The 57,025-nt window shown below is 69.6% G+C and carries 57 protein-coding genes (2 of these 57 running past the window's edge); 38 read left to right on the forward strand and 19 right to left on the reverse strand.

The annotated features are described in order from the left end of the window. The 3 genes in view from Q1A98_RS21085 to Q1A98_RS21095 are tightly spaced (at most 5 nt apart) and all read right to left on the reverse strand, a layout consistent with a single transcriptional unit that may run on beyond the window. Window positions 1-54, reverse strand: partial view of an SDR family NAD(P)-dependent oxidoreductase gene (locus tag Q1A98_RS21085; protein ID WP_299577170.1) — the beginning only. 705 nt of this gene lie to the left of the window's left edge; only the first 54 of its 759 coding nucleotides appear in the window; the start codon lies at window positions 52-54; its stop codon lies off the left edge, out of view. Beyond that, on the reverse strand, window positions 38-661 hold the full coding sequence (locus Q1A98_RS21090; RefSeq protein ID WP_299577171.1) for a TetR/AcrR family transcriptional regulator: 624 nt from the start codon (window positions 659-661) through the stop codon (window positions 38-40). The genes Q1A98_RS21085 and Q1A98_RS21090 overlap by 17 nt, the downstream gene beginning before the upstream one ends. 5 nt (window positions 662-666) lie before the next feature. Next, entirely contained in the window at window positions 667-1,521 is an 855-nt protein-coding gene (locus Q1A98_RS21095) for a MaoC/PaaZ C-terminal domain-containing protein (RefSeq protein WP_299577172.1), read from the reverse strand. Between the two features lie 53 nt (window positions 1,522-1,574). Here Q1A98_RS21095 and Q1A98_RS21100 point away from each other — a divergent pair, with 53 nt between their 5' ends. From Q1A98_RS21100 to Q1A98_RS21150, 11 genes are all read left to right on the forward strand, one after another. Continuing rightward, window positions 1,575-2,687, forward strand: coding sequence for an LLM class flavin-dependent oxidoreductase (locus Q1A98_RS21100; RefSeq protein ID WP_299577173.1), 1,113 nt, complete (start codon window positions 1,575-1,577; stop codon window positions 2,685-2,687). Beyond that, window positions 2,684-4,168, forward strand: a complete 1,485-nt coding sequence (locus Q1A98_RS21105; protein ID WP_299577174.1) for a class I adenylate-forming enzyme family protein — start codon at window positions 2,684-2,686, stop codon at window positions 4,166-4,168. The genes Q1A98_RS21100 and Q1A98_RS21105 overlap by 4 nt, the downstream gene beginning before the upstream one ends. Further along, the gene (locus Q1A98_RS21110) at window positions 4,165-5,322 is read left to right on the forward strand and encodes an acetyl-CoA acetyltransferase (RefSeq protein WP_299577175.1); all 1,158 of its coding nucleotides are present in this window, start codon (window positions 4,165-4,167) and stop codon (window positions 5,320-5,322) included. The genes Q1A98_RS21105 and Q1A98_RS21110 overlap by 4 nt, the downstream gene beginning before the upstream one ends. Continuing rightward, the gene (locus Q1A98_RS21115) at window positions 5,319-5,729 is read left to right on the forward strand and encodes an OB-fold domain-containing protein (RefSeq protein WP_299577176.1); all 411 of its coding nucleotides are present in this window, start codon (window positions 5,319-5,321) and stop codon (window positions 5,727-5,729) included. Before Q1A98_RS21110 ends, Q1A98_RS21115 begins: the two co-directional genes overlap by 4 nt. Then, complete coding sequence (locus Q1A98_RS21120; protein ID WP_299577177.1) at window positions 5,726-6,139, forward strand: nuclear transport factor 2 family protein; 414 nt, start codon at window positions 5,726-5,728, stop codon at window positions 6,137-6,139. Before Q1A98_RS21115 ends, Q1A98_RS21120 begins: the two co-directional genes overlap by 4 nt. A 106-nt stretch (window positions 6,140-6,245) precedes the next feature. Continuing rightward, window positions 6,246-7,433: an acyl-CoA dehydrogenase family protein gene (locus Q1A98_RS21125; protein WP_299577179.1), complete on the forward strand. Its 1,188-nt coding sequence runs from the start codon at window positions 6,246-6,248 to the stop codon at window positions 7,431-7,433. Further along, on the forward strand, window positions 7,423-9,543 hold the full coding sequence (locus tag Q1A98_RS21130; protein WP_299577181.1) for a CoA transferase: 2,121 nt from the start codon (window positions 7,423-7,425) through the stop codon (window positions 9,541-9,543). The genes Q1A98_RS21125 and Q1A98_RS21130 overlap by 11 nt, the downstream gene beginning before the upstream one ends. Further along, window positions 9,533-9,775: a hypothetical protein gene (locus Q1A98_RS21135; RefSeq protein ID WP_299577183.1), complete on the forward strand. Its 243-nt coding sequence runs from the start codon at window positions 9,533-9,535 to the stop codon at window positions 9,773-9,775. Before Q1A98_RS21130 ends, Q1A98_RS21135 begins: the two co-directional genes overlap by 11 nt. After that, window positions 9,772-10,890 carry a thiolase family protein gene (locus Q1A98_RS21140; protein ID WP_299577186.1) on the forward strand — a complete coding sequence of 373 codons (1,119 nt, stop codon included), beginning with the start codon at window positions 9,772-9,774 and terminating at the stop codon, window positions 10,888-10,890. The genes Q1A98_RS21135 and Q1A98_RS21140 overlap by 4 nt, the downstream gene beginning before the upstream one ends. Window positions 10,891-10,920: 30 nt before the next feature. Beyond that, window positions 10,921-11,970, forward strand: coding sequence for an acyl-CoA dehydrogenase family protein (locus Q1A98_RS21145; protein ID WP_299577188.1), 1,050 nt, complete (start codon window positions 10,921-10,923; stop codon window positions 11,968-11,970). 2 nt (window positions 11,971-11,972) lie between these two features. Continuing rightward, on the forward strand, window positions 11,973-13,109 hold the full coding sequence (locus tag Q1A98_RS21150) for an acyl-CoA dehydrogenase family protein (protein WP_299577191.1): 1,137 nt from the start codon (window positions 11,973-11,975) through the stop codon (window positions 13,107-13,109). A gap of 23 nt (window positions 13,110-13,132) precedes the next feature. Here Q1A98_RS21150 and Q1A98_RS21155 read toward each other — a convergent pair whose 3' ends face one another. Genes Q1A98_RS21155 through Q1A98_RS21165 form a run of 3 tightly spaced genes read right to left on the reverse strand, consistent with a single transcriptional unit; the run spans window position 13,133 to window position 15,886 of the window. Next, window positions 13,133-14,350 carry a CaiB/BaiF CoA-transferase family protein gene (locus tag Q1A98_RS21155; protein WP_299577193.1) on the reverse strand — a complete coding sequence of 406 codons (1,218 nt, stop codon included), beginning with the start codon at window positions 14,348-14,350 and terminating at the stop codon, window positions 13,133-13,135. Between the two features lie 38 nt (window positions 14,351-14,388). Further along, a complete protein-coding gene (locus tag Q1A98_RS21160; protein ID WP_299577195.1) occupies window positions 14,389-15,459 on the reverse strand; it encodes an acyl-CoA dehydrogenase family protein in 1,071 nt (356 codons plus the stop codon). Between the two features lies 1 nt (window position 15,460). Next, window positions 15,461-15,886: an SRPBCC family protein gene (locus Q1A98_RS21165; protein WP_299577197.1), complete on the reverse strand. Its 426-nt coding sequence runs from the start codon at window positions 15,884-15,886 to the stop codon at window positions 15,461-15,463. Window positions 15,887-15,960: 74 nt separating this feature from the next. Between Q1A98_RS21165 and Q1A98_RS21170 the strand changes: the two genes are divergently transcribed. The 5 genes from Q1A98_RS21170 (at window position 15,961) to Q1A98_RS21190 (ending at window position 20,874) form a co-directional block, all read left to right on the forward strand. After that, window positions 15,961-16,857 (forward strand): enoyl-CoA hydratase/isomerase family protein, encoded by an 897-nt coding sequence (locus Q1A98_RS21170; protein WP_299577199.1) that lies wholly within the window; start codon window positions 15,961-15,963, stop codon window positions 16,855-16,857. 75 nt (window positions 16,858-16,932) lie between these two features. Beyond that, entirely contained in the window at window positions 16,933-17,844 is a 912-nt protein-coding gene (locus Q1A98_RS21175; protein ID WP_299577201.1) for an SDR family NAD(P)-dependent oxidoreductase, read from the forward strand. Between the two features lie 39 nt (window positions 17,845-17,883). Continuing rightward, a complete protein-coding gene (locus tag Q1A98_RS21180; protein ID WP_299577203.1) occupies window positions 17,884-19,272 on the forward strand; it encodes an aromatic ring-hydroxylating dioxygenase subunit alpha in 1,389 nt (462 codons plus the stop codon). 19 nt (window positions 19,273-19,291) lie between these two features. Beyond that, window positions 19,292-19,720, forward strand: a complete 429-nt coding sequence (locus Q1A98_RS21185) for an OB-fold domain-containing protein (protein WP_299577205.1) — start codon at window positions 19,292-19,294, stop codon at window positions 19,718-19,720. Next, on the forward strand, window positions 19,720-20,874 hold the full coding sequence (locus tag Q1A98_RS21190; protein WP_299577207.1) for a thiolase family protein: 1,155 nt from the start codon (window positions 19,720-19,722) through the stop codon (window positions 20,872-20,874). The genes Q1A98_RS21185 and Q1A98_RS21190 overlap by 1 nt, the downstream gene beginning before the upstream one ends. A gap of 55 nt (window positions 20,875-20,929) precedes the next feature. Here Q1A98_RS21190 and Q1A98_RS21195 read toward each other — a convergent pair whose 3' ends face one another. Further along, window positions 20,930-22,126 (reverse strand): cytochrome P450, encoded by a 1,197-nt coding sequence (locus Q1A98_RS21195; protein ID WP_299577209.1) that lies wholly within the window; start codon window positions 22,124-22,126, stop codon window positions 20,930-20,932. A 146-nt stretch (window positions 22,127-22,272) separates the two neighbouring features. Here Q1A98_RS21195 and Q1A98_RS21200 point away from each other — a divergent pair, with 146 nt between their 5' ends. From Q1A98_RS21200 to Q1A98_RS21255, 12 genes are all read left to right on the forward strand, one after another. Continuing rightward, window positions 22,273-23,085, forward strand: coding sequence for an enoyl-CoA hydratase-related protein (locus Q1A98_RS21200; protein ID WP_299577211.1), 813 nt, complete (start codon window positions 22,273-22,275; stop codon window positions 23,083-23,085). Further along, window positions 23,086-24,291, forward strand: coding sequence for an acyl-CoA dehydrogenase family protein (locus tag Q1A98_RS21205; protein WP_299577213.1), 1,206 nt, complete (start codon window positions 23,086-23,088; stop codon window positions 24,289-24,291). Between the two features lie 15 nt (window positions 24,292-24,306). After that, window positions 24,307-25,617 (forward strand): MlaD family protein, encoded by a 1,311-nt coding sequence (locus Q1A98_RS21210; protein ID WP_299577215.1) that lies wholly within the window; start codon window positions 24,307-24,309, stop codon window positions 25,615-25,617. Beyond that, the gene (locus tag Q1A98_RS21215; protein ID WP_299577217.1) at window positions 25,614-26,651 is read left to right on the forward strand and encodes an MCE family protein; all 1,038 of its coding nucleotides are present in this window, start codon (window positions 25,614-25,616) and stop codon (window positions 26,649-26,651) included. The genes Q1A98_RS21210 and Q1A98_RS21215 overlap by 4 nt, the downstream gene beginning before the upstream one ends. Continuing rightward, window positions 26,648-27,691, forward strand: a complete 1,044-nt coding sequence (locus tag Q1A98_RS21220) for an MCE family protein (RefSeq protein ID WP_299577219.1) — start codon at window positions 26,648-26,650, stop codon at window positions 27,689-27,691. The genes Q1A98_RS21215 and Q1A98_RS21220 overlap by 4 nt, the downstream gene beginning before the upstream one ends. Continuing rightward, window positions 27,688-28,794, forward strand: a complete 1,107-nt coding sequence (locus Q1A98_RS21225) for an MlaD family protein (protein WP_299577221.1) — start codon at window positions 27,688-27,690, stop codon at window positions 28,792-28,794. Before Q1A98_RS21220 ends, Q1A98_RS21225 begins: the two co-directional genes overlap by 4 nt. Next, a complete protein-coding gene (locus Q1A98_RS21230) occupies window positions 28,791-29,894 on the forward strand; it encodes an MlaD family protein (protein ID WP_299577223.1) in 1,104 nt (367 codons plus the stop codon). Before Q1A98_RS21225 ends, Q1A98_RS21230 begins: the two co-directional genes overlap by 4 nt. Beyond that, window positions 29,891-31,117, forward strand: a complete 1,227-nt coding sequence (locus tag Q1A98_RS21235; RefSeq protein ID WP_299577225.1) for an MlaD family protein — start codon at window positions 29,891-29,893, stop codon at window positions 31,115-31,117. The genes Q1A98_RS21230 and Q1A98_RS21235 overlap by 4 nt, the downstream gene beginning before the upstream one ends. A 2-nt stretch (window positions 31,118-31,119) precedes the next feature. After that, a complete protein-coding gene (locus Q1A98_RS21240) occupies window positions 31,120-31,998 on the forward strand; it encodes a hypothetical protein (protein ID WP_366943490.1) in 879 nt (292 codons plus the stop codon). A gap of 4 nt (window positions 31,999-32,002) precedes the next feature. Next, window positions 32,003-32,824: an ABC transporter permease gene (locus tag Q1A98_RS21245; RefSeq protein ID WP_299577227.1), complete on the forward strand. Its 822-nt coding sequence runs from the start codon at window positions 32,003-32,005 to the stop codon at window positions 32,822-32,824. 1 nt (window position 32,825) lies between these two features. Continuing rightward, entirely contained in the window at window positions 32,826-33,680 is an 855-nt protein-coding gene (locus Q1A98_RS21250) for an ABC transporter permease (RefSeq protein WP_299577229.1), read from the forward strand. A 116-nt stretch (window positions 33,681-33,796) separates the two neighbouring features. After that, window positions 33,797-35,017 (forward strand): CoA transferase, encoded by a 1,221-nt coding sequence (locus Q1A98_RS21255; RefSeq protein ID WP_299577231.1) that lies wholly within the window; start codon window positions 33,797-33,799, stop codon window positions 35,015-35,017. A 46-nt stretch (window positions 35,018-35,063) separates the two neighbouring features. Here the strand turns inward: Q1A98_RS21255 and Q1A98_RS21260 are convergent, their stop codons facing one another. Genes Q1A98_RS21260 through Q1A98_RS21270 form a run of 3 tightly spaced genes read right to left on the reverse strand, consistent with a single transcriptional unit; the run spans window position 35,064 to window position 38,802 of the window. After that, on the reverse strand, window positions 35,064-36,257 hold the full coding sequence (locus tag Q1A98_RS21260) for a cytochrome P450 (protein WP_299577233.1): 1,194 nt from the start codon (window positions 36,255-36,257) through the stop codon (window positions 35,064-35,066). Between the two features lie 44 nt (window positions 36,258-36,301). Then, complete coding sequence (locus tag Q1A98_RS21265) at window positions 36,302-37,570, reverse strand: CoA transferase (RefSeq protein WP_299577235.1); 1,269 nt, start codon at window positions 37,568-37,570, stop codon at window positions 36,302-36,304. Next, window positions 37,567-38,802 (reverse strand): CoA transferase, encoded by a 1,236-nt coding sequence (locus tag Q1A98_RS21270; RefSeq protein WP_299577237.1) that lies wholly within the window; start codon window positions 38,800-38,802, stop codon window positions 37,567-37,569. Before Q1A98_RS21270 ends, Q1A98_RS21265 begins: the two co-directional genes overlap by 4 nt. A 128-nt stretch (window positions 38,803-38,930) precedes the next feature. On the opposite strand from Q1A98_RS21270, the gene Q1A98_RS21275 reads away from it, so the two are divergent. Further along, window positions 38,931-40,145 (forward strand): cytochrome P450, encoded by a 1,215-nt coding sequence (locus Q1A98_RS21275; RefSeq protein ID WP_299577239.1) that lies wholly within the window; start codon window positions 38,931-38,933, stop codon window positions 40,143-40,145. 69 nt (window positions 40,146-40,214) lie between these two features. Here Q1A98_RS21275 and Q1A98_RS21280 read toward each other — a convergent pair whose 3' ends face one another. Next, window positions 40,215-40,436 carry a hypothetical protein gene (locus Q1A98_RS21280; protein ID WP_299577241.1) on the reverse strand — a complete coding sequence of 74 codons (222 nt, stop codon included), beginning with the start codon at window positions 40,434-40,436 and terminating at the stop codon, window positions 40,215-40,217. Window positions 40,437-40,628: 192 nt separating this feature from the next. Here Q1A98_RS21280 and Q1A98_RS21285 point away from each other — a divergent pair, with 192 nt between their 5' ends. Further along, a complete protein-coding gene (locus tag Q1A98_RS21285; protein WP_299577243.1) occupies window positions 40,629-41,927 on the forward strand; it encodes an amidohydrolase family protein in 1,299 nt (432 codons plus the stop codon). 100 nt (window positions 41,928-42,027) lie between these two features. Here Q1A98_RS21285 and Q1A98_RS21290 read toward each other — a convergent pair whose 3' ends face one another. Together Q1A98_RS21290 and Q1A98_RS21295 are read right to left on the reverse strand one after the other, a co-directional pair. Further along, window positions 42,028-42,324 carry a hypothetical protein gene (locus Q1A98_RS21290; RefSeq protein WP_299577245.1) on the reverse strand — a complete coding sequence of 99 codons (297 nt, stop codon included), beginning with the start codon at window positions 42,322-42,324 and terminating at the stop codon, window positions 42,028-42,030. Window positions 42,325-42,367: 43 nt separating this feature from the next. Further along, complete coding sequence (locus Q1A98_RS21295) at window positions 42,368-43,123, reverse strand: SDR family oxidoreductase (protein WP_299577247.1); 756 nt, start codon at window positions 43,121-43,123, stop codon at window positions 42,368-42,370. A gap of 211 nt (window positions 43,124-43,334) precedes the next feature. Between Q1A98_RS21295 and Q1A98_RS21300 the strand changes: the two genes are divergently transcribed. Genes Q1A98_RS21300 through Q1A98_RS21310 form a run of 3 tightly spaced genes read left to right on the forward strand, consistent with a single transcriptional unit; the run spans window position 43,335 to window position 46,938 of the window. Next, window positions 43,335-45,383, forward strand: coding sequence for a dehydrogenase E1 component subunit alpha/beta (locus tag Q1A98_RS21300; protein ID WP_299577249.1), 2,049 nt, complete (start codon window positions 43,335-43,337; stop codon window positions 45,381-45,383). After that, window positions 45,380-46,180, forward strand: a complete 801-nt coding sequence (locus Q1A98_RS21305) for an enoyl-CoA hydratase/isomerase family protein (protein WP_299577251.1) — start codon at window positions 45,380-45,382, stop codon at window positions 46,178-46,180. The genes Q1A98_RS21300 and Q1A98_RS21305 overlap by 4 nt, the downstream gene beginning before the upstream one ends. Continuing rightward, complete coding sequence (locus tag Q1A98_RS21310; RefSeq protein WP_299577253.1) at window positions 46,177-46,938, forward strand: enoyl-CoA hydratase/isomerase family protein; 762 nt, start codon at window positions 46,177-46,179, stop codon at window positions 46,936-46,938. The genes Q1A98_RS21305 and Q1A98_RS21310 overlap by 4 nt, the downstream gene beginning before the upstream one ends. 48 nt (window positions 46,939-46,986) lie before the next feature. Here Q1A98_RS21310 and Q1A98_RS21315 read toward each other — a convergent pair whose 3' ends face one another. After that, window positions 46,987-47,844, reverse strand: coding sequence for a mycofactocin-coupled SDR family oxidoreductase (locus Q1A98_RS21315; protein WP_299577255.1), 858 nt, complete (start codon window positions 47,842-47,844; stop codon window positions 46,987-46,989). A gap of 51 nt (window positions 47,845-47,895) precedes the next feature. On the opposite strand from Q1A98_RS21315, the gene Q1A98_RS21320 reads away from it, so the two are divergent. Both Q1A98_RS21320 and Q1A98_RS21325 read left to right on the forward strand, forming a co-directional pair. Further along, window positions 47,896-48,915 carry an SMP-30/gluconolactonase/LRE family protein gene (locus tag Q1A98_RS21320; RefSeq protein WP_299577257.1) on the forward strand — a complete coding sequence of 340 codons (1,020 nt, stop codon included), beginning with the start codon at window positions 47,896-47,898 and terminating at the stop codon, window positions 48,913-48,915. Then, on the forward strand, window positions 48,912-50,438 hold the full coding sequence (locus tag Q1A98_RS21325; protein WP_299577259.1) for an adenylate/guanylate cyclase domain-containing protein: 1,527 nt from the start codon (window positions 48,912-48,914) through the stop codon (window positions 50,436-50,438). Before Q1A98_RS21320 ends, Q1A98_RS21325 begins: the two co-directional genes overlap by 4 nt. A gap of 3 nt (window positions 50,439-50,441) precedes the next feature. On the opposite strand, the gene Q1A98_RS21330 is transcribed toward Q1A98_RS21325, so the two are convergent. Next, entirely contained in the window at window positions 50,442-51,260 is an 819-nt protein-coding gene (locus tag Q1A98_RS21330) for an enoyl-CoA hydratase-related protein (RefSeq protein WP_299577261.1), read from the reverse strand. 107 nt (window positions 51,261-51,367) lie between these two features. On the opposite strand from Q1A98_RS21330, the gene Q1A98_RS21335 reads away from it, so the two are divergent. Continuing rightward, window positions 51,368-52,165 (forward strand): SDR family NAD(P)-dependent oxidoreductase, encoded by a 798-nt coding sequence (locus Q1A98_RS21335; protein WP_299577263.1) that lies wholly within the window; start codon window positions 51,368-51,370, stop codon window positions 52,163-52,165. Here Q1A98_RS21335 and Q1A98_RS21340 read toward each other — a convergent pair. Genes Q1A98_RS21340 through Q1A98_RS21355 form a run of 4 tightly spaced genes read right to left on the reverse strand, consistent with a single transcriptional unit; the run spans window position 52,132 to window position 55,225 of the window. Continuing rightward, window positions 52,132-52,602, reverse strand: a complete 471-nt coding sequence (locus tag Q1A98_RS21340; RefSeq protein ID WP_299577265.1) for a VOC family protein — start codon at window positions 52,600-52,602, stop codon at window positions 52,132-52,134. The two genes, Q1A98_RS21335 and Q1A98_RS21340, sit on opposite strands and share 34 nt — an antisense overlap. 13 nt (window positions 52,603-52,615) lie before the next feature. Then, on the reverse strand, window positions 52,616-54,106 hold the full coding sequence (locus Q1A98_RS21345; protein ID WP_299577267.1) for an aldehyde dehydrogenase family protein: 1,491 nt from the start codon (window positions 54,104-54,106) through the stop codon (window positions 52,616-52,618). 33 nt (window positions 54,107-54,139) lie between these two features. Next, entirely contained in the window at window positions 54,140-54,988 is an 849-nt protein-coding gene (locus tag Q1A98_RS21350; protein ID WP_299577270.1) for an enoyl-CoA hydratase/isomerase family protein, read from the reverse strand. Between the two features lie 9 nt (window positions 54,989-54,997). Further along, complete coding sequence (locus tag Q1A98_RS21355; protein WP_299577272.1) at window positions 54,998-55,225, reverse strand: lipoyl domain-containing protein; 228 nt, start codon at window positions 55,223-55,225, stop codon at window positions 54,998-55,000. Window positions 55,226-55,398: 173 nt separating this feature from the next. On the opposite strand from Q1A98_RS21355, the gene Q1A98_RS21360 reads away from it, so the two are divergent. After that, complete coding sequence (locus tag Q1A98_RS21360; protein ID WP_299577274.1) at window positions 55,399-56,139, forward strand: enoyl-CoA hydratase-related protein; 741 nt, start codon at window positions 55,399-55,401, stop codon at window positions 56,137-56,139. Beyond that, on the forward strand, window positions 56,136-57,025 hold the 5' portion of the coding sequence (locus tag Q1A98_RS21365; RefSeq protein ID WP_299577276.1) for a class I adenylate-forming enzyme family protein. Its footprint extends 808 nt past the window's final position; only the first 890 of its 1,698 coding nucleotides appear in the window; it begins with the start codon at window positions 56,136-56,138; its stop codon lies off the right edge, out of view. Before Q1A98_RS21360 ends, Q1A98_RS21365 begins: the two co-directional genes overlap by 4 nt.

Genomic DNA, 57,025 nt, shown 5'->3' on the forward strand with positions numbered 1-57,025 from the left:
GGCGCCGCCGGTCACGAGCGCGACGGGACGCCGGGGCTCAGACGACGTCGACATGCCGCTGCTCGGTCGTCGACTGCTCGATGCGGGTGATGGTGGGCCGCAGGAGGTCCATCGCCCCCGACATGATCACGGCGAGGTCGTCGTGACCGCCGGTCGTCACCCAGGTCGCGATCGCGGTGCGGTTGGCGCCGTTCACCACCGTCGCGGCGAGACGCGGTCGGAGATCGGTCCGGGCGTCGACGCCCAGCCATCGCGCGACCTCGTCGGCGATCTGGTCGATCCACTCCTCGTTGATGCGCAACATCGTGGCGCGCAGGGACGGGACGTCGTGGTAGAGCCGGGCGCGGGCGAGGAAGACGTCGGGTCGTTCGTCGATCGCCGCGGCCACCGCATCCGACGACTCCGCGAGCGCGGCCCACAGGGAGGTGGCCCGCGAGGCACGGAAACGCCGGGTCGCCTCGTCGAGACGCTCGACGTACCCGGCGAAGAGGATGTCGTCCTTGGTGGCGAAGTGGCGGAAGAACGTCCGCTGCGCGACGCCGGCACGCGCGACGATGTCGTCGACGGTCGTGGTCTCGTAACCCTCGGTGGAGAACAGGTCCATCGCGGCCTCGGTGATCGCGGCGCGGGTTCGGTGCCCGCGGGCCCGACGTTGGTCCATGTCGGTCACCATCCCACGATCGCGGTGCCGGCCGACAGCGCCGTCGCGTCGCCCTGGGTGGTGCGGAACGCCACCTCGTCGCCACCGGTCCAGACCTCGGTGCGCAGTGGGGCGTCCAGCATCACCGGGGACGCGAATCGACAGGAGATCGATCGCAGCGCCGACGGGTCGCCGTCGGCCGCGGCGGAGATGACCGCTCGCGCGGCGAATCCGAGGGTGCACAGGCCGTGCAGGAACACGTCGTCGAACCCGTAGCGTGCCGCGACCGCGGGATCGATGTGCAACTGGTTGCGATCACCCGAGAGCCGGTACAGCGCAGCCTGTTCGGCGCGCACGGCGTCGTCGACGACGGCGGTGGGTGGGAGGTCGGGAGTGGGCGCGGCCGCCGGACGCGGGTCGCCGCCGAAGCCCCCGGCCTTCAGCGCCATGGTCTCGGAGCGGGCGGTGAACAGCAGTCCGTCGCCGTCCTCACCGCGACTGGTCAGCTCGATGACCGCGTGCTTGCCGGTGTCGTAGACGGCGGACACCTCCGCGGCGACGGTGACCTCGCCGGTGGGATCCAGAGGCCGGGTGAGTTCGAGCGACTGTGCCGAGTGCACGATCGGGGTGGAGCCGAGTCCGAGGGTGTCCCGCAGGGACGCGACGGCGAAGAAGTTCGCGACGAGTGCGTAGGTCGGGAGGACGGCCGGGCCGAGCGCCTCGTTGAGCAGGGGGAGCTCGGTCGGTGGCCGTGCGCCGACCCCCAGCGCGTACAGGATCGTGTCGGTCGGACCCCAGCTCAGGGTGTGCGGCGGCAGGGTGTCCCCGACCCTGCCGACCAGAACGGCTCCCGATTCGTCGACTGAACGTGTTGACGTCATGTGTCTCATCGTGCAACATTGTGTCAGCGACTGCAACTAGTTAGGAGACGGTCATGAAGTTCGGTGTGTTCATCCTCGGTGACAAGCCCAACCACCTCAGCGAGAAGGAGGTGCTCGACAACGTCCGGGCGGAGGTCCGGTGGGCCGACGAACTCGGATACGACGAGGTCTGGCTCGCCGAACACCACTTCTCGCCGTACGGCATCATCGCCGACCTGCCCATGGCCGCAGCCACGTTCGCCGCGGAGACCGAGAGGGTCCGGATCGGGACGGCATGCATGGTGTCGCCGTTCCACTCGCCCATCCAGCTCGCGGAGCGCATCGCGATGGCCGACGTGCTCTCGAACGGCCGCTTCGATGCCGGCTTCGGTCGCGGCTACCAGGCGCACGAGTTCAAGAAGTTCGGCGTCTCGATGGACGAGGCGACGGGCCGCTACCAGGAGGGCTTCGAGATCGTCGCGGGCCTGCTGAACAACGAGAACTTCTCGTACGAGGGCAAGTACTTCCAGGTCGAGGACGTGACCATCTATCCGCGGCCCATCCAGAAGCCGTTCCCGGTCTGGGGCACCGTGATGAAGACGCCGTCGAGCTTCGAATGGCTCGCCGACCGCGGATACGGCGCGATCATCGGCAACCCGTACACCGTCGACCCCGATCTGCAGGGCGCGCTGGACCTGTACCTGGAGACGCAGACGAGTCGCGGACTCGGCACGGGCACCGACAACATGTGGGCACTGCTGAACGCGTTCTGCAGCGCCGACGACGAGTTCGCCCGCACCTACCCGCGGGAGAGCGTCGAGCTCTCGATCGAGACGCACCGCAAGTACTCGAGCCCCTTCGAGCGCGGACAGGAGATCCCGGCGGACTACAAGGCCTACTCGGACTGGTTCGACAAGCACGACAAGCAGAGCTACCAGCAGGTCCTGGACTCGCACCTGACCCTCATGGGCAACCCGGACCGGATCATCGAGAAGATGAAGACCGTCATCGACATGGGGTGGGAGAACATCATCCTGCGCATGTCGCGCGGTGGCGCGATGGACCGCTCGAAGGTGTACGAGTCGATGAAGCTCTTCGCCGACGAGGTCATCCCCGCCGTGAACGAACTGCAGGCGGAGGCCAAGGCGAAGAAGGCCGGGGCGTCGGCTCAGCCAGCATCGGTGTGAGCACAGGTCTGGCCGACCGCCTGGCCACCGTCCTCTCGCTGGACCCGTCGGCGCAGGCCGTCGAGTTCGAGGGCCGGTGGTCCACCTGGCGGGATCTGCACGGCATCGCCACCGCCGTGGCCGGGCATCTCCGTCGGGCGGGTCTCACGGACGGCGCCCGGGTGGGCGTCGTGCTGCGGAACCACCCGGCGGTGGTCGGTGCCGTCCTCGGGGTGTTGTCGGTGGGGGGTTGTGTCGTCACCGTCAACCCGTCGCACGGCGACACGGGTCTGGCCGGTGACGTCGCGGACCTCGGGCTGGGTGCTGTCGTCGCCCGCCCGACCGACTGGGGACGAGCCGGGTTCCGCGAGGCCGCGGCCGGCGCGTTGGGCCTCGCGGTGTCACTCCCGCCGGGCGCCGTCGAGGTGCTCGGGGAGAGGGACGCAAACAGTGCCGTACGGACCGCGCCGGGTGTGGCCGTCGAGATGCTCACCAGCGGGACGACCGGTCCGCCCAAACGGATTCCGCTGTCCTACGAGAGTTTCGAGCACACCGTCGCGGCGGCCGGGTCCCACTACGGTTCCGGCGACGCCGGGACCGTCCGTCTGCGGTCGGGCGTGACGATCGTCAGCTCGCCGATGGTGCACATGTCCGGGATGTTCCGCACCCTGCTGAACATCTGCGAGGGTCGCAGGGTGTGTCTGCTGGAACGCTTCCGCGTCGACGAGTTCACCGAGGCGGTCCGTCGTCACCGACCCAAGGCGGTCAGCCTCGTGCCCTCCGCGCTCGGCATGGTGCTCGACGCCGACATCGACCCCGGCGTGTTCAGCAGTGTCCAGGTCGTCACCTCGGGCACGTCCCACCTCCCGGTCGAGACCCAGGTCGAGTTCGAGAAGCGGTACGACGTGGCGGTGTTGCCGTCCTACGGTGCCACCGAGTTCGCCGGTGGCGTGGCCGGGTGGAATCTGGCCCTGCACCGGGAGTGGGCGGAACGCAAGCGCGGCAGCGTCGGTCGCTGCCAGAAGGGCCGCGAGATCCGCATCGTCGATCCCGACAGCGGCGCCGAACGCGCCGCCGGGGAGCAGGGACGTGTCGAGGTCCGCACACGCGGCGGGGAGTGGGTCGCGACGACGGATCTCGGACGGGTCGACGCCGATGGCTTCGTGTTCATCGACGGCCGCATCGACGACGTCATCATCCGTGGCGGTTTCAAGATCACGCCGTCGGAGATCGTGTCGGTGCTGCAGTCCCATCCGGCGGTCCGCGACGCCGGGGTCACCAGCCTGCCCGACCACCGACTCGGTGCCGTTCCCGTCGCCGCCGTCGAGACCGTCGCCGGCAGCGCCGTCACCCCGGAGGAACTGACGCAGTACGTGCGTGACCGGGTGAGCAAGTACCTCGTGCCGACGCAGATCGTCGTCGTCGACGAGTTGCCACGCACGCCCTCGATGAAGGTGAGTCAACCGCGGCTGCGCGAATTGTTCAGCGTGGGCGCGCAGTGACCGGCGCGGCGATCGTCGGCGTCTCCGACCACGTCGAGCCGTCCGGCGTGATCGACATGCCCCTGCGTGCTCTCGAGACGAGAGTGATCGTGGAGGCCCTCGCCGACGCCGGTCTCACCCTCGCCGACGTCGACGGGCTCGCGACGTGCACCGGTGGTGCACTGATGCACTCGGTGGAACTGGCGGAGTACCTGGGGATCTCACCCCGGTGGACCGATTCGACGCAGACCGGTGGCGCCACCTACGGGCTGTACGTGGAACACGCCGCGGCGGCGATCGCGTCCGGACTCGCCGAGGTCGTGGTGATCGTGTACGCCTCCACCCCGCGCGCCGCGCGCAGACGAGGCGAGACCGGGCTGGGGACCTTCGTGACGCCCGAGCGCGCCGAGTTCGAGGCACCCTTCGGACTCATGCCACCCATCGGGGCCTACGCCCTCGCCGCCGACCGCCATCGGGCCGTGTACGGGACGACGGCCGAGCAGCTGGCGCAGGTGGCCGTGGACACGCGGCGGTGGGCGGCCCGGAACCCCCGCGCTCACCTGCGCGAGGAGATCACCGTCGAGGACGTCCTCACCTCGGGATCGGTCGCGGAGCCGCTGCACAAGCTGGACTGCTGCCTCGTGACCGACGGCGCTGCCGCACTGGTGGTGACGAGCGCGGAGCGCGCGCGTGACCTGCGGCGACCGCCGGTACACGTGCTCGGGGCCGCCTCGGCCCACTCGCACACGATGATCTCGCAGATGCCCGATCTCACGATCACGCCGGGAGCCACGTCCGGGCCGGCAGCGTTGCGCCAGGCAGGTCTAAAAACCGCCGACGTCGACGTCGTCGAGCTCTACGACTCGTTCACCGTCACGGTCGTGCTCGCTCTCGAGGACCTGGGATTCTGCGCGAAGGGGGAGGGCGGCCCGTTCGTCGCCTCCGGCGCGCTGGCCCCGGGGGGATCGCTGCCCGGACAGACCACCGGCGGCGGCCTCGCCTACACCCATCCCGGTGCATTCGGTGCGTTCCTGCTCGTCGAGGCCACCAGGCAGGTCCGCGGCGAGTGCGGCGACCGGCAGGTCGAGGACGTCGACGTCGCACTCGCGCACGGGGTCGGGGGCGTCCTCTCCGCGACATCCACCGTCGTCCTCGGACGAGAGGCCGCATCGTGACGTCACCGACAGTCCCCGCACCCGGCGGTGTCTCCGAACCGTTCTGGGAGGCGACCCGACGCGGAGAGTTCGTGATGCAGCGATGCGGCGACTGCGACCGGTTCGTGTGGTACCCGCGGGCACGCTGCCCGCACTGCTGGTCCGAATCGCTCATCTGGACGCCGATGTCGGGCCGTGCGACCGTCTATGCGGTCAGCGTCCACCGCCGTTCCACGGCACCGCATCTCGCCGACCGCGCGCCCTACGCCGTCGTCCTCGTCGACCTGGACGAGGGGGTGCGCATGATGTCGGCCGTCCTCGACGGCACGCCGTCCGTCGGCGACCCCCTCGTGCTCACCTGGTTCGACCTCGACGACGGGCGCAAGCTCCCCGTCTTCACGACGGGCGAGGAGGAGAGGACAGCATGACCACGACGAACGACACGACGACCACGACGGATCTGTACCGGCGACGCGAGGACCTCGTCCTGCGTCACGTCGCCGGCGAGAACGACCGCGACCTCGAGGCGATCATGGCCACCTTCACCCGTGCCCGGTACGAGATCGTCCCCACGGGAGCGGTGTTCGACGGTGACGAGGCCGTGCGCGGGATGATCCTGCAGCAGTGGCAGGACATGCCCCGACTGCGCTTCGACGCCGCCGCGGTGTTCCACGGCCCGACCGGGGTGGTCGTCGAGACCCGGACCACGCTCCCCGGGACCTCCTTAAACATGCTCAGCATGAACCTCTTCGTGTTCGAGGGCGACGGGCTGGTCAACGAACGGTGCTACTTCGATCAGGGACTGATGGCCGCGCAGCTCGCATCCGCGCTCGGGTGAACCGTCCGGGCACACGTCGGAGGAACGGCCGGATGCGATGAAACAATCGCACATGAACTGTCACATGGTTTAATTCGTGGCGAGCGCTGTCGAGGGAGGAGTTGTCATGACCGACGTGGACTACGGCGACGTCCTCACCGCCGACGACCGTGAGTTCCGCACGGAGGTCCGAGATTTCCTGTCGCGGGCGCTCACCGACGACGTCTCACTGCGCGGCGTGGACGAGTCGACACGGTTGGCGCGGATGCGACTGTGGCAGAGCCGACTCGCCGAGGCCGGTCTCGCCGCGATCTCCTGGCCGGTCGAGTTCGGCGGCCGTGCGGCCTCGCCCGTCCGTCAGTTGATCTTCTCGGCCGAGATGGCCGCCGCGGGGGCGCCCGAGCCGATCAACCGGAGCGCGATCAACCAGCTGGGGCCCACCATCATCCAGTGGGGCAGCGACGACCAGCGCACACACGTGCTGCCCCGCATCCTGAGCGCCGAGGACGTCTGGTGCCAGGGGTTCAGCGAACCCGGTGCGGGCAGCGATCTCGCGTCGTTGCGCACGCGCGCCCGCATCGAGGGCGACGAGCTGGTGATCTCCGGCCAGAAGGTGTGGACGTCGAAGGCGCACTACGCCGATCGCATCTACGTCCTGGCGCGCACCGATCCCGACGCCGACCGGCACAAGGGCATCAGCTACATCCTCGTCGACCTCGACTCCCCCGGCATCACCCGTCGGCCCATCCGTCAGATCACGGGCGGTGCGGAGTTCAGCGAGATGTTCTTCGACGACGTCCGTGTGCCGCTCGCGAACGTGGTGGGGCCCCTGCACGGCGGGTGGACGGTGGCCAAGTCGACGCTCGGGTACGAGCGTGTCGGGCAGAGCCGCACGCACCGCATCGAGCGGCGCCTGGCCACCCTCACCCGGCTCCTCGAGGACGACACGATCCCGGCGGGATTCGACGACGACGCCGTCGCCGACCGGATGGTCGGGTTCGCGGCCCGGGTGGAGGCCCTCCGGCAGATCGTCGCCGAGGCGACGGCCGCCGGTGTCCGCGGCGACACCCCCGGTCCGGAGGCGTCGCTGTCCAAGCTGCTGACGTCCGAGGTGGACCAGGCGATGTCGGACTTCGGTCTCGAGATCGCCGGACCGCGGGGAACGCTCGAACGCGGATCCCCGGGTGCGGTGAAGGGCGGCAACGTCGCCCGCAGCTATCTGCTGATGCGGGCCGCCACCTTCGGTGCCGGGACGTCGGAGATCCAGCGCAACGTCATCGCGGAGAAACTGTTGGGACTGCCCCGTGACCGGTGACCACGTCACGGCGTTCCTGTCCGGGATCAGGGTGGTGGAGGTCGGCGGCGGTGTCGTGGGGTCCGCCGCCGCCTCCCTCCTGGCCGGACTCGGCGCCGACGTCGCGACGACCGGGCCCACCGGTGGCCGGGTCGGACCGGTCCTGCGGGGGAGGTCGAGATCGGTCCCGGCGATCGACGCGGTCCTCGACCGGCGCAAACGCTTCGTCACCACGCAGGGGGCACTCTCGCTCGCCCGCGACGCGGACATCGTCGTGGTCGACGGTGTCGACCCGACCGAGATCCGCAGGCAGGTCGGCGACGGACCCGTGGTCGTCTCCATCACGCCGTTCGGTCTCGACGGCCCGCGCGCCGGCGACGCCGGAGGGGAGCTCGTGGCGCAGGCGGCCGGAGGGCTCCTGTCGACCATCGAAGACGGTGCGGGGACACCGGTCCCCGCGCCCGGACACGTCGCGCAGCGCACCGCCGGAGCCCAGGCCGCGCTCGCGGCCCTGCACGGTCTCGATCGTCGGGCCGCCGGCGGACATGCTGTCTCCGTGGACCTCTCGGTGCAGGAGGCCGTCGTGGCGACGGCGTTCCTGCCCGAGTGCGCCCACCGCATCTTCGCCTGCCCGGGGCGGGCCGGCAGTGGTCGCTACCTCGCGCCGTCCGGGCTGTTCCGGGCCGCCGACGGTCTCGTCCGCATCACCGCGATCGAGAACCACCAGTGGAGGGGGCTCGTCGCCGCGCTGGGGGATCCGGACTGGGCGCACGGACTCGACGAACGCCAGTCGCGGATCGACCACGCCGATCTCATCAACGACCGGGTGACGGCATGGGCGGGCGACCGGCCCAAGTCCGACTGCGCACGGGTCCTGCAGGCCCATGGTGTGCCGTCGACCGCGGTCAACCTCCCCGGCGAACTGGTGTCGTCGGAGCAGTTCCGGCATCGCGGCGCGGTGATCGACACCGAACTCGAGGGCGCACCTGCTGTCGTGATCGGTGAACCCTGGGTCGTCCATGCCGGCGGGTCGGCCCCCGCACGCCGGTCCGGACGTCTGGCGGACATCAGGATCGCCGAGCTCACGCACGTGCTCGCAGGACCGATCGTCGGCACGCTGCTCGGCGCGATGGGCGCCACGAGCGTCCGTGTCGAGGACCCCGACCGCCTCGACATCTACCGCCGCACCGGCCCGTTCGCCCGGGGGATCGCCGGGACCGAGCGGGGTGCCTACTTCGCCGTCGCGAACCACTCGAAGCGCAGCGTGCAGATCGACTCCGAGCATGCCGTGGCCGAGGTCGCGGCACTGATCGACCAGAGCGACGTCGTCATCGAGAACGTCGGGTCGTCGCGACTCACCCGCCTCGGGGTCGACCCGGACGCACTCGCCGCGGCCGGCACGGTCACGCTCCGGGTGTCGGGATTCGGCACGGACGGGCCGATGGCAGGCAATCGCGTCTACGCCAACAACGTCCAGGCCTACGGCGGTCTCGCCGGCTCGACCCTCGCTTCCGACGGCAGCCCCGCGCGCCTGGGCACCGTCATCGCCGACCCGTTGTCGTCGGTGATGGGGGCACTCGTCGTCGCGGCGTGGGCGCTCGGTCCCGCGCGCACCACCGGGGCGGTGATCGACCTCTCGATGGCCGAGGTGGTGGCCTCGCTGGTGGGGGAGTACGTCGCAGCGGGATCCTCGACCCACCCGACAGGAACCGACCCCGACGTGCTGCGGGGTGTCTACCGGTGTCGTGACGACAGGTTCGCAGCGGTCGAGCTGCTGGACCTCGACGAGCGGCGCCGGTGCGCGGAGCTGCTCGGCGATCCCGCGGACGACCTGTCCGCGACACTCGCGCGGGCGGCGGAGGGTGAGGACGCGCAGGTGTTCGCACGGCGCCTCGCCGACGCCGGGGTCCGCGCAGCGGCAGTCGTCGCCGCGGACGACCTCCTCGCCGACAAACATCTGGCGGCGCGCGGGTTCTTCCCGGGGTACGACCACCCCGACCCCGACATCACCGACGCGCGGCTGGTCGGCCTGCCCTGGCGGTTCGTGGGCGAACCCGCGATCCCGCTGGGACCGCCACCCACCCTGGGTGAGGCGAACGCACTGTACGAGAGGACGGTTCGTGTCCGTTGAGCGCGAGGCCACCGTGGTGGCCTCCACACTGATCCCGTCGACGTCGCCGGTGACCGGCGAGAAGGGGTACAGCGTCGCATGGGTCGACACCGACGCCGGGCGTGAACAGGTCCTGGTCCGCGGAGAGCGCCCGAGCGCCGGTACCCGAGGGCGTGTCGTCGTCGAGACGCGCGACGACGGACCGCCCGAGTTCGCGCGGGTCGAGTGGTTCGTCGCCGGGGGTGTCGCATGACGCTCGCGCACATCGTCGGTGTCGGCGTCGGTGCGTTCGGGGCGCATGGAGAGACCCCCGTGGCCGATCTCGCCGTCGCGGCGGCGGAGTCGGCGCTCGCGGACGCGGGACTCGGCTACGACGCCGTCGGCGAGGTGTTCGCGTCCTCGATGCTGTCCCCACCGCAGACCGCCATCAAGGTCGCGCATCGACTGGGACGCACGGGAATCCCCGTGACCGCCGTCGAGAGTGCCTCTGCGGGCGGCATGGTCGCGCTCCGGCACGCGGTGTGGGCGGTGGCCTCCGGACGGTGTGAGACGGCGCTGGCGATCGGCTACGAGAAGACCACAGCGTTGTCCCCGGGGGGCATCGTCCCTGCCGTGACCGGGTTCTGGGACCGCTTCCCCCCGCAGACGCACTACGCGATCGAGGCCGACCACTGGCTGCAGGAGGTCGGAGCCGGTCCCGAGACGATCGCCGCGGTCGCCGCGAAGTCCTACAACCAGGCGCGCCTGAACCCGCTGGCCGCGCGGCGGCAGGAGAACGAGGTGACCGTGGAGGACGTGTTGGGTTCCCGTCTCGTCGCCGACCCTCTGACGAAGATGATGTGTCACGCCTCGGTCGACGGGGCGGCGGCCGTCGTGGTCACCGCCGCCGCGACGTCCCGATCGGTGTCCGTCCGGTCCGTCGAGCAGACGAGCCAGCCCCTGGACCCGACCTGGCCGACGATCGGACCGGTCGTCGGTCCGCCGTCGCAGATCGCGACCACGGCCGATCGTGCCTATCGCGCCGCCGGTGTCGGTCCCGATCACATCGGCGTGGTGTCCATCCACGACATGTGCGCCAGCGAGGAGGTCACCGCCTTGGTCGCCATGGGTCTCCTGCGGACCGGCGACGCCGCGGAGACCATCGCCGCCGGCGGTCTGGCGTCCGGCGGATCACTGCCCACCAACACCGACGGCGGCTGCCTCGCCCGGGGACACCCGATCGGTGCGACCGGTCTGGCCCAGGCCGCCGAGATCGTGCTGCACCTGCGTGGCGAGGCGGGCGAGCGGCAGGTGTCCGACCCGCGCCTCGGGCTGGTCGAGGCCGTCGGCGGTGGCGGATCCTGCGTGGTGGCGGTGCTCGGTGGCTGACCGCGGCCTGCGACGAGAAGGGAAGGTCTCGTGGACATCTCGTTGACCGACGAACAGGTGCTGTTGCGCGACACGGCAGTACGACTCGCCGACGACCTGGCGACCGAGAACGCCGACTCCGTGCCGAGCGGCGACGACCTCGCCGCGGCGTGGCGCCGGCTCGTCGAACTGGGTCTGCCGACCTTTCGCAGCCCGGCGACGAGCGGGCTGGACAGCAGCGGCGTCGAGACCGTCGTCGTGATCGAGGAGCTGGCCCGGACACTGTCGGCCGTCCCCGCGGTCGGTCAGGGCGCGATCGCCGTCGACCTGCTCGACGCGGCCGGTGCCGCCGAGGAACTGGACGCCGTCGCCGAGGGTCGTCTGCGTGTCGCGCCGATGCTGACCGCAGATCTCGGCGACCTGGGGTACGGCTCGGAGGGATCTGTCGTCTTCGACGCCGCCGGCGCGGACGAGGTGATCTTCGCCGTCGCCGACGGTCGCGACCACCGCCTCTGCCGCGTCGCGGCGCCCGCCGTGCAGGACGCGGTCGGCGGTCTCGACCTCACACGGCTGTACACGACGGTCACCTCCGATCTCGCGACGGTCGCGACGCCGGTGGGGTCCCCGATCGTCGCCGACCGATGGGAGCGTGCGGTCGCCCTCGCGCGCACCGTCGTCGCGGCCGACCTGGTCGGCGTGATGCAGGGCGCGCTCGACGCCGCGGTGCGGTACGCGGGGGAACGCACCCAGTTCGGCACCCGGATCGGCACGTTCCAGGCTGTGCAGCACATGCTCGCCGACGCACTCGTGCGGCTCGAGGGGGCACGCAGCTGTGTCTGGTACGCCGCGTGGGGCGTCGACCACCTCGAACCCGTGGAGGCGACGCTCGCGGCGATGACCGCGAAGGCCTACGCGAGCGAGGCGGCGCGGGAGGTGGTCGAGACGTCCGTGCAGGTGTTCGGGGGTATCGCCATCACGTGGGAACACCTGTCGCACCTCCGGTTGCGGCGCGTGCTCGTGGACCGCCGGGTTCTCGGCGACGAGACGGCGTTGTACCAACGGATCGCGGCGACACGGCTCGCGGACAGGGAGCTCGTCTGACCATGGATTTCCACGACACCCCCGAGGAAGAGGCGTTCCGGTCCGAGCTGCGGGCCTGGCTCGGTGAGCACGGCGACGTCACCGTGCCCGACGACCCCGCCGCCCGAGCCGACGCACAGAACGCCTGGCACCAGGAGCTGCACCGAGCCGGCTACATCGGACTGTCGTTCCCGACCGAGATCGGGGGCAAGGGCCGCTCGCCCATCTACGACGCGATCCTCAACGAGGAACTGGGCCGGGCGGGCACCCCGCCGACCGAGGGCATCGGACATCTGACGAACGCGCTGGCGCTCTTCGGGACCGAGGAGCAGCGTCGGGATCTGTTGCCGGGACTGATGTCCGGGCAGGTGCGGTGGTGCCAGGGGTTCTCCGAACCGGAGGCCGGGTCGGACCTCGCCGGGTTGCGTACCCGGGCCGTCGAGGACGAGGTCGACGGGGAATCCGTGTTCCGGGTGACCGGACGCAAGATCTGGACGAGCTTCGGAGCCGTCGCGGACTGGTGTTTCCTGCTCTGCCGCACCGACGCCGACGCCGGCAAGCACGCCGGGCTGTCGGTCCTCCTGGTGCCCATGTCCACCCCCGGTGTCCAGGTACGGCCCATCGTCAACGCCGCGCGGAACAAGGAGTTCAGCGAGGTCGTCTTCGACGACGCCGTGGTGCCTGTCGCGAACCTGCTCGGGGAGCGCGGGCAGGGGTGGGCGATCGCCAACCAGTTGCTCGCCTACGAGCGGGGACCCAGCGACATCAACTGGATCAGCCGACTCCTCGTGCAGCTGCGGCGACTCGAGAGCGACGTGCGCGAGGGCGTCATCCCCGACACCCCGACGACCCGAGCCCGACTCGGCCAGGTCTACGCCGAGCTGCGTGCCCTGCAGGTGACGGTGCAGCGGTCGTTGAGCAAACGGGTGCGCGGGGTCCTGCCCGGGCCGGAGGGGTCGGTCGACAAGCTCCTCATGGCACGGGCCGACCAGACGTTCGGCCACGCCGTGATGGATCTCAGCCCGGGGGAGACGCTGCGCACCGAGGGCCTGGACTGGGATCTGTACGTGTGGTCACGTGCCGCGACGATCTACGGCGGGACCGCGCAGATCCAGCGCACCATCGTGGCCCAGCGCGTGCTGGGGTTGCCGCGACGCTGATCGGCCGCCCCCGTCGCGACCGATCAGCGATCGGCGGCGCCGACGACACCCTCGGCCCGTAGGCCGGCGATCTCCGTCGACGTGAACCCGGCGCCGGCGAGCACGGCGTCGGTGTGTTCGCCCAGACCGGGGACGGCGCCCATCGCCATCTCGTGCCCCGCGATCACGGGCGGGGGGAGCAGCGCCGTGACGGTCCCCGCGGGGGTGTCGATCGGACGCCATCGATCGCGGGCCTGCAGGTGTGGGTGCGCGATCACCTCCGAGGGCGTGTTGTACCGCGAGTTGCCGATTCCGGCCGCGTCGGCCGAGGACTGGATGGTGACGAGATCACGTGTCGCACACCAGGCCTCGATGACGGCGTCGAGGTCCGCACGGAGCCGGACGCGGTCGGCGTTGCGGGCGTAGCGGGCATCGTCGGCGAGGTCCGGTCTGTCGATGACGTCCCGGGCCAGTCGCCGCCACTCCGCGTCGTTGGTCGTCCCGAGCACCACGGTGTGTCCGTCGGCGGTGGCGTACGCGCCGTAGGGGGAGACGGCCGGCGAGCTCATCCCCAACGGTTCCTGGTCGACACCGGTGTGCCGGGTGTAGGTCAGGGCGTACCCCATCAGTTCGGCGGCCGTGTCGAACAGGCTGACCGAGCCCGACGTCGCGGGCGGTCCTGCACCGGGGTCGGGGGAGCGACGTCCGCACAGCGCGGCGAGCACGGTCAGCGCCGCGTACAGACCGGAGCAGACGTCGGCGACGGGCGGACCCGGTTTCGCGGGCGCGTCGGCGGTCCCGGTGACCGAGCAGATGCCCGACTCTGCCTGCACCAGCAGGTCATAGGCGCGCTTGGCCGACAGCGGGCCGCCAGGTCCGTACCCGTCGATCTCCATCACGAACAGATCCGGGTGCCGGGTGGCGAGATCGTCGGGGCCGAACCCCATCGCGGCCATCGATCCGGGCGCGAGGTTCGACACGAACACGTCGGCGTCGTCGAGGAGGCGGTGGAGCACCTCGCTCCCGCGGGATGCCTTGAGGTCGAGGGCTATCGACTCCTTGCCGCGGTTGGCCCACACGAAGTGTGCTGCGAGGCCGTGCACCACGTCGTCGTAGTGGCGGGCGAAATCGCCGCTGCGAGGATTCTCGACCTTGATGACCCGCGCGCCGAAGTCGGCCAGGGTGCGGGTGCACATCGGGGCCGACACCGCCTGCTCGACCGACACGACGGTGATCCCCGCCAACGGGCCGCGTCCGCTCATCGTCGTGCTCCTCCGCTTCGGTGATCCGCGACGACGCCTCAGTCGCGCCGGGTGTTCCGGTCGCGCAACCAGGTGACCACCGGCGCGCGATGCTCGGCGCGTCCACCGAGGGCGGCGGCCGCGCACGCGGAACGCCGCAGGTGGACGTGCATCTCGTGTTCCCACGTGTACCCGATCCCACCGAACACCTGCGCGGCCCCCTCGGGCACCGCGCGCAGCCTGTCGAGCGCCCAGAACACCGCCAGCGACACGAGTGCGGGCGCATCGGGGAGTCCGTGGTCGACCGCGTCGGCGGCGCGGGTCACGAGCGCCCGACCGATCTCCACGTCACAGCGTTGGTCGACGAGCCGGTGCGCCACGGCCTGGAAGGCGCCGATCGGTCGTCCGAACGCCTCACGCTGCGTCGCGTACTCGGTGGCGGACGCCGTGGCGGTCGCCGCGATGCCCACCATCTCCGCGGTCGTGGCCAGGCGCGCCCGCAGCAGAGCGCCTCGATGCCGGTCCCGCGCCGCGTCGCCGCGCAGGAGTACCTCCACAGGGGCGCCGTCCAGGTCGACGGCCGCGGCCGGACCGTGGTCGAGCGGCGTGACCGGCTCCCTGCGCGCCCCGGGGCCTGTCGGGTCGACGACGCCGAACGCGACGTCGCCGTCGTCCTCGGCGAGGACGAGCAGGCGGGTCGCCACCATGCCGAAGGGCACCACCGACCACGACCCCGACACCCGTCCCCCGTCGAGCGCGCAGGTGGCCTCGAGAACCAGCGGGACACCGTCGACGGGTCTGTTCTCCGACCACGCCGCCGTCGCCGTCGCGGCGAGGGGCACGGGGGCCGCAGCGCGACCCACACACTCGGCGAGCACGCACAGCTGCGCGAGGGTGCCGTCCCCGCCGCCGGCGGACTCGTCGACCAGGACCTCCGGCCATCCGGCGGCGACGATCGTGTCCCAGAGCGGCGTGTCCCAGACGGGCCCCGGGCCGTCGAGCATCGAGCGGAACGCCTCCACCGACCACGACCGGTCCAGGACGGACCCAGCCGCGTCGCGTAGGGCGCCGAGTTCCGATGCGGTCTCGGCGATCTCGGAGACGGTGCGGGTCGCGGAGGACGCGGTCATGTCAGGCGTCGCGTGCGCCGGCCGGGGCGCAGTGGTCGGCGAGCCACCCGGCGATCATGGAGTAGATGGCCTCGACGTCGGCGACGGCCTTCTCGTCGTCGGCGGTGGCGCTGAAGTCGACGACGAACGTCGCGGTGGTGTCGACGTCGCCGGCCACGGTGGCCGTCACGTGGAAGCGCTCGCACCCGAGGGGGTTGTTCGCGACGTCGTAGGAGATCGTGCGTCGATCGGGCTCGAGCGCGGTGAGCGTCTCCACCACCGGAGTCGACCCGCTGCCGCCGATGAACCGCTGCATGCCCGGCCCGGAGCCCTCGACGCGGACGTCGCCGGCCAGCGGGATCCAGGACACGTCGGCGAAGTCGGCCAGGGTCGACCAGACGGTCTCGGCAGGGGTCGGGATCGACACGGAGACGGTGTGCGTCGGCATGGGCGAACACTAGCATCAGTGGAACAGATGGTCGGTATGTGTACTACTGTCACCTTCGTGGAAGAGCGTCGACGGTGAGCGAGGACAGCGGGGCGGCCGAGGGCCCCCCGGACATCGAGGACTGGGTGCTCTACGAGGTGGTGGAACCCCACATAGCTCAGATCACCATCAACCGTCCGGATCGGCGCAACGCGATCCTGTCGCCCGACATGCACGGGCTGTTCAAGGACCGCCTCGACCGGGCGGAGGCCGACGACGACATCAAGGTCGTCCTCCTCGTCGCGGAGGGCTCGGACTTCTCCAGCGGCGACGACGTCCGGCGGCTCCCGATCGAGAAGGCGGGCCTGAAGCAGGGGACGCGTCTCCCGCAGACCGCGCGGATGGCCAACGCCCGCCGGTTGCACACCCATCTCGCGAACTGGCTCGAGTTCCCCAAGACGGTGATCGCGGCCTGTCAGGGGGCCACGCTCGGGGCCGGCATGAACCTGGCCCTCGCCGCCGACATCCTCGTCGTCGCCGACGACATGTACCTGGCGCGCCCGCAGGCGCGCATCGGGTTCGCCGGTTTCTCCATGGCCATGCCCCTGGCGTTGCACAAGCTGGGTCCCAACCGGGGCTACGAGGCCATGATCACCGGCCGCAAGGTCCGTGCCGCCGAGTTGCACGACTGGGGTGTGGCCGCATCGGTCGTCCCGGCGGCGGAACTCCGTGACGAGGCCCTGCGGTACGCACGGGCGATCGCCCACCACTCCGCCGACGGTCTCATGGTCGGCAAGAGCGCGCTCATCACCTTCTGGCACGCGGTCGGAATGTCGCAGTTCGCGGACTGGGCGCCGATGGCGCACACGGTGTTCTCCAACCTGTCCTGGCGCGAGGACGAATACAACTTCATGCGCGAGCGCAAGGAGCGCGGTGGACGCGAGGCGTTGCGAGAGCTCGAGCGCCGGTACCGCGAGTGGGGATTCGACTGATTGAACAGTTGCTCATGAAATGTTCAGCTGTGCTGTAGTCTTGTGAACGATCGCGACGAAAGGGACTGAGCTTCGATGGGTGTGCTCGACGGGCGGACCGCGCTCGTGACAGGGGCAGGGCGTGGGATCGGTGCCGCGGTGGCGATGGGCCTGGCGGCCGAGGGTGCCACGGTGATGGTCTCGGACGCGGGGGTCTCCGTGGACGGATCGGGCCACGACGACGGACCCGCCGCGCAGGTTCGCGACGCGATCCTCGACGCCGGCGGGACGGCGCATGCCGACGCCACCGACATCACCGACTTCGAGGCGACCGCGGACCTCGTCACCCGCGCGGCCGACACGATGGGTGGGCTGGACGTGGTCGTGAACGCGGCCGGCATCCTGCGTGACTCGATGTTGTTCAAGATGAGCGAGGGTGACTGGGACACCGTCGTCTCCGTGCACCTGAAGGGGACGTTCAACCTGGCCCGGCACGCCTCGGAGTGGTGGCGTGAGCACCGTGGTGGGCAGTACCGGCTCATCACCTTCACCTCGATGTCGGGGTTGCAGGGCGCTCCGAGCCAACCGAACTACGCCGCGGCCAAGATGGGGATCGTCGGGTTGACGTTCTCGTGCGCGAACGCGTTGCGGAACTACGGCGTCCGCTCCAACGCCATCGCCCCGATCGCGGGCACGCGCATGACGCAGGGGATCAAGGGCGGCGGGAGCATGGACTACTCGCCGGAGAACGCGCGTCTCGCGCCGGAGAACGTGGTCCCGCCGGTCGTCTATCTCGCCAGCGAGCAGTCGGACTGGCTCAACCGACGGGTGATCTTCGCCGGCAACGGGCGGATAAGCCTGATGTCGAACCCCGTCGTCGAACGCGAGATCGTCTCCGCCTCCGGCACCTGGGACATCCCCACCGCGTTCGCGGAGATGGAGTCGTCGTTCAAGGAGGCCATCCTGTGGCCGAACATCTTCGACAAGGGTCTCGAGAACCGTGGGTAACCCGTCCGTCGAAGTCCGTTCACCGGAGAGTGAGACATCATGACCGACACCGCGCAGACCGCACCGACCGGAGTCCCCGAGAAGTGGGCGCTGGGCGAGACGTTCGTCCCGAAGGCGCGCTACACCGATCGCGACTTCCTGCAGCGGGAACTCGACAAGCTCTTCACCCAGGTGTGGCAGATCGCCTGCCGCGCCGAGGAGATCCCCGACCCGGGTTCGTTCCACGAGTACCGCGTCGGCAAGCAGTCGATCGTCGTCATCCGTCAGAGAGACGGGTCGATCAAGGCGATGCACAACGCCTGCACGCACCGCGGGATGAAGGTCGTGTCCGGGTGCGGTCGTGCCGAGGACGGTGAGCTGCGGTGCCGGTTCCACGGGTGGCGGTACAAGCTCGACGGCAGGTCGACCTTCGTCCCGAGCCGCGAGGAGTTCGCCGAGCGCCCCAGTTCGGAGTGGGCCCTGCGTCAGGTCCACGTCGGTGAGTGGGGCGGGTGGGTGTTCGTCTCCATGGCGGAGAACCCGCCGGAGCTCCTCGACTGGTTGGATCCGCTCGTGACCTCGCTGGCGCCGTTCCGGTTGGAGGACATGCGGTTCCGCTGGCGCAAGCGCACCACGCTGCCCGCGAACTGGAAGACCGTCATCGACGCGTTCATCGAGGGCTACCACACTCCGGGTACGCACCCGCAGACCATGCGAACCGCGGAGACACCCGCACCGCCGGCGCATCCGGCGAAGCCGCAGGAGTACGTCTACGCGCCGTACACCCCGACGATGACGTACCCGAACCACTCCCGGTTCGTCTACACCCAGCGTCCGGACACCGGTGACAAGGACGCGGCGCGCCAGAAGGCGCAGGCGCGGCCCGAGGTGTTCGCCAACGCGATGCAGTACAACTACAAGGAAGTCGGGTCGCTGGTCACCGAGCGCGACTACCGTGCGGCGCAACAGCTCCGGACCATGGAGCCCGGCGAGGTGCCGCCGTTCCTCCTGTACCACCAACTGTGCGAGGAGTTGGCGCTCGCCGAGGGCGTCAAGTTCCCCCAGATGTCGATGCAGGAGTACTTCGGCGGCAACGGCGACTGGCACATCTTCCCGTCGGTCGTGATCCTCGTCGAGAAGTCGTGTGTCCTCGGGTATCGCATGCTCCCGGACGCCGACGACCCGGACCGCTGTGTCTTCGAGATGTTCTCGCTCGAGCACTTCCCAGAGGGGGAGGTGCCGGAGACGCAGTGGCAGGTGTTCGACCGGTGGCAGGATCACGACGGCTGGGGTGAGTTGCCGACGCAGGACCTGGTCAACATCGCCGACATCCAGGCGGGCATGCACTCCGAGGGGTTCGACGGCATGTGGTTGAACAAGGCGCAGGAGATGTCGATCCACAACGCCCACGTGATCGCGGACCGTTTCCTCTTCGGCGACGGGTCGTGAGCACCGCGGGTCCCGCCCGGTGACGGGCGCCGCCGGCTCGACCGGCCGGCCCGTGCCTGCTCTCGTCGACCACACCCGGACGTTCTGGACGTCGGGCGGACGTGGCGAGTTCACCATGCAGCGATGCGTCGCGTGTGAGCGCCTCGTCCATCCCCCGGCGCTGCGGTGTCCGCACGACCACGGCGAACTCCGGTACACCGCGCTGTCGGGGGACGGGGTCGTCGAGTCGTGGACCGTCGCGAATCATCAGTTCCTGCCGGGCTTCCCGCCCCCGTACCTGATCGCGTTCGTCACACCGGTGGAGGACGACCGCGTCCGGGTGTTGGTCAACCTCGTCGACGTCGACCCGGCCGAGGTGTCGGTGGGGATGCCCGTCGTCGCGGTGTTCGACCATCGGTCCGCGGACGACGACGAGGTGTACGTCCCCCAGTTCACGTCGCGCCGCTGATGGACTCCGTCGCCCTCGAACGGGTCGTCATCAGCGGTGTCGGCCAGTCGCAGGTCGGGCGTCGACTCGGTCGCAGCGGTCTCGACCTCACCGTCGAGGCATGTCTGCGCGCCGTCGCCGACGCCGGCCTCACCCTGTCGGACATCGACGGACTCACCACCTATCCGGGCTCGTCGTCGCCGAGCCCGGGGTTCTCCGGCGCGTCGCTCCGCGAGATCCACGACGCCCTGGGCATCGAGCCGGACTGGGTGTCCGGGGGTATCGAGTCGCCCGGTCAGCTCGGTGCCGTCGTCGACGCGGTGATGGCCGTGTCGACCGGCCTGGCCCGGCACGTGGTTGTGTGGCGCAGCATCTGGGAGTCCACCGCGCAGGGGCACGGCCGCAGGCAGGGGTACGGGGCGGGCTCGACCCGGCCGTCGGGGATCATGAGCTGGCAGCTGCCCGTCGGTGCGACGGCGGCCAACCTCGCCGGGCTGCAGGTGCGCGCGCGGATGCACCGCTTCGGGTTGACGCGCGAGCAACTGGGGCACGTGGCGATGACGCAACGCGCGCATGCCGCCGGGAATCCGGCTGCGGTGTACCGGGATCCCATGGCGCTGTCCGACTACCTCGAGGCACGCATGGTCTCCGATCCGCTGTGCATGTTCGACTGCGACGTGCCCTGCGACGGCGCCACGGCGTTCGTGGTGTCACGGGCAGAACACGCCGCGGCGCTCGATCATCCCGCCGTCGCGCTCGAGGCTCTCGACTGCGGCCACCACGACCGGTTCATGTGGGAGGCCGGGCGGGACATCACGCGGATCAGTTCGCGGTCGTCGACGATCTGGGACCGCACCGACCTCACGCCGGCCGACGTCGACGTGGCTTCGCTCTACGACGGGTTCTCGGTGTTCGTGCTCTGCTGGGCCGAGGACTTCGGTTTCTGTCCCGTGGGGGAGTCGGGGCGCTGGGTGCAGCAGGCGGCCGTCCCGTTCAACACCGGCGGTGGCCAGCTCTCGGGCGGGCGCCTGCACGGCTTCGGCCACCTGCACGAGGCCTGCCTCCAACTCCGGGGGGGGGCGGACGGACGACAGGTCGCCGACGCGACCGTGGCGGCGGTCGGTGTCGGTGCGGCGAACAGCGGGACGACGGCGATGGTCCTGCGCCGGGCCTGACACGACCCACCCCGTCGCGCCGGGCCGACGGACGACCCGGCGCGACCGGACGGGATCAGAAGACGATGGGCACGCTGGCCGGACCGCGGACGGAACTGGTGTGCACGTAGCGCACGGCGTCCCAGTCGACATCCCACGTCGGGAAGCGGAGCAGCGTCTCCTCGAGCGCCACCCGCGCCTCGAGCCGGGCCAGCTGGGCTCCGAGGCAGAAGTGGGCGCCCTGCCCGAAGCTCAGGTGCCGGATCTTCTGCCGCTCGACGTCGAAGGTGTCGGGATCGTCGAACTCGCGCTCGTCGCGGCCGGCCGCGCCGGTCACCAGCGCCACCTTCGACCCGGCCGGGATCAGGGTGTCGTGATACGTGACGTCGCGGGTGGTGTACCTGCCCTGCACCGGTGAGGGCGCCTCGTAGCGGAGCAACTCCTCGACGGCGTTGGGGATGAGACTCGGGTCCGCGGCCAACTTGGCGCGCTGCTCCGGGAACCTCGCCAACGTCATGGCAGCCCAGCCCAGCAGTCGTGCGACGGTCTCGTTGCCGGCGACGTTGATCAGGGCGATGAACACGAAGAGCTCACCGTCGTCGAGCAGGCGGACCGTGCCGTCGGGGAGAGTCAGCTCGCTCTCCATCATCTCGCTGACGACGTCGTCGCGAGGGTCGTCGCGCCGAGCGGAGATCTGGTCGGCGTAGTAGCCGAAGAGCTTGGCGTGGGCCGCGTCGCCCTCCGCGGTGACCTCGGGACTGCCCTCGTCGCGGTGGACCTGGGCGTCGCTCCAGACGCGGAGGTTGTCGTGATCCTCCTCGGGGAAACCCAGCAGCGAGCTGATGACCATGACCGGCAGGCGCATCGACAGGTCCTGGACGTAATCCATCCGTCCGGCACCGGCGTGGGTGTCGAGGTATCCGCGCGTCAACTCCCGCACGTGGTCCTCGAGCTCCAGGATCTTGCCGCGGATGAAGGTGCGATTGACGAGCTTGCGCATCGACGTGTGCACGGGCGGGTCCATCATGATCATCGGCGCCGGATCGCCGACCGGGAACGGGCCGATGCTGTCGATCGTGACGCCGTGCGCCGAGGAGAACGTGTCCGTGTCCATCGTCGCCGAGAGGACGTCGTCGAACCGACTCAACGCGTAGAAGTCGAATTCCTCGTTGTGGTACACCGGCACCTCGTCGCGCATACGCTTCCAGGCGGCATAGGGATTCACGTGCAACTCGCGGTCGAACGGATCCCAACGCAGATCGGCGGCGACCATGCAGAAGTCCTCTCGGTTGACGGGTAAACAGATCGACACGAACTGTTCGATCGTATCACCGAAACGCCGTTCATCGAAGATGAACACTGGTACGCTCCGTGTGCAATCGACCCGTTCGGGACAACGCCCTGAGGAGACCGCCGACAGTGCCCACGCAGACGTTCGAGCATGTGATCTACGAGAAGGACGGTCACATCGCGCGCATCATCCTCAACAACCCCGACGCGGCGAACGCGCAGACATCAGAGATGGTGCACAACGTCAACAAGTGCCTCGACGACGCCCAGTACGACTACGAGATCAAGGTCGTCATCATCAAGGGCAACGGGAAGGGGTTCTGTTCGGGGCACGTCCCGACGGGCGCCTACCCGGAGTTCGCGGCTGAGATGGAGGCGGCGGGGAAGGTGTGGCGGTCGGCCGCGCAACTGTTCCTGTGGCCGGTGCTGAAGCTCTGGGAGTTCCCCAAGCCGGTCATCGCGCAGGTGCACGGATACGCGATCGGTGGCGGCACCACCTGGGCGCTGCTGCCCGAGATCACCGTCTGCTCCGAGGATGCGTGGTTCCAGATGCCGCTGGTGCCCGGCTTCGGCCTGCCCGGTGCGGAGACGGCGTTCGAACCCTGGGTGTTCATGAACTACAAGCGGGCCGCCGAGTACCTCTACACGGCGCAGAAGCTGAGCGCGCAGGAAGCGCTGGAGTTCGGTCTCGTCAACCGCGTCGTGCCGGCCGACGAACTCGAGGCGACCGTCGAGGAGCTGGCGGCCAAGATCGCCAAGGCGCCGTTGATCACGTTGCAGGCGACCAAGTCCGGGATCATCCGCGCCTGGGAGGGCATGGGTTTCCGCGTCCACCAGCAGTCGACGAACGACCTCCAGGCCATGGTCACCGGCTCGAAGGAGTTCCAGCAGTTCCTCGCCGATCTCATGAGCAAGTCGTCGAAGCCGTCCGAGCGTGCCTGAGTGTCCGGCCTGACCCCCATCGTCCGATTCGGCGACGACGCCGCGACTCGGTCGCTGCGACACAGCGTCCGGGAATGGCTCGAGGAGTGGCTGCCGGACGAGTTCCGCGCCACCGCAGCAAATCCCGATTATCTCCCGCGCGATGCCCACGAGCGTGCCGTGGAGTTCTGCCGTCGGCTGCACGAGCAGGGCTGGTTCGTCCCACAGTGGCCGGCGGAGTACGGGGGTGGCGGCCGCGGCGTCGTCGAGCAGGTCGTCATCCGCGAGGAGTTGGCCTACGCGGGCGCGCCGCTGGTCAACACGAACGGCGTGAACATGCTTGCGCCCGTGCTCTTCCGGTACGGGACGCCCGAGCAGAAGGAGGAGCATCTCCCGCTGATCGCCCGCAGCGAACGGATGTGGGCGCAGGGGTACTCCGAACCGGAGGCCGGATCCGACCTCGCCTCGCTCAAGATGACGGCCCGGCGCGACGGCGACCACTACGTCCTGCAGGGGCAGAAGACGTGGACCAGCAACGGCGTCCTCGCCGACTGGATCTTCGTCCTCGCCCGCACATCGCCGGTGGGGAAGTCCCGCCGGGAGGGGATCTCGTTCTTCCTCGTCGATCTCGAGACCCCCGGCATCACGCGGCGACCGATCCGGTCGATGACGGGGTACGCCACCTTCGCCGAGGAGTTCTTCGACGAGGTCCGCGTCCCGGCCACGCATCTCGTGGGAGCCGAGGGTGACGGGTGGCGGGTGGCGAAATCGCTGTTGGACGCCGAACGGTCCAACGTCACCCGCGCAGCGCAGGCGCAACGCTTTCTCGACGAACTCGTCGAGTGGTGCCGAGCCCGTCGGGGCCGGCCGAACGACCCACTGGCCGATCCCATGAACCGGGCTGCGCTGGCCCGCGCGGCGGAGAAGACCGAGGTGGGCCGCGCGCTGTCCTATCGGGTCGCGCAGAACCAGGCACAGGGCACCCTCGACGCGGCCCTGCCGTCGCTGTCGAAGCTGTACCACGCCGAGTTCACCGCCGAGTTGCGGGCGCTCGGCGCCCAGATCCTCGGACCCGCAGGCCAACTCATGCCCGACGATCCCGACGCACTGCTCCACGGGCACTTCAGCGACGGTCTCCTCCTGTCTCTCCTGCACCGGATCGGGGGTGGGACCAGTGAGATCCAGCGCGACGTCATCGCCACGGCAGCTCTCGCCCTGCCCCGCTGAATCGCGGGGTGCACGATGACCGGGGCGATCCTCGACCCCAGCGGTCGAGGCGCGTCGGCTCGGGTTCTCCTGCTGTCCGGTGTCGGTCTGTTGGCCGTCGTCGCCCTCGCGGTCGCCGGTCTGATCTCCCTGTCGGAGGGCACGCTCCGCAGTGATGTGCCCGTCCGGGCGATGATGACGAACCTCGGCGACGGGCTCCCGGCGAAGGCCGACGTGAAGTACCAGGGAGTTCTCGTCGGGTCGGTGTCCGGTGTGACGTCCGGTCCGCGCGGTGGCACCGATGTCGTCGACATCGATCTCGATCCCACGTATGCGAGGTCGGTACCCGCGACGGTGACCGCACGCATCGTCCCCAGCAACGTGTTCGGCGTGCCGTCGGTGGAACTCGTCGACAACGGGCCCGCCCGCCCGCTGTTCAGCGGCGCCGAGATCGTCCAGGACACCAGCGAGTCCACCATCCGTCTGCAGTCAGCGCTCGACAGGATCAACCAGATCGTGTCGGCGGTCGGACGTGGATCCGGCGACGACGCCGTCGGTGTCCTCAGTGTGCTGTCGGAGGCGACGGCCGATCGCGGCGCCGAGATCGACCAGGCGGGATCGCAACTGCGTCAGATCGTCGCGACGATGAACGGCATCGTCTCCGACCGGTCCGGTCCGTCGACCGTGGAGTCCGTGACGACCGCGCTCCGCGAGGTGAACGCCTCGGTCCCCGACGGTCTCGACGCGCTCAACAGCGCCATCGGGCCGATGCTCACCCTCGCCCGACAGCGTGCCGGGCTCGAGTCCCTCCTCGGCACGGGCACCTCGACCCTCGGCCGGGTCGACATCGGGCTCGGGCGCAATCTCGAGAAGATCCTGGCGACCACGTCCAAAGCCGGCCCGGTGGTCAGCGCGCTCGGTGACGGGGCGGCGAAGTTCCCCCAGATCGCGGCGTCGGTGGACTATCTCAGCCGTCAGTTCCTCAGCGTGTGGGATCCGGTGCGCCAGATGTTCACCGCCAAGGCCATCGTGCAGTTCACGCCGAACCGGCAGTACACCCGGGCGGAGTGTCCGCGCTACGGCGACCTGGCGGGCAAGAGCTGTTCGACGGCACCGGTCACCGCGCCGCCGCAGACGGCGGCGTCGCCGATCGACCCCCGTGCCTTCCAGATCCCGGACGGCCTCGGTACGCCCGACATCGGATCGACGGGGAGCGCGCAGGAGCAGGCGCTCATCGGTCAGATCCTCGGCGTCCCGCCGAACGCCGCCTCGACGCTCCTGTTCGGCCAGATCGCGCGGGGCACGACCGTCGACGCCGTGCCGCTCCCCGGGGAGAAGGCACCGTGAGCCGGCGGGGTCCCCTGATCGTCCTCGTCGTGTTCGTCGTCGTCTCGGCCGTGCTGACCTGGACCGTCGCGTCGACACTGCAGCGCGGTGTGAACGGGTCGACGCACACGTACTCGGCCCGCTTCAGCGACGTGTCCGGCCTGGCCGTCGGCGACGACGTCCGCATGGCCGGTGTGCGCGTCGGCCGGGTCGACTCGATCCGGCTCGACGGCACCACCGCGCAGGTGTCCTTCGCGGTCCGGACCGACCAGACGATGTACGGCGACACCAAGGTGTCGGTCACGTACCAGAACCTCATCGGTCAGCGATATCTCGGGTTGTCCCTCGGCGCGCCGGGCCCCCACGTCCCGTTGCGACCGGGCGCCGTCATCCCGGAGACCAGGACCGAACCGTCCTTCGACATCAGTCGGCTGCTCCGTGGCTTCGAGCCGTTGTTCGGCACGCTCGACCCCGGCGCCATCGACAACATCAGCGATGCGTTGGTGAAGGCGCTGCAGGGCGACGCGGGGTCGGTCGCCAATCTCGTGGCGCAGACGACGCAGCTCGCCGAGTCCTTCACCGGGCCCGATCAGGTGCTCGGGGCCGTCATCACGAACCTCAGCACGATCACCGACGGCCTGGCGAAGCAGACGAACAACCTGAACACCGTCATCGAGCAGACGCGCAAGGTCTTCTCCGGACTCCAGGCACGCCGCGAGAGCCTGTTCGACGACGTCGACGTCATCAGCCGCACGGTCGCCCGCGCCTCGGAGATCGTCGAGGCCGACCGGCCCGACATCAACGAGTTCCTCGACCGCAAGCCGGGATTCGCCGAACACTTCGTCCAGAACAGCGGGAAGTACGAATATCTCGGGTTCAACCTTCCCTATCTGCTCAAGGGCATCTCTCGTCTGACCCAGACGGGTCCCTACCTGGAGGGCTATGTCTGCAACATCCGGTTCACCGCGATCCCGGGTCTGGCCCCGCTCATCCCGGACATCGTGAACGCCGTGACGCCGGGCGGGACGAAGCACACGGTCCGGTGCCGCCCATGACCATGCCCCGACCACGTCGCCCGCGCCTGCGGCCGCTCGACTCCTACAACCGTGCCGCGGTGGGTGCCGTCGCGCTGGGCGTCCTCGCGCTCGTCCTCGCCGTCGTGCTCGTGGTGAACTCGACGGACTTCGGCCAGCGCGAGGTGAACGCCGACTTCGCGCAGGCCGCGCAACTGGAGTCGGGTGATCAGGTCACCGTCGCGGGGGTCCCGGTGGGAACCGTGCGCTCTGTCGACCTGGCGGGCGACCACGTCAGCGTCTCGCTCTCGCTGGACTCGTCGGTCCGACTGGGTTCGCAGACCACCGCGGCCATCAAGCTGACGACGCTGCTGGGCAACCGGTACCTCGAACTGAACCCGGCCGGCGGCGGTGACCTGCCCGGCGGTCGGATCCCGCTGGCGCAGACCAGCGTGCCCTACAACCTGCAGACCGCCCTCCAGGACGCGACGACCACGTTCCAGCAGGTCGACGCCGACCGACTGGCGTCGGCGTTGAACGAGACGTCCGGGCAACTCGACGGTGTGCCGCAACTGATCCCGGCCGCACTGCAGAACGTCCGCGTCCTGTCCGGGGTGATCGCGGACCGACGCGACCAGATCGGCTCGCTGCTGCAGAGCACGAGCAGACTGACGACGGTGGTCCGCCGGCAGCAGGAGAACCTGGGCCAGCTGGTCCTCGACGGGGCGTCGGTGTTGCAGGAGGTGCAGACCCGGCGGGCGTCGATCCAACGGCTCCTGGACTCGGCCACGTCGGTCATCCAGGAACTGAAGCCGATCGCCGTCGACGACCAGCCCGCGATCCGTTCCCTGCTGGACAATCTCGCCGACATGACCGGCATGCTCAAGCGCAACGACGCACTGCTGCGCAACCTCTTACAGGTCCTCCCGGTCCCCTGGCGGTCGCTCAACAATCTCCTGGGGTCGGGTCCGGAGGCGGACGTCAACCTCGATCAGGGTGGATTCGTCGACTCCTTCATGTGCGCGATCGCGACGAACCTGCGGCAGGTCGCCCTCCCGCCCTACTCCCAGGACTGCAAGTGAATCGCCGCACCGTGGTCGTGAGGGCGGTCATGGCCATCGTCGTGATCGTCGGAGCCGCACTCGTCATCGGGCCTGCGACGGTCGGTTCCGACGACCGGACCATCACCGCGCGGTTCGACACCGCGGCCGGCCTCTACACGGGCAACCCCGTCGACATCCTGGGCATCCACGTGGGTTCCATCAGCAGCATCCGACACACACCCGAATACGCAGAAGTCGTCATGTCGGTGAAGTCCGATGTGAAGATCCCCGCCGACGCCTCCGCCGTCGTCGTGTCGGACTCGGTGATGACCGAACGCCACATCGAGTTCACACCGCCCTACCGTGGCGGGCCGACCATGCGCGGCGGTGCGGTGATCGGGCTGGAGCGGACGAAGACACCCGTGCAGTTCGACGCGCTGCTGACGATGGCCAACCGCTTGACCGCGTCCCTCAACGGCGACGGGGAGGGCAAGGGACCGTTGGCGAACATCATCGCCACAGGCGCCGCGGCGACCGCGGGCAACGGCGTCGAGTTGCGTGGCGCGCTCGACGAGCTGTCGAAGGCTCTGAAGATGGGGGACGGGGGAGGCGCCGCCACACGCGATGCCATCACCACGATCGTGAAGAACCTCGACTCCCTGACGACCGCCGCCGCGCAGAACGACGCGTCCATCCGCCAGTTCGGTTCGGGCATCTCGACTCTGACGCAGCTGCTCGACGACCAGGAGCTCGGTACCGGCACGACGGGGTCGAAACTCGTGCAGATCCTCGCCGCCACGACCGACCTGATGGACAAGTACCGCGGAAAGATCTCGCAGACCCTGGGCGGAGCCGACGTGGCATTGAAGAGCGTCGCCGACAACAGGCAGAACATCGCGTCGTTCTTCGATCAGTTCCCGCTCGCGGCGGACAACGCCTTCGCGATCGTCGACCCGACCCTGCGAGCCGGTCGAGCACACGTCAACCTCGATCGCCTCCTGCTCGACGGGCAGACCCTCAAGTACATCTGCAACGTGCTGAACCTCAAGAACCTGGGATGCAACACCGGGAAGGCCTCGGACATGGGTCCGGACTTCGGCGTCACCGCGATGCTCGCGGGTCTGGCGGGACTGAAGCGATGAGATCACGTGCACGCACCCTCCACCTGGTGATCGCCGCCGCGGTGATCGCGGTGCTGACGGCCGGCTGCTCAGCCGGGCTCGACAACCTGCCGCTGCCGGCGCCGGGACAGACGACCTCGGGCTACCGGCTGTCGGCGCAGTTCGCGAACGCACTGAACCTCCCGACGAAGGCCAAGGTGCGCCTCGACGGCGTCGACGTCGGTGAGGTGGAGTCGATGCGTGCGTCGTCGTATTCGGCGGTGGTGGACATGAAGATCCGCGACGGGGTGCAGATCCCGCGGGGCACGGTGGCCAACCTCCGGTCGGCCACTCCGCTCGGCGACGTGTTCGTCGCGCTGGAGGAGCCGGCGGGTGCGTCGAGCGGTCCGGCGCTCGCACCGGGGTCCGTCATCCGGCAGACGTCGTCGGCGGCGACCATCGAGGACGTGCTCAGCCGGTCGGCGTTGCTGGTGAACGGTGGCGCCATCCGTGACCTCGCACGCACCCTGAACGGTCTGGGACGTCGGATCGGCGGCCGCGGCGACGCCCTCGGCGACCTGATCGCCCAGAGCACACGACTGGTCGACGACCTCGCGGCCCGGACGAACTCCATCCAGGCGGCCATCACGAGCACCGATCAACTGTCCTCCACGGTTGCGCGGCAACAGCGCACCGTCGACGACGCGCTGAGCGCCGCGTCACCCGCACTGTCCACCCTCGGCGGCACGACGGACGGCATCGTCGACATCGCGGACCGGTTGGGCAGCATATCGGCGAAGCTGCAACGCTTCCCGGTGATGCGTGAGGGGGCGCAGGGGAGCATGGCGCGCGACATCAACAACCTCGCGGCGGGCCTGAACGCCGCGGCGACCCAGCCCGGTGTCGACCTCAACAACTCCAACAAACTGTTCTCGATCCTCGCCGGGCGCATGCTCGCCGGCGTCGGTGCGGCGGCGGACGTCGACGTCGCGGGCTTCTCGCTCGGCCCGGTGCCCGTCGGTCCGTACCCGGCCAACCCGGAGTCCCGGGTCCCCGACGGCCGAGACGTCGCGAACCTCGTGGGATCGCTGACCTACACGCTGCAACGGCTGCGCGACAAGGTGATCGGACCGGGCCGATGAACGCCTCGTTCCGATGGATCTCCGATCAGCGTCGCGTCCTGTCGGTCGTGGCCCTCGTGGTCACCACGGTCCTCGCCGGGGGATACCTGGTGTTCGGCTCGCTGCGGGTCGACCCGTTCCAGTCGACGTACACCGTGCGGGTGGACCTGGCGAAGTCCGGCGGACTGCTCCCTGGGCGGGATGTGTCGCTGCGCGGCGTCCGGGTGGGCACGGTTCGATCGGTCGATCTCGTCGACCGGACGGTGGTCGCCGTCGCCGAGATCGACAGTGGTGTCCGCATCCCGGCGAGCAGTCCGGCGCGTGTCGCCGCGCTGTCGGCCGCCGGTGAGCAGTATCTCGACTTCGTGCCCACCACGTCCACCGGCCCGTTCCTCCGCAACGGGTCGGTGGTCGGGGTGGGACGCACCTCCTCACCGGTGTCGCTCGCGGACACACTCACCAACGCCGACGGCACGCTCGCGCAACTGAATCCCGAGCAACTCGGCTCGATCGTCCGTGAACTCGGCGCCGGACCCACCGCGCCCGACAAGCTCGCCGACATCATCGACGGCGGCGCGTTCCTCATCTCGACCCTCTCCTCGGTGCTTCCGCAGACCTCGTCGCTGATCCGGAACACAGCGGTCGTCGCGAACACCGTGAGCGAGCTGGGGCCCGGATTGCGCGACACGGCAGCCGGTCTCGACCGGACCCTCACGGGAGTGCAGAAGATGCAGGACGGGTTCGGTCGCCTGGTCACGATCACCCCGGCGACGTTCCGTCAGCTCGACCAGATCATCTCCGACAACTCGCCGACGATGGTCAGCCTGCTGGGCAACCTCGTGTCGACCGTGCAGGTGATGCAGCTGCGCGAGCCGGCGATCCGGTCGTTGTTCTCGCCCTCGGGTCGTACAGGCTCGGCGGCACGTGCGGTGGGATCGGTCGTCCACGACGGTGCGATCTGGGCGGTGGTCAACATCTACCCGCGCAAGATCTGCGACTACGTCCAACCCCGCCTACCGGTGTCGGGTGCCTCGTTCCCGGAGCCGTACCTGTACCCGACGTGTACGCCGGAGGATTCGGCACAGATCGTGCGCGGCGCGGCGAATGCGCCCCTGCCGCCGGGTGTGACCGATGCGCCCCCCGACGACCTGAACGCGGTCACCAGTCCCACGCCCCGGGGGCGGTACTCGCTGCCCTTGATCCCCGGCGGCGCGCGCCAACCCGTCCCCGTCCCGGGAGGATGACCATGGCCACGACACCACGGCCCGACGACCCGTCCGACGAGGACCTCGACGTCGACGCGTTGAGCGGTGCCCTCACCGACGCGGAATACGACGACGCGCACGACATCGACGCCTTCCGCGACGTCGACGGCCCAGCCCACACAGAGCCCGAACCCGCCGAACCCGAAAACGGGGTGGCGACACCAGCGGCTGCTGATGCGGCGCAGGAGTCCATGACGAGCTCGTCGGCGACGATCTCCGCCGCGAAGGCCGACACGACGACCACCGACGAACCCGCGACGGTGACGGAACCCTCCTCGGCGGACACCGAGACCGGTCCCGACGACGGCACGAACGAGAACGCGACGACGGCGGCGGAGCACGATCCCGCGGCCCGAACGGTCACCGTCTCGCGCCGTCGACGACTGCTGGCACGCGCCGTGATCGGGATCCTGCTGGTGGCGGCCGTGATCGGTGGGGTGCTCGCCGGGATCTGGGGCACCTCACTGCAGGATCGCGAGCAGGTCGCCGACGCGGCGAAGGCCGCCGAGGACACCGCGCGGACCTACGCCGTCACGCTCACCAGCATCGACTCCGCCACCATCGACCAGAACTTCCAACAGGTCCTCGACGGCGCGACGGGGAGCTTCAAGGACATGTACGCCAAGTCGAGCGATCAGCTCAAGACCCTCCTGGTGCAGAACAAGGCGACCAGCAAGGGCCAGGTGATCGACAGCGGGGTGCAGTCGGCCTCGCGTGACCGGGTCGTCGTCCTGCTCTTCGTCGACCAGAGCGTCACGAACAACCAGAGCCCCGATCCCCGGGTCGACCGCAGTCGGATCACGATGACGATGAACCGCGTCGACGGTCGCTGGCTCGCCTCCCAGGTCGATCTGAAGTGAGCTCATGACAACCGGATTCGGGCAGAGGACCCGTGACTACGTCCGCAAGCACCCGGTCGCGTCGCTCGACACCGTGGGCGCGCAGTTCGTCATGGGCGTGCGGGCCGTCTACTGGCTCGTCGCGGACATCGCCACCGGACAGTTCCGGTTCTGGGAGTTCGTCCGCCAGGCCGCGTTCATGGTGAAGACCTCGTGGCTGCCCACCCTCGCGGTCGCGCTGCCGATCAGCGCGACGTTGTCCATCCAGTTCGGCCTCGTGGCCGGTCAGGTGGGTGCCACGTCGCTGGCGGGCGCGGCCAGCGGACTCGCCGTCATCCGGCAGGCGGCGCCCGTCGTGACGGCGATGCTGCTCGCCACCGCGGTGGGATCGGCCATCTGCGCCGACCTCGGATCGCGCACGATCCGCGACGAGATCGACGCGCTGGAGGTGATGGGGCTCAACCCGCTGCGGCGGGAGGTCGTCCCCCGCGTCGCGGCCGGCGTCGTCGTGGCGGTCGGGCTGACCGGGCTGTCCGCGTTCGTCGGCTTCTTCGCGAGCTACATGTTCAACGTCTACGTGCAGGACGGCACACCGGGCAGTTTCGTGCAGACCTTCTCGTCGTTCGCGACGGTGTCGGACATGTGGCTCGCTGTGGTGAAGGCGGTCGTCTTCGGGATGATCGTCACCATCGTGGCGTGTCAGAAAGGACTGAGCACCAAGGGCGGTCCCGCCGGCGTGGCGAACTCGGTCAACGCGACGGTCGTCGCCTCCATCGTGCTGCTCATGATCGTCAACGTCGCGTTCACCGAGCTGTACACCATCCTCTTCCCCAGGGCGACTCTCTGACATGGCATCTCGTTACTACCCGACCGGCGTCCGGCCGCTCGTCATCCTCAGCCAGAAACCGCGGTTCCAGGTCATGCGGCTCGGCCACGCGGCCGTCTTCATCGCGACCGCGATCGCGGGGATCCCCACCGTCCTGCGGCACTACCGCAAGGAACTCCTCCGGCTGATCTCGGCGGTGTCCTGGGGCAACGGTTCGCTCATCGTCGGTGGTGGCACCGCCGGGATCATCGTGGTCCTCGGGGCGAGTGCCGGTGCGCTGGTGGGCATCGAGGGGTACAGCGCCCTGAAGCTCCTGGGGCTGAGTCCGTTGACCGGGCTCATCTCCGCGACGGTCTCCACCCGTGAGCTGGCGCCCATCATGGCGTCGCTGGCGTTCGCTGCGCAGGCAGGATGCCGGTTCACCGCGGAGCTGGGGTCGATGCGGGTCGCCGAGGAGATCGACGCCATGGAGTCGCTGGCCATCCGGTCGGTGCCCTACCTCGTCACCACCCGCATGCTCGCATCGGTCGTCGCGATCATCCCCCTGTACCTGGTGTGCCTGGTGGCCAACTTCGTCGCGGTCCAACTGGCGATGACGGTGGCGGGCAGCAAGTCACCGGGAACCTACGACCACTACTTCCACCTCGTGTTGACCGGGTCCGACATCGGTTTCTCGCTGGTCAAGGCCATCGTGTTCGTGATGCTGACCACCGCCGTGCAGTGCTACTTCGGCTACTACGCCTCGGGTGGTCCCGAAGGCGTCGGTGTCGCGGCGGGCCGCGCGATGCGGGCGGCGATCACGCTGATGATCATCGTCAATCTGCTTCTCACGATGGCCATCTGGGGATACAACAGCGGCGCACGCATCAGCGGTTAGGCGGTCGCGCCGATGGACGATACGTCGTCAGACGAACACGATGTGTTCTACTGTTCAGTGGCCAGGAAGGTCGGATCCGGCGGTGCAGCCGGCCACCGCGACACGCGAGGAGAACCATGAACCAGCCGATGACCGGGGTACGCGTCCTCGAGGTCGCGCAGTGGACCTTCGTCCCGTCCGCGGGCGCAGTGCTGGCCGACTGGGGGGCCGACGTGGTCAAGATCGAGCACCCGCGCACCGGAGACGCACAGCGCGGCCTGCGCCAACTCGGGCACATCACGATCGAGGGCAACCGGAACCCGGTGATGGAGCACGCGAACCGTGGGAAGCGTTCGGTCGCACTGGACATGGCGAACCCCGCGGGCCGGGAACTGCTGCTCGACATCGCGCGCACCAGCGACGTCTTCCTGACCAACTTCCTGCCCGACGCCCGGGCCAAGCTCGGCATCGACGTCGACGACCTCCGGGCCGTCAACCCCGACATCATCTACGCGCGGGGCAGCGCCTACGGCGCGCTCGGCGCGGACGCGCGGACCGGTGGCTACGACATGACCGGGTTCTGGAGCCGCGCCGGCGGGGCCGTCGGATCCACCCCGTCGGACCTCGACGGGGTCGTGCCACAACCGGGACCCGCCTACGGGGACTCCCTCGGCGGCATGACCATCGCGGGTGGGATCGCCGCTGCGCTGTTCGAGCGCGAGCGCACCGGCGTGGCACGCGTCGTCGACATATCGCTTCTCGGCGTGGGGATCTGGGCGTCCGGCGTGGCCGTGAACGCCGCGCTGGCCACCGGCGAACCGTGGATCACGAACACCGCCGGGGCGAACGTCGCCCCGAACAACCCGCTCGTCGGCTTCTACAAGACGGGTGATAGTCGATACCTCGGCGTCTCGATGCTGCAGGGCTTCCGGTTCTTCGGCGATTTCTGCCGGCGCATCGGCCTGGCCGAGCTGGCCGACGACGAACGGTTCTCGTCCCACGAGTCGCTGACCCGCAACGCGGCCGCGGCGACCGAGGCCATCCGCACGCGACTCGCGTCGGAGACGCTGGACCACTGGCGATCGGTGCTCGAGGGGTTCTCCGGACAGTGGGCTGTCGTGCAGAACACCGCGGAGGTCGCAGCCGATCCGCAGGCACGTGCCAACGGCAACATCGTGGCCGTCGGTGACGGGGACGACCGGTACGACCTCGTCGCGAGTCCGGTGCTCTTCGACGAGGAGCCCCTGACACTGGCCCCGATGCCGGAGTTCTCGGCGAACACCGAGGAGCTGATCCTGGAGATCGGTGGGGACTGGGACCGCATCTCCGATCTGAAGGACAAGGGCGCGATCGCCTGACCGGCGGACCGCGGCCCCGGGGCACGACCTCGGGACTGCGACCCGATCAGCGCAGGGTCATCTCGACGGTCGTGTAGCCACGGACCGTCGCGGTGAGGACCCGTTCGTGACGCCCGACGGTGTAGCGGGGGAAGTGCTCCGCGAAGTACTCGAACACCAGCTGCGCCTCACGCCGCGCGAGCCACTGACCGAGGCACACGTGGATGCCCCAGCCGAAGTAGACGTCGATGCCGCCCTTCCCGCGGTCGACGACGAAGCGGTCGGGATCGCTGTAGCGGCGCTCGTCACGGTTGGCGCTGCCCAGGAGCAGCAGCACCCAATCGCCGGCCTCCATCTGCACCCCGTGCATCTCGACGGGTGCGGTGAGCGTACGGGCGACCCAGTGGCTGGGGGTGTCGAAGCGCAGGGCCTCGTTCACCGCCGCGGGGATCAGATCGCGGTCGTCGACGATGGCCTGCCACTGGTCGGGGTGGTCGTGCAGGGCGACGAGACCGTTGGAGATGAGCTTCTGGGTCGTCTCGGACCCGGCGGCCGACAACAGATTGCAGAACATCAGCACCTCGTGCGGTGTCAACGAGCGTTCGCCGGAGTCGGGATCCTCGAACGTCGCCCCCAACACGCGACTGATCAGGTCGTCGCCGGGGTCGCGGCGGCGCTCCTCGATCAGGCCGCCGATGTAGGAACTGATCTCGCGGCTGGCGTCGATCGCTGCCTGCGGCATGGCGACCGACCCCTCCTCGCGCGCGAGGAACGCCTCCCACCAGACCCGCAGCTGTTCGCGATCACTCGCCGGCACCCCGAGCAGTTCACCGATGACGTCGGTGGGGATGGGGAACGCGAACGCCTCCATCGCGTCGATCGTCATCCCGGGGCGGAGCTTGTCGAGGTGTCCGTGGACGATCGTCCGCAGCGCATCCTCCATGGCGGCGACCGCCGCAGGGGTGAACGACCGCTTCAGTGCGCCGCGGACGTGCTCGTGACGCGGTGAGTCCATCGAGATTATGGAGTACTTCTTCCCGTCGCGATCCGGGTTCTCCGGAGCCGGGCCGCGACTCGAGGAGTAGAGCGACGAGTCGCGCAGTGCCGCCGCGACGTCGTCGAAGCGGGACAGCACCCACCACCGGTCCTCCGGATCGCGGTAGACGGGTGCCTCGTCGCGCAGTCGCCGGTACACGGGGTACGGATCGTCGAACACGGCTCGCGAGAACGGGGAGTACATCAACTCACTGGTCGTCGACACCCGCCGACGATAGCACCCGACTGATCAACAGAACACTCGATGATTCATTGATCAGTCGTTGCGGAGACCGACTCCCGGGAAGCGACCTTCGACGTGGCCGGGTCGTACAGGAGACGGTCGTGTTCGCCCACCAGCGGCGGTCGTGCCGGCACCGGTGTGTCCGCGGTGTGCAGATGGTAGGGCCGTCCGGGATACCGCACCGTCCGGTCGAGCTCGGGATGGTCCACGGGCAGCGGGAACCCGCGTGCGACGACGTGCTCGTCCTCGAACGCCTCGTCGACGGTGAGCACGGCCCCGACCGGGAAGCCGCGTCGTTGGCCGGAGGTGAAGAACTCGTGTGCGGGCAGCCGAGACGCGATGAGGCCCATGGCCTCCCGGGCCGCGGACAGGATCGCCGTCGTCTCGTCGTCGACCCCGATCTTCGCGATGTCGAGGGGTGCCTCCCGTCCGGCTGCCATCTCGAGGAACACCGCCTCGGGGAACTCCTCCTCGAGATCGAGATCGCGCAACCACGCCAGCATGTCGGCGAACTCCGTCGGCCTGCGCGGCAGGATGCCGGTCGTCGCGTACGCGCCGTCCGCGCATCGGACCTGAACCGGCGAGCTCGGGAGGAAGTACGCGTGCCGGCCGGTCTGCCGGACACAGGTCTCACCGGCGACCAACCAGTTGTAGGTGGTCTGTTCCGAGGTGACGTTGCACGCTGCGGTGACGTTGACGTCGACGAGCTGTCCCCGGCCGGTGCGATCCCGGTGGGCGAGCGCCGCGAGGGCGCCGATGGCGCAGTAGTGTCCCGCGATGTTGGTCGCCTGGTCCCCGCCGCCGTGGATCGGGGGGATGGAGTGGTCGTCGTAGCCGCAGTTCCACACCGGGCCTGCGCCCGCCATCATCGTGAGATCCGTGGTGGGGTCCGACGCCCGGGCGCTGTCCCGACCGAACGGGGTGACGGCGACCCAGATGACGCCGGGATTGTCCTGTGCCACCTCGTGGTGTCGGATCCGACCGTCCGCGACGGAGATGTCGTCGGCGATGACGACGTCCACGGTCCGGATCAGTGCCCGCAGCCGCTCGATCTCGGCCGGGTCGTCGGGATCGACCGTGACGGAACGCTTGCCGACGTTCTCGGCCCACCACCGCAGGCTGCGGTCGGGGTCGCGGGTGTCGTCGACGAATGGGGGACGGTGTCGCGTCGACGCTCCCGTGGGTGGCTCGACGACCACGACGTCGCCGCCGAGTTCGGCGAGGAGTCGACCGCCCACGCCGGTGTACTGACCCGCGAACTCGAGTACCCGCAGCCCGTCCAGCAGAGTGGTCACAGCGCGCCCACCTCGCCCAGCTCGGTCAACTCGGCGTCCGTGCGTCCGAGGATCCCGCCGAACACCTCGGCGTTGTGCTGTCCGAGAAGCGGTGCGGGTTCGGTGATCTCCCAGGGGGTCTCGGAGAAGTGCAGAGGCAACCCCTCGACCCGGACGGTGCCGATCTCAGGGTGCTCGACGGTCGGGAAGAGCCCCCACCGGCCCATGTCGGGGTCGCCGTCGATGCGTTCGGCGGGGCTGGCCACCACGCTCGCCGGCACGCCTGCGGTCACCAGGTCGCGCGCCAGGGTCGCCCCGTCCCGATCCCGGGTGGCGGCCGCGATGGCGTCGTCGAGTCCGTCGGCGTCGGCGAGACGTCCCGACAGCTCGGCGAATCGCGAGGCACGCAGGGCGTCGACGTCCAGGACCGAGGCCAACGCGGTGAAGTCGTCGTCGTCCCGGCAGGCGATGGCGATCCACCGGTCGTCGCCCGCGATCGGATAGATGCCGTGGGGCGCCATCTCGTCGAACTCGGCCCGGTTGCCCTTCGGCTGCCCCGCAAGTCGTTGACGACGGCCGTTCACCGTCGCGTCGAGAACGGTGGTGGGGGACATGGTGATCCCGGCGGGCACGGTGGCGAGATCGATGTACTCACCCGACCCCGTCCGGGCTCGCTGGTGCAGGGCCCCGAGGATCGCGACCGTCGCATGGTAGGCGGCCATGTGGTCCATGTAGGAGAAGCCCCACCCCGCGGGTTCGGTGTCCGGGAGGCCGGAGTTGAACGTGAGCCCGCTCAGCGCCTGGACGATGGGTCCCCAGGTCTTGAAGTCACGGTAGGGCCCGGTGTGCCCGAAACCGCAGTTGGCGACATAGATGATGTCGGGCTTGATCTCCCGCAGTCGGTCGTATCCGAAGCCGCGACGTTCCATCACCCCGGCGGCGAAGTTCTCGCACACGATGTCGCTGACGGCGACGAGATCCTCGAGGAGGGCGGTCCCCTCCGAGGTGCGGAGGTTGATCGTGACACCGAGTTTCCCGGCGTTGTGGTTGTTGAAGCCGCCACCGAGGTTGACCCCGCGGCGCTCGTCGACGAACGGTCCGACCCCGCGCAACGCGTCCCACATGCCTCGGGTGACGGGGTCCTCCACCCGGATAACCTGGGCGCCGAAGGCGGCGAGGATCTTCGTCGCGCCTGCCCCGGCCAACTGACCCCCGAGATCGCAGACGCGTATGTGCGACAAGCTCCCTGACACTGTGGAACAGTAGCACTCGAAATGTTACGTTGTCATGCGTCGACGAGCCGAGGGTACGGTGACGCCGACAACCGCGACGGTGTCGGCCCGACCACGTCGGCGACGGAAGAGAACAGGTGTGAACGGCCATGACGACAACTCCTTTCGAGACCGCGGCGCGGTTCGACAGTCCCGACTTCTACCTGGGTGACCCCAACGCCACCTTCAAGGAGTTGCGTCGGGTCGAGCCGGTGTACTGGTCTGCCGCGGACGAGATGTGGGTCATCACCAAATACGATGACATCAAGGCCATCTCGTCCGACCCCGAGCGATTCCGGTCCGAGCGGATCGCGGTCCTGATGGACGTCATCGCCAAGCGCAAGGGTGAGGACCCGCAGAACTACGGGAACCGTGGCGTCATGTTCATGGACCCGCCCGAGCATCGCAGCCATCGACGCGCTATCGGTGCCCACCTCACGCCGGGTGAGGTCGCGAAGATGGAGGATCGCGTCCGCGAGGTCGTCAAGAACGTGGTCGACGGGCTCCCGGACGGTGAGTTCGACTTCATCGAGCACGTCGCCGAACCGGTCCCCGTCCAGGTCTTCGCCCAGCTCCTCGGAATCCCGGAGAAGGACTGGTCGCGTGTGGTCGGGTGGGCGACGACGATCGCGCACGTCGGCAGTGGCGCCGCGAGCGACGACGACATGACCCTGATCTACTCCGAAGTGGCCCCCTTCATCATGGAACTCGTGGCCGAGCGACGCGAAGCCCCACAGAACGACTTCCTCACCATGTTGACGACCGTCCTCGTCGACGGCCAACCGCTGGACGAGGTGCAGGTGCTCACCTATGCGTTGATCCTTCTGGCGGCGGGTAGCGAGACGACCCAGAGTCTCATCGCGGGCCTGGCGCACTGCATCGACGAGTTCGACGACCAGCGGCAACTGCTGTTCGACGACCCCAGTCGCAGCGGGGATGCGGTCGAGGAGACGATGCGCTTCTGGACGCCCGTGATGAGCATGGCGCGGCAGGCGGCAGTCGATGTGGAGTTGCGCGGCAAGACGATCAAAGCCGGTGACGCGGTGCTGCTCGCCTATGCATCGGCCAATCGGGACGAGGAGCGGTGGGGACCCACCGCCGACGAGTTCGACATCACCCGTCGTGACGCGCGCACCCACCTCGGATTCGGGATCGGCGAGCATTTTTGCATGGGAGCTGCACTGGCCCGCCGGGAGGCACGCCTGCTCATCGACGAACTCGTGGAGCGGACGAATGGCATCCGCATCACCGGTGAGGCCCAGCTCCGCGCGTCGGCGCTCGTCCACACCTACGATCGACTGCCGGTGACGCTGGACCGACGCTGACCGAAGCACAGACAGGCGACGACCCCGGGCGACTGGCCCGGGGTCGTCGTCGTCCGTGCTGCGGGGCCCTCAGTCGGTGCCGGTGAGCGACCGGTAGGCGGCTTGCAGTGCCTCGAGGCGCTTCTGTAGCGAGTCGGTGGGTTCCGCGCCGCCCATCCCGCCGATGATCTCGGCGCGGACGGCGTCGATCTCGGCGGCGACGCGCTCCGCCGCCTCACCCTTGGTGAGCAGGTCCTGATCGGCCCAGTCGTCGTGGGGGATCCGGTTCGTCAACGGGTCGGGCTCGTCCATGGTGCGGTCCTTTCTGCGCCCCCGGCAGTCGGGGGTTCGCGTGCGCTCGATGTCGCTGCGGAGCCCAGGATTACCACTCCCCGGGGACCACTTCCGATGCTATAGTCAATTAGGCAAAAATTGTATATTTGTGCTGTAGGGCGGGGCGTCTCGACCGAGGTGTCCGACACGAGCACAGTGAGGATCAGAGCAATGCCGCTGCAACCGTCGATGAAGCTCGTCTCCGTGGACGACCACCTGATCGAGCCACCGCACGTCTGGACCGACCGTCTCCCGAGCAAGTATCGCGAGATCGGCCCGCACATCGAGGAGTTCCCCCGAGGCGAGGGCAAGCTCCCCGTCAACATGTGGGTGTACGAGGGGCGTACCTACCCGAACATCGGTCTCAACGCCGTGGCGGGCAAGCCGCCGGAGGAGTTCGGCGTCGATCCGGTGCGCTACGACGAGATGATCCCCGGCTGCTACGAGCCCAAGGCGCGTCTGGCCGACATGGACATCGACGGCGTCCACGCGATGCTGTGTTTCCCGTCGTTCCCGCGATTCTGCGGCACTGTGTTCCTCGAGGGTGAGGACAAGGAGCTGTCGCTGCTCAGCGTGAAGGCGTGGAACGACTTCTCCCTCGACGAGTGGTGTGCGACCGATCCGGCCCGCTTCATCCCGATGGGCATCCTCCCGTTGTGGGACGCGCAGTTGATGGTCGCCGAGATCGAGCGGCTCGCTGCGATGGGGTGTCGTGCGATCGGACTCCCGGACAACCCGAGCAACCTGAAGCTACCCAGCTACCACACCACGTACTGGGATCCGGTGTTCTCCGCGCTCGAGGAGACCAACATGACCGTGGTCATGCACTTCGGGTCCGGTGGCCTGCCGCCGCAGACGTCGCCCGAGGCGCCGTTCGCGGTCTGGATCACGCTGATGGGCACCACCTCGATGGCGTGCGCGATCGAGCTCGTCTTCTCGCCCGTCTTCCACAAGCACCCGAACCTGAAGGTCGCGTTCTCCGAGGGTGGCATCGGGTGGATGCCCTACTTGGTGGAGCGCGCCGACTACGTCTGGCGGAAGCACAAGTACTACCAGAACATCCACCCGACGGTGCCGCCGTCAGAACTGTTCAAGCGCAACATCGCCGGCTGCTTCATCGAGGACGAGGTCGGCATGAAGCTCCGGGACTCGGTCGGCATCGACAACATCACCTGGGAGTGCGACTACCCCCACTCCGACTCGTTCTGGCCGAAGAGCCGGGCGCGGGCCGAGGAGCAGCTGAAGAACGTGCCCGACGAGGACGCGGCGAAGATCGTCGAGCTGAACGCCCGCAAGTGGTACGCGTTCCCCGAGGAGGGCTTCAAGTCCTGCACGGCCGACACCGGTTGGCGTCCCAACGACGGCAAGCCCTCGGAGTACGACTACGACGAGGTCATGGCGACCGCGGGTGGCGTCGGCATCAAGGGGTTCATGGACAACATCGCGGACCAGATGAGCAAGAAGAACTGACGCGCGCCAGGACAGACGAGAAGCGGGGCCCGATCCGAGAGGATCGGGCCCCGCTTCTCGTGTACGGAGCCTCGTGTCGGCGACGAGGGCGGTCGGGGGATCAGTCGCTGGCCGGCAGTGGCTTCGCCTCTTTCACCGCGAGCGCAGTCTGCCCGACCGCGAGGCTGCCCTGTCCGGCCTTCGTCACGAGGACCTCCGCGCCGTCGTCGGCGAGGTAGCGCTTCCCCAGCACCGTGCCCTCGCCGAAAGCGGGGTCGAGCTCACCGCCGCGCTCGCCGCCGACCTCGACCATCGGGTGCCCCCCGCACCGCAGGTCGTCGAGGCTGTCCGCGGCACGCACGACGATCACCTCGGTGTCGTCCACCTGGCTCTGCAGTCGGGTTCCGGTCTTCACCATGATCTTCTCCTGTCTCGCTGTCGCGTGTGGTGGGGCGCGTCGCCTACATGCGCCGCGGTGCCGACGGCGGCTTGATGACGGCGTGGTCGAGGCCGACGTCGGGATGGTCGATGATCCCGGCGAGCATGCCGGCGATGGCGTCGGCGACCGCGTCGGGGGTCATGAGCGTCTCCTGGACGAGCCCACGCCAGATCCAGTCCTCGAGAACGCTGCCGAGCAGCTCGGGGTCGAAGGCGTCGGCGAACTCGGTCGGGATGGTGCTCCCGACCGCGATGGTGCAGAACCGCAGCCCGGGATGTTCCGTGCGCCAGGCGTCGAAGCTCGACATCAGCGCTGCTTTGCTCGCCGCGTAGGCGCCGAGCGCGGCCCGCTGCTGGCCCACCGACTCCGACGAGAGCGCGCCGACGATCGCCCCCTCGGCGAGCACGGGCAGCGCGTGGCGGATGAGCTGGTGCACCCCGACCACGTTGGTGCGCATCACCGACTCCCAGTCGTCCGAGTCCGTGTCGGCGAACATCTTCAGAGGAGCGACGCCGACCGAGCAGAACAGGAGATCGACCTCGCCGAGCGTGGTGCGTGCGGCCTCGGCGACCGCGGCGGCGCCGGCGGGATCGGCGATGTCGGCGGCCACCGGGGTCCCCGTGCCGGCCTCTGCGATCGCGTCGTCGAGCTTCTCCTTGCGGCGCGCCACCAGGACCACCTGCGCGCCCTCCTTGCCGGCCTGGATCGCGAACGCCCGGCCGATGCCCGACGACGCCCCGACGACGAGGACACGTTTCCCCCGCAGTGATCTGGTCACGTGTGTGATGCTCTCTTCCCGATGTGGTCGGCGAGTGACGGCCGATGATGGGTAGACAGTAGTACATCGGATGTTCTATTGGTGGGCATTGTCGCGACCTCGTCCTCGCGCGCGATGCCGACGCTGCTGCGGAACACGAGATGTATCATTGTTCAGTCCGTCCGGACGTCGAACGAGCTGCCGGGGTTCCCGGTGGGGCAAGGGAGCTTTCATGACAGCGGAGACGACGACCACCACGGGGCAGACGGTCGACGCCGACCTCGCCACCGACCTCTACCGCAGGATGAGTCGCGTCCGCCACGCCGACGCACGCATGCGCAAGGGGTTGTCGTCGGGGGAGTTCGCGATGAGCTACTGGCCCGTCGACGGCCAGGAGGCGATGTCGGCAGGGGCCACCGAGGCGCTCGACGACGGCGACGAACTGGTGACCACCTACCGCGGACTCGGCGACATCGTCGCGCAGGGCACGGACCTGCCGGCGTACTTCGCGGAGTTGCTGGGTCGCGGCAGCGGTTTGTCCCGGGGCAAGGCCGGCGCGATGGGCATCCACGATCCCGACCACGGGATCGCCTGGACCACGGGGATCGTCGGGGCCGGACCGGTGATCGCGAACGGGATCGCCTGGGCCGCAACACACACCGGTGCGTCGAAGGTCGTCCTGGTGTCCTTCGGTGACGGTGCGACCAGCATCGGCTACGTCCACGAGGCCATGAACCTCGCGGCGCTGTGGGACCTCCCCGTCGTCTTCTTCTGCCAGAACAACGCATGGGCGGAGTGCACACCCCTGGCCGGGTACACGCGGACCGAGAGCTTCTCCGATCGTGCGGCGGGATACGGCATGCCCGGTGTCACCGTGGACGGCACCGACCCGGTCGCCGTCCACGACGCTGTCGCGACGGCCGCCCACCGGGCCCGGTCGGGACAGGGGCCGTCGTTCGTCGAGGCGGTCGCCTACCGGTTGCAGGGCCATTACTTCGGTGACGCCATGAAGTACGCCGACGCGGACGAGTTGGCGGCGCGCCGCGCCGACCACCCGATGGACCGTTGGCGTCGTCATCTCGTCGAGTCGGGGACGGTCGACGAGGCCGTCCTCGACGACATCGACGCCAGGGCCGCCGCGGACGTCGACGCCGCCATGGCCGAGGCGGTCGCCGCACCCCAGCCCGACGTCGACGACCTCACCCGCGACGTGTTCGCCGGGGGCGGGCTGGCGTTGTCCACGCTGTCGGACGCGGACCGTCGCGACATCCCGTCCGGCGCGACCACCGAACTCGGTCTCGCCCAGGCCGTCCAGCGGACGTTGGACCGCGCGATGGCTGCCGACGAGTCGATCGTCGCCCTCGGCGAGGACATCGCCGACTCCGCGGGCGGCGGCATGTTCAAGGTGACCGCGGGGTTGTCCACGGCCCACGGCGACCACCGGGTCCGGAACACGCCCATCGCGGAGTCGGCGATCATCGGTGCCGCCATCGGCGCGTCCCTGTCGGGGCTCAAGCCTGTCGCGGAACTGATGTTCATGGACTTCCTGGGCGTCGCGATGGACCAGATCGCGAACCATGCGGCCAAGGTCCGGTACATGTCGGGCGGGCGGACGAGCGCGCCGATGGTCATCCGCGCCATGGTGGGCATGGCCGCGGGGCCGCAGCACTCACAGGCGGTCGAGGCCTGGGCCATGCACACACCGGGCATCAAGGTCGTCTGGCCGAGCACCGCGGCCGACGCGGTCGGCCTGATGAACGCGTGTCTCGCCGACCCCGACCCCTGCCTCTTCGTCGAGTCGATGAAGCTCTACTACGGAGCGGGCAAGGGGCCTGTGCCCGACGAGGACTTCACGATCCCGCTGGGCCAGGCGAACGTGGTCCGGGCCGGTACCGACGTCACGGTGTGCACGTACGGCGTGATGGTGCACGCCGCGGTCGCGGCGGCCGAGGAGCTGGCGGCCGACGGCGTGTCGGTGGAGGTGATCGACCTGCGGTCCCTGGTGCCGCTCGATCTCGAGACGGTTCTCGAGTCGGTGCGCCGTACCCGCAGGCTGGTCGTCACCCACGAGTCGGTCGAGTTCTGCGGCCCGGGGGCCGAGATCGCGGCCGCGGTCGGTGAACAGCTCTTCGACGTGCTGGAGGCCCCGGTCACCCGTGTGGCGGGGACGTACACGCCGGTACCGCGCGCGTCGGCACTGGAGGCCGCGTGTCGGCCCGATGCGGGTCGGGTGGCGGAGGCGATCCGCCGCAGCGTAGCGACCACGCGGAGCGCCCGATGAGCGCCCCGGCCGACCTGGGGGACGCGACGATCAGCGGATGCGACGAGATCCTCGTCGCCTCCGACGGTCCGGTGCGGATCGTCACGCTGCACAACCCGGCGAACGCCAACGCGGTCAACAACGCCATGCACGGGGCCTTCGCGCGGATCTGGGACACGCTTGCCGAGGACCCGGACGCTCGGGCCGTGGTGCTGACCGGTGCCGGCAGGCACTTCTCCGCCGGCGGAGACCTGGTCCAGTGGCTCGAGACCCACGTGGAGAACCCGGTCACGCGTCGTGCCGGGATGCGGGACGCGCGACGGATCGTCCGGTCGATGATCGATTTCCCCCTGCCGATCGTGGCGGCGGTCAACGGGCCGGCGGTCGGGTTCGGCTGCAGCATCGCCGTGCTCTGCGACATCGTCCTCATGTCCGACAGGTCGTTCCTCGCCGACACCCATGTCGCCAGCGGGCTCGTCGCCGGTGACGGCGGTTCGGTGCTGTGGCCGCTGCTGATGAGCCTGTTGAAGGCGAAGGAGTACCTGCTGCTGGGCGAACGGATCCCGGCCGAGACGGCGGTCGCCCTCGGTCTGGCGAACCGCGTCGTGCCCGACGACACGATCAAGGCCGAGGCGTTGGCCCTCGCCCACCGTCTGGCCGCGCTGCCGGCGCGTGCCGTGCAGGACACCAAACGCACCCTGAACCTGCATGCCGAGCGCGCGATCTCCGGAGTGCTCGACTACGGGATCTCCGCGGAGACGGAGTGTTTCACCACACCGGAGCACCGCGCGGCGATCGACGCGTTCCTGAAGCGGTGAGCCCCGACGCCGAGCGTCTCGTCCTCGTCGAGGAGGCGGACGGGACCTGGATCCTGTCGCTGAACCGACCCGACCGGCGCAATGCGCTGACCTACGACTCGTGGCTGGCGCTGGACGAGGCGATCGAGGCGGCCGTCGAGGCGGACGCGACCGCGATCGTGCTCACCGGCGCCGGGTCGTTCTTCTGCGCCGGCGGCGACCTGAAGTCCGGTCCGGCCCACGGCTCGGGCCCGTTGGCTCCCGCCGGGCGGGTCGCGCTCGCGCAACGGGTGCTCGGCCGGTTGCGGACATGCGGAGTCCCCGCCATCGCGGCGGTCGAGGGCGGTGCCGTCGGCCTCGGCTGGAGTCTGACGCTCGCCTGCGACCTCGTGGTCGCCGCGGAGGACGCGTTCTTCCTCGCCCCCTTCGTGACACGCGCGGTGGTGCCGGACGGCGCGATCACGTGGCGGCTCGTGCGGGAGGTCGGGCGGCACCGGGCGTCGGACATCCTGTTGCGCGGACGGCGCCTGCCGGCGTCCGACGCGCACGACCTCGGTCTGGTCACCGATCTCGTCACGGCCGGTACCGCGGTGACGGCGGCGCGGGAGATCGCCGTGGACCTCGCGGGGTCCGACCGCGGGGCTCTCGCGTTGACGAAGGGCCTGCTCGCCGCGACCGAGGAGGCGCACCTACAGTCCTTCGGTCCCCTCGAGCTCACCACGGCCACCGTCGCCCAGCACGGCGCCGCCGCGACGAAGGCCCGCGCCGAGTTCTCCTGAGGGAGGACTCGGCGCGGGCCTGTGGTCACGGCCGTCGGGTGTGACGACTCAGATGTGGTAGTCGTACCACTTCAGGTAGCCACCCGCGTCGATGCGGAACTGGCCACCGGTGACGAACCGGGATTCGTCGGAGGCGAGGTAGACGACGGTGTCGCTGATGTCGCTCGGCTCGACGTAGGGCACCGGCATCGCCTGCTGCACATGGAAGATCGGCTCGGCGTCCTCGCGCTGCGGGTCCTCCAGGTCGGGCCGGAACGTGCGGTACATCGCACTGTTCTGCAGCATCGTGGTGTTGACGTTCGTCGGGTGGATGACGTTCGCACGGATGCGTCGCGGCGCGAGATGTGTCGCGAGCTCGTAGGTGTACTGCGACAGGAGACGCTTCGAGGTGATGTAGGCCGTGCCGCCGGGGTCCTCGCCGGGGTTGTCGTTCTTCGCCAGGTCCATCAGGGCGGCGGTGGAACCGGTCGCGATGATCGACGCCCCCTCCTGCAGGTGGGGGAGCGAGGCCTGGATGGCGTTGATCGTGCCGATGAGGTTGACATCGATGACGTCGACCCATGCCTCCCAGGCCTTGCCCTTGATGCCCGCGACGCCTGCCTGTGCGACGACGATGTCGAGGTGACCGAGCTCCTCGATGCCCTTGGCGAGCACCTCGCGGAGACGGCCCACGTCACGCACGTCGGCCTGCTCGACGACCGCCTTGCGGCCGGTCTTCTCGATCAGCAGGCCGGTCTCGTCGAGATCCTCGCGCGCCGACATCGGGTAGGCGATGGAGTCGAGATCCTGGCAGATGTCGACGACGATGACGTCGGCACCCTCCTCGGCGAGCCGCACCGCATGGCTGCGACCCTGCCCGCGACCCGCACCGGTCACGAACGCGACCTTGCCCTCAAGTCGTCCCACGATTGCGTCCTCTCTCGAACTGAATGGTTGCGATGAACAACGCTACATCACTTGTACTATTGTCAGAAGCTGTTCGCCGACGGCGATCCTGAGCCGCTGACATCGACGGGGGCGCACATGGAGTTCTCGACCGGTCAGCCCGTCCCGCACGTGGTCGCCGACGGTCTGGCCTTCCCCGAGAGCCCCATCGCGGCCGCGGACGGGTCGGTCCTGTGTTCGGAGATCGCGGCCGGGCGGATAACCCGTGTCCGTCGGGACGGCGCGCGGGAGACCGTGGCCGTCACGGGCGGTGGTCCCAACGGCGTCGCAGAACTGGCCGACGGTCGTATGGTCGTCTGTCAGAACGGCGGGTCCCGCTTCGGTGTCGGGCCGTGGCCCTACGACCTCCCCGGGTGCACCCGGCTCTTCCGCCCCGTCGGGGCACCGGACGAGCCCGTCACACCGCAGCTGCAGATCGTCGACCCCGACGGGTCGGTCCACACCCTGGCCACCCACTTCACGGCGAAGACGGGTGAACGCCTGCCCCTGGTCCGGCCCAGCGACATCTGTGTCGACACCGTCGGGGGCTTCTACGTGACCGACGGCGGCACCATGCACGGCCGTACGCGCGAGATGACGGGCCTGCTGTACGGGACGGTCGACGGCGACCTCCGGGAGATCGTGTTCCCGCTCGAGATGCCCAACGGGGTCGCACTCGCACCCGACGGCGCGACGCTCTACCTGGCCGAGACCCGCACCCGTCGCGTCTGGGCGTTCGGTCTCGAGGCGCCCGGGGTCGTCGGCAGAGCGCACGGGTTCGCCACGGTCCCGGCCGGCGGGCCGCTCGGCGTCGGCGGCGCCGACGGGGTGTGCGTCGCCGACGACGGCCACGTTCTCGTCGCCACGCTGGGGACGGGTGGGGTGACGGTCTTCTCGCCCGACGGCCTGATCGTCGGGGCGATCGGCGCCGACGACCCGATGACCACCAACCTGACGCTGAGCCCGGACCAGGAGCGCCTCTACCTCACGCTGGCGTCGACGGGGCGACTCGTCGTCGTCGACGGGTGGCGGTCGATGGTCGGGATCGGGTGACACCCAGCTCGGAGACCGGTCCGCGCAGACCGCGCGGGAGGCGCGTCGCGCCATTGGACGGGCCGGGTCTGCACTCGCGGCTCGTCGTGGCCGCACTCGTTCCCACCGTGGTCTGCGCCGTCGCCGTCGCCTTGGTGACCACACATCTCCTCCCGACCGCCGAGGCGTTCGACGACGCCGGCGTCCGGTCGACGAACACCGTGGCCGGGATCGTGTTCGCGGCCGTGGTCTTCCCCCTCGCCGGGCTGCTCGGGTTCCTCTGGACGACGCTGCCCGCCGGAGAACGCGACGAGCTCGCCGAACTCGAACTGCTGCAGCGGATCCCGTTCCGCATGACCGCGGTGCACGGCACCGTCTGGTTCGCGGCCGCCGCCGTCTTCGGCACGCTCAACCGTCCGACCCCGGTGCTGGGATCGTCTCTGGGCATCGGGCTCTCGCTCGGCGGCGTGCTCACCGGTGCGTTCTCGTACCTCCTCTGTGCGCGGGTGTTGCGGCCGGTCGTGGCCGCGGGCTTCGCCCGCCATCCGCCGCTACGACGGCGTGGTCCCGGGCTGCGGCTGCGGGCGATCCTCTCGTGGCTGGTCGGTACCGGAGTGCCGTTGGTCATGCTCGTCGTCGCGGCCGCGTACGCGTCGACGACCGAGGCCGGGCGGACGCAGGCGCTGGTCCTCGTCCTCGTCCTGGGGCTGGGGACGGCCGTGAGCGGTGTCGTCTTCGCCGCGCTGGCGGGGGCCGCGACCGCGGAGCCCATCGACGACATGCGCGCCAAGATGCGGCGCGTCGAGGGTGGTGACCTCGAGGTCGTGTCACCGGCATTCGACGCGTCCGAGATCGGACTGCTGCAGGCGGGTTTCACCCGGATGGTCGCCGGTCTGGCCGAGCGCGAACGTCTCCGCGACCTGTTCGGTCGGCACGTGGGTCATCACGTCGCGCGGCTCGCGCTCCAAGACGAGGTGGGTCCCGGTCCCGCGGTCGGGGAGCGGGCGGTCCGTCGCGAGGCCGCGGTGGTGTTCGTCGACCTGATCGGGTCGACCCGTATGGCCGCCACCGTCGACCCCGACGACTTCCTCGCGGCGATCAACGAGTTCTCCGCCGCGGTCGTCGAGGTCGTCGAGCGCAACGACGGCTGGGTGAACAAGTTCATCGGCGACGCCGTCCTGGCGGTGTTCGGCGCGCCGACGCAGACTCCGGGATGGGCGGACGACGCGCTCCGTGCCTCCCGCGAACTACACGCCCTGCTGAACGCCGGCGCGGCACCACGGGTGGGTATCGGGGTGTCCGCGGGAACCGTCCTCGCCGGCAACGTGGGCGAGGAGCGGCGCTACGAGTTCACCGTCATCGGCGACCCGGTGAACGAGGCCGCGCGCCTCAGCGAGTCGGCGAAGAGACGGAGCGGGGTGCTGGCATCGGGATCGGCTCTGCAGCGGGCCGACGACGAGGAGGCCGCCCGCTGGCAGATCACCGGGTCGGAGGTGCTGCGCGGACGTCTGGACCCCACGGACCTCGCGGTGCCGCTCGTGTGAGGGTCATCGGCCGGTGAAGCGTGGCTCCCGGCGGTCGAGGAATGCGGCGACGCCCTCGGCGACGTCGTCGGTGCCGGCGACCTGTTCGACGACCACCGACTCGGCGAAGAACGCCGCCGACCGATCGGTGTCGGGCGCGGCGTTCACCAGTGCCTTCGCCGCGGCGATGGCCCGGGTGGGACCCGTCGCGAGTTCCGACGCCCATCCTGCGACGAACGGGTGCAGTTCCTCGGGCTCGACCACGGCGTTCACCAGCCCGATCCGATGGGCGTGCTCGGCGTCGAGGGGACGACCGAAGAAGAGCAGTTCCTTCGCCACGTTCATCGGCAGCTTGCGGGCGAGGAGATAGGCGGCGCCGCCGTCCGGTGCGAGTCCGCGCTTGACGAAGATCTCGATGATGCGCGCCGTCGACGCGGCGACGACGAGGTCGCAGGCCAGCACCATGCTCGCCCCGACACCCGCGGCGGTGCCGTTGAGTGCACAGACGACCGGCTTCTCGCAGTCGAGGATCGCCGACACCACGGCTTGCGATCCCTCCCGCAGGATGCGGGCCGCGTCGCCGGGAGCCCGTGTCGGATCGGGTGCCATCTCGGGGTCGGACAGGTCGGGTCCGGTGCAGAAGTGCCGGTCGCCGGCGCCGGTGAGGACCACGGCTCGCGTCGTCGGATCGCCTGTGGCAGTGCGTAATGCGTCGACGAGGCCGCGTTGCATCCGCCGCGTCACGGAGTTCCCGCGCGACGGCCGGTCGAGGGTCACCCAGAGGACGCCGTCGGCCGTGGTGACGCCGAGACCGTCGACGGGGGCGTCGGCGAGAGGTGGCATGGGGGTCCTTCCCGGTACGGCGGAGGTGCGCTGTCGGACGATGATACATTTCGGATACAAGTGTTCCGCCGCGTCGGCGGACGTCGTCCCTCGGAACGGAGTGCAGCGTGTCGCGTCTGGAGAACCGGTCGGCCCTGGTGACCGGTGGAGGGCAGGGCCTCGGCCGTGCCGTGTCACGACGTCTCGCCCAGGAGGGTGCCCACGTCACCATCGTCGACCTGAACGAGGAGAAGGGGCGCGAGTGCGTCGGCCTCATCACCGATGAGGGTGGTTCCGCGGGCTTCGTGCGGGCGAACGTCGCCAAGCGCGACGACATCGCCGCCGCCGTCGCGGAGGCGACCGTCGACGGCAAGCTCGACGTACTGGTCAACGCCGCACAGTATTTCGCGATGCCGAAGGCCTTGGAGCTCGTCACCGACAAGGACTGGGAACTCTCGGAGGCCACCGGCCCCAAGGCGACCTTCCGGTTCATGCAGCTGGCCCATCCCGCACTCGTCGCATCGGGTGGCGCCTCGGTCGTCAACTTCGTGTCGGGATCGGCGCTCGCCGGCATCGGCTACACCGGGCCGTACTCGGCCGCGAAGGGTGCTGTGCACGCGCTGACGAAGGTCGCGGCGAAGGAGTGGGCCCGTCACGGGATCCGCGTCAACGCGATCTGTCCGTTCGCCCTCACCGACGTGCAGCGCGACATGATCGGTACCGAATGGGACAACTACACCCGGACCGCCGAGGGCTCACCCTTCGGCCGCGGCGCCGACCCCGACACGGAGATCGCCCCGGCGGTGGCGTTCCTCGCGAGCGCCGACTCGGGCTTCGTCACCGGGACCGTGCTCTACGTCGACGGGGGGATGACCGAGTTGTCGACGGTCGACTACTCGGCGTCGCCCGGCGTCTTCGAGGGCTGAGAGGGCACCCGCTCGATCAGTTCGATGCGGTTGTCGTCCGGGTCGAGCAGCATCATCCCGCGGTTGCCGTGGCGGAACGTCACGGTGGCCTCGGTGAGGTGGCGACCGCCGTGCGCGACGATCGCGTCCGCCATCGCCTGTGCGTCGTCCACGCGGAACGACAGATGCGTGAACCCCGGACGGGTCATCGGGCGAACCGGCTCGGCGGGCTCGGGCGGCGGGGTGAGATATCCCAGGAGTTCGATCCGCACCCCGTCCCGCTCCAGGTAGATCAGTTCGACCTCCACGTCGGGCACGTCGAGGAGTTGCGCGGTCTGCGCGTCGGCGGCCGTCAGGTGCCCGACGACGGCGAATCCCACCCCGTCGCACCAGAAGCGGAGCGACCGGTCGAGATCGGTGACGCAGAGCCCGATGTGGGTGAGACGGGGGTCGGCCACGGGGTCGTCGTCCTCAGCCGTGGAGGAACGTCGTCTTGGTGTCGAGGTACTCGAGGATGCCCTCGCGCCCGTTCTCCGAGCCCAGCCCGGACTGCTTCACCCCGCCGAAGGGCGCATGGGGCTGCAGGGTCCAGGTGTTCACCCCGACGTTGCCGGCGCGCAGGGACTTGCTGACCCGCAGGGCGCGTCCCACGTCCCGCGTGTACACCGCGGCGGCCAACCCGTAGAGCGAGTCGTTCGCCAGCGCGATCGCCTCCGCCTCGTCGTCGAAGGGTTGGACGGTCAGCACCGGTCCGAACACCTCCTCCCGCACGACCTCCATGGAGCCGTCGACGTCGGCGAGGATGGTCGGTTGCACGAAGTTGCCGGCCGACGGTCCGTCCGTGACACGGCCTCCACCGGCCACCACGGTCGCGCCGGACGCCACTGCCCCGTCGATGTGGGCCAGGACGCGGTCCATGTGCGGCCGGCTGATCATCGGCGCCGAGGTCACGGCCGGGTCGAACGGGCTGCCGAACGACGCCATCGCCGCGAAGCCGGACAGGGAGTCGACCACCTCGTCGTACGCGCCGCGCTGCACGAGGATCCGGGACTGACAGACACACACCTGCCCCGAGAGTCCGAGGAACGCGTTCCCGGCGGCGATCCCGACCGCCATGCCGAGGTCGGCGTCGTCGAACACCACCGCGGGGCTCTTGCCGCCGAGTTCCAACGACACCCGTCCGATCCGCCTGCCCACGGAGGACGCGATGGCGCCACCGACTGCCCGGCTGCCGGTGAACGAGACCTTGTCGACGCGAGGGTCCTCGACCAGGGCCGATCCGACGTCCCCACCGCCGGTGACCATGTTGAACACGCCGGGCGGCAGGTCGGCCTCGGCGATGAGCTCGGCGATGCGCAGGCTGGTGAGCGGGGCGAGCTCCGACGGCTTCACCACGACGGTGCACCCGGCCGCGAGGGCGGGTGCGACCTTCTGGGCGAGCAGGCTCATCGGCGCGTTCCACGGCGTGATCAGTCCGACCACCCCGACCGGTTCGCGGGTCGTGTAGGTGAACGGCTGACCCTCCTCCCAGGATGGGTAGGTCTCACCGGTGATCTTGTCGGTCCACCCGGCGTAGACGTCGAAGAGGTCCGCCGGGTAGTGCGCACCCATCTGGTAGAAGCCGACGAAGGAACTGGGCGTCGAGTTGTCCAGCGAGAGCAGGGTGTTGAGGTTGTCCGCGTCGGCGTGCATCAGGTCGGCGATCCGGCGGAGTGCGTGTGCCCGTTCACGAGCCGGCATCCCCGGCCACGGGCCCTCGTCGAACGCCCGCCGCGCCGCCGCGACGGCGTCGGCCACCGTCGCGGCGGTCGCCGTGGGCGCCTCGAAGACGGTCTCGGAGGTCGCGGGATGCAGGTGCGGCAGCGGGGTGTCGACGCCGTCGATCCATGTGCCGTCGACGAACATGGCCTGGCGGGGGAGTGTCGCGGCGGACAGGTCCGAGAGCACCGAGATGTCAGTCACGGCCTAGACAGTAGTACGTGCGATGTCCGATCGTCACGCCTCCGGTGGGAGCCACGCCGGGCGCCGGGTCACCTCGACGAACGCGTCGCGGTCGTGGTCGCGGGGCCAGCGCGGTTCGCGCTTGTCGAGGAAGGCCCCGAAGGCCTCGATCTGCTCGGGTGTGCCGATGGATCCCCAGTAGCCCGAGACGTCGACCTGGGGGAGGGCGCGGGCCATCTCCCGCTTCATGGCGGCGCGGGCGGCGGGGCCGGTCGCGCGGACCCGGTCGAGCAGTGCGTCGGTCTCGCGCATGAGGTCGGCGGCGGGCACCACCCTGCCCACGAGGCCGAGGCGTTCCGCCTCGGTGGCGTCGACCCACTCGTTGCCGTAGATCAGGTGGTTCGCGCGCAACGTCCCCAGCCGCTGGGGTAGCCGCGAGGCCAGGAACGCCTCGTAGACACCCCGTGTCAGGTCCGGGACCCGGAACCTGGCGGTGTCGGCCGCGATCACCAGGTCGGCGAAGAGGGTCATCACCAGTCCGCCGCCGAGTGCGACGCCGTCGACGCTGCACACCACGATCTTCGGGATCCGTTGCAGCGTCTCGAACGGCGTCCCGTCGTAGGCCTCGGTGAACGCGTCCCAGCGGCGGTCACCGTCGGGCCGTGCGTTCATGTCGCCACCGGCGCAGAAGTTGCCCTCCGAGCCGGTGATGACGAGGAAGTCGAGGTCCGGCTCGTCGGCGACGATCATGGCGGCGCGTTTGATCCCGTGGTATCCGTCGGCGGTCACCGCGTTGCGCTTCTCGGGACGGTGGATGGTGACGGTCAGCCGATCGCCGGAGATGCGGGCGCGCAGTTCCGGGGTCCCGAGATCGACGTCGACCTCGTCGGGGAGTGGTGTCATGGGTACTGACTACTCGATCTCGGCGACCAGGGTGCCGATGTCATGGGTGGTGTCCACATCCACCTTCCAGTGCACGACGCCCGACGCCGGTGCCTCCACGTCCATCTCGACCTTGTCGGTCGCGATGGCGTAGAGCGGATCACCCTCGTCGACCGTCCCGCCCTCCTCGACGTAGAGGGTGATCACCTCGGCTTCCGTGATGGCGTCACCGGGCTTGGGCATTCGCGCTTCCGTCACGTCACTCCCTGCTGAGATCGGGACCCGACGGCCGCGACGGACCAGAGGCACGGCGGCGTGGCCCACGGCCGGTCGGGCGATGGTCAATAGAACATATCGTGATGTACTGTTCATCACCACACTCACCGCCGACACCAGGGGATCCCGTGGCCTTCAGCTCGATCCTGTTCGACGTGAGCGATCACGTCGCGACCATCACCATCAACCGTCCCGAGCGGCTCAACGCCACGGACGACACCACGCGGACCGAACTCGGTCAGGCGTGGGCCCGCGTGCGCGACGACAGCGACATCCGCGTCGCGATCATCACCGGCGCCGGCGACCGCGCGTTCTCGGCGGGTCAGGACATCAAGGCGACCAGCGCGAAGGGGATCCGGAACAAGGTCCCCGGATCCCGTCTGCACCACCACGTCTGGAAGCCGGTGATCTGCGCCCTCAACGGCATGGTGGTGGGTGGCGGACTCCACCAGGTCGCCGACGCCGACCTGATCATCGCGGCAGAACACGCCGAACTCATCGACACGCATCTCGCGGTGGGCAACGTGTTCGCCCTCGAGCCGGCGGTCCTGTTGCGACGCATGCCGATCTCGATGGTCATGCAGCTGGCCCTGATGACCAAGGACGGTCGCATCAGCGCCCAGCGGGCCCATGAGATCGGACTCGTGAACGAGGTCGTCCCCGCCGACCGGCTGCAGGCCCGCGCCCGCGAGATCGCGCTCGGCATCGCGAAGCTGTCCCCGGCGACGACGCAGACATCCATCAAGGCGATGTGGGCGAGCCTCGACGTGGGCCTCGCGCCGGCGAACGACGTCGCCTACCGCCATGTGCTGCACCATCAGATGACCCATCCCGACTACAAGGAGGGGATGCTGGCGTTCGCCGAGCGTCGCGAACCCCGGTGGGCGGACGAGTGAGCGCTGCGACCCCGACCGACGACCCGTCGACGGCCGGGCCGGACCGTCGCACCTTCTCCTACGACCCGCTGACCTACGCGGCGACGGTCCCGGCGATGCTCGCGGCGGTCGTCGCGGCCCACGGCGACAACGACCTGCTCGTCTCGGCCCTGCACGCCGGCGGACTCGACCGGGTCACGTACCGCGAGGCGGACGAGCGGTCGGCCGAGATGGCAGCCCGCCTGATCGCCGTCGGTGTCGGCGCGGGAACCCGCGTGGGGATCCTCGCCCCCAACGGGCCCGATTTCGTCGTCGCCTTCCTCGCGATCACACGCATCGGTGGCGTCGCCGTGCCGATCAACACCTTCTTCCAGGCACCCGAACTGCGATGGCTGATCCGCGACGCGGGTCTGCACACCGTCCTCGCCGTCGAGGAACTGCTCGGCAAGGACTCCCTCGCGCGGCTGACCGAGGCCATCGGATGGCCGGGTGTCACCGACGGTCCCCTGCGTCTGCCCGACGTGCCCGCGCTGCGCGCGGTGCTCCCCCTCGGCGACCACACGCGCGAGTGGCCCACGACATGGCCGGAGGCCGTCGCGCCCGGGTTCCGCAGGGCCGTCGAGGAGACCGTGCGTCCCGCCGACGACGTCGCGATCATCTACACCTCCGGCAGCACCTCGGATCCGAAGGGGATCATCCACACGCACGCCTCGGTGATCGAGCACTCGCGGTTCATCGCCTCACGGCACGAGTGGACCAGCGACGACCGCGTGTACGTCCCGATGGTGTTCTTCTGGATCGGAGGGCTGGTCTTCGGTCTGACCGGGCCCATGCAGATCGGTGTCACCATCCTGACCGAGGAACGGTTCGACCCGGGTGACGTCCTCGCCCTGTTGGCCGGTGAGAA

The organism is uncultured Williamsia sp. (genome assembly GCF_947494875.1).
Lineage (GTDB): Bacteria > Actinomycetota > Actinomycetes > Mycobacteriales > Mycobacteriaceae > Williamsia_A.

Coding starts and splice junctions, on each gene's coding strand:
- Q1A98_RS21305 (WP_299577251.1), top strand. CDS start 45,380: ATGAGCGCCCCGGCCGACCTGGGGGACGCGACGATCAGCGGATGCGAC.
- Q1A98_RS21255 (WP_299577231.1), top strand. CDS start 33,797: ATGAACCAGCCGATGACCGGGGTACGCGTCCTCGAGGTCGCGCAGTGG.
- Q1A98_RS21285 (WP_299577243.1), top strand. CDS start 40,629: ATGCCGCTGCAACCGTCGATGAAGCTCGTCTCCGTGGACGACCACCTG.
- Q1A98_RS21175 (WP_299577201.1), top strand. CDS start 16,933: ATGGGTGTGCTCGACGGGCGGACCGCGCTCGTGACAGGGGCAGGGCGT.
- Q1A98_RS21235 (WP_299577225.1), top strand. CDS start 29,891: ATGAACGCCTCGTTCCGATGGATCTCCGATCAGCGTCGCGTCCTGTCG.
- Q1A98_RS21120 (WP_299577177.1), top strand. CDS start 5,726: ATGACCACGACGAACGACACGACGACCACGACGGATCTGTACCGGCGA.
- Q1A98_RS21125 (WP_299577179.1), top strand. CDS start 6,246: ATGACCGACGTGGACTACGGCGACGTCCTCACCGCCGACGACCGTGAG.
- Q1A98_RS21155 (WP_299577193.1), bottom strand. CDS start 14,350: ATGAGCGGACGCGGCCCGTTGGCGGGGATCACCGTCGTGTCGGTCGAG.
- Q1A98_RS21195 (WP_299577209.1), bottom strand. CDS start 22,126: ATGGTCGCCGCCGATCTGCGTTGGGATCCGTTCGACCGCGAGTTGCAC.
- Q1A98_RS21165 (WP_299577197.1), bottom strand. CDS start 15,886: ATGCCGACGCACACCGTCTCCGTGTCGATCCCGACCCCTGCCGAGACC.
- Q1A98_RS21250 (WP_299577229.1), top strand. CDS start 32,826: ATGGCATCTCGTTACTACCCGACCGGCGTCCGGCCGCTCGTCATCCTC.
- Q1A98_RS21095 (WP_299577172.1), bottom strand. CDS start 1,521: ATGACGTCAACACGTTCAGTCGACGAATCGGGAGCCGTTCTGGTCGGC.
- Q1A98_RS21100 (WP_299577173.1), top strand. CDS start 1,575: ATGAAGTTCGGTGTGTTCATCCTCGGTGACAAGCCCAACCACCTCAGC.
- Q1A98_RS21220 (WP_299577219.1), top strand. CDS start 26,648: ATGACCATGCCCCGACCACGTCGCCCGCGCCTGCGGCCGCTCGACTCC.
- Q1A98_RS21350 (WP_299577270.1), bottom strand. CDS start 54,988: ATGACACCACTCCCCGACGAGGTCGACGTCGATCTCGGGACCCCGGAA.
- Q1A98_RS21180 (WP_299577203.1), top strand. CDS start 17,884: ATGACCGACACCGCGCAGACCGCACCGACCGGAGTCCCCGAGAAGTGG.
- Q1A98_RS21240 (WP_366943490.1), top strand. CDS start 31,120: ATGGCCACGACACCACGGCCCGACGACCCGTCCGACGAGGACCTCGAC.
- Q1A98_RS21290 (WP_299577245.1), bottom strand. CDS start 42,324: ATGGTGAAGACCGGAACCCGACTGCAGAGCCAGGTGGACGACACCGAG.
- Q1A98_RS21300 (WP_299577249.1), top strand. CDS start 43,335: ATGACAGCGGAGACGACGACCACCACGGGGCAGACGGTCGACGCCGAC.
- Q1A98_RS21190 (WP_299577207.1), top strand. CDS start 19,720: ATGGACTCCGTCGCCCTCGAACGGGTCGTCATCAGCGGTGTCGGCCAG.
- Q1A98_RS21160 (WP_299577195.1), bottom strand. CDS start 15,459: ATGACCGCGTCCTCCGCGACCCGCACCGTCTCCGAGATCGCCGAGACC.
- Q1A98_RS21230 (WP_299577223.1), top strand. CDS start 28,791: ATGAGATCACGTGCACGCACCCTCCACCTGGTGATCGCCGCCGCGGTG.
- Q1A98_RS21275 (WP_299577239.1), top strand. CDS start 38,931: ATGACGACAACTCCTTTCGAGACCGCGGCGCGGTTCGACAGTCCCGAC.
- Q1A98_RS21090 (WP_299577171.1), bottom strand. CDS start 661: ATGGACCAACGTCGGGCCCGCGGGCACCGAACCCGCGCCGCGATCACC.
- Q1A98_RS21210 (WP_299577215.1), top strand. CDS start 24,307: ATGACCGGGGCGATCCTCGACCCCAGCGGTCGAGGCGCGTCGGCTCGG.
- Q1A98_RS21330 (WP_299577261.1), bottom strand. CDS start 51,260: ATGCCACCTCTCGCCGACGCCCCCGTCGACGGTCTCGGCGTCACCACG.
- Q1A98_RS21150 (WP_299577191.1), top strand. CDS start 11,973: ATGGATTTCCACGACACCCCCGAGGAAGAGGCGTTCCGGTCCGAGCTG.
- Q1A98_RS21280 (WP_299577241.1), bottom strand. CDS start 40,436: ATGGACGAGCCCGACCCGTTGACGAACCGGATCCCCCACGACGACTGG.
- Q1A98_RS21245 (WP_299577227.1), top strand. CDS start 32,003: ATGACAACCGGATTCGGGCAGAGGACCCGTGACTACGTCCGCAAGCAC.
- Q1A98_RS21140 (WP_299577186.1), top strand. CDS start 9,772: ATGACGCTCGCGCACATCGTCGGTGTCGGCGTCGGTGCGTTCGGGGCG.